The following is a 56,425-nucleotide window of genomic DNA, read 5'->3' as shown; positions in this document are numbered from 1 at the left end:
ACGGCGGGCTGGAAGCGACGGAGCGCCACCTGAATGAATACGGCTTCGTCCATGCCGGCGCTGGCAAAAATCTCGCGGAGGCGTCCGCTCCCCGCTATCTCGAATGCGAGTCGGCGAGAGTGGCCTTGATCGCGGCGACATCGACGTTCCATCCGTGGTGGGCGGCGGGCGAACAGCGTCCAGACAGCATCGGCCGCCCCGGAATCAATCCGCTGCGCTACGTCATGACGCATTATTTGCAGCCGGAAAAGCTCGCCAGGCTGCAAGAGATTGCCGCTGTGACAGACATCAACGCCTTCAACAAGCTATTGATCGAGGAAGGCTTCATGAACGATCCGGGCAAAGACGTTTTTTTGTTCGGAAACGCCCGCTTTATGGCGGGAGAAGAGGAGGGGACGACGACTCAGCCGCATCCGCGCGATCTGGCCCGGATCGTGCAGCGGATCGGGGAGGCGAAGCGGCGCGCCGACTACGTCGTGGTCAGCATTCACGCGCATGAGATGAAAGGCGATGCCAAAGAGGTGCCCGCAGACTTTTTGCCTGTTTTCGCCAAAGCGTGTATCGACGCCGGGGCGCATGCCGTGGTTGGGCACGGTCCGCATCTGCTGCGCGGCATCGAAATTTACAAAAACAGGCCGATCTTTTACAGCCTGGGCGATTTCGTCTTCCAGACCGAGTTGGTGACGACGCAGCCGGCCGATTTTTACGAACATTACGGGCTGGACCATACGCACAACGTCGCAGACGCGCTGGAGGCGATGAGCGCGAACTACACGCGCGGCTTGTGCGTGCACAAAGAGGTGTGGCAGTCGGTCATTCCGCTGTGGAGTATGCAAAATGGCGAGCTGGTCGAGCTGGAGCTGCACCCGATTGAGCTTGGCTTCGAGCAGCCTGTCTATCGGATGGGCTGGCCGAGACTGAGCGCGAACCCGGAGATTTTGCTCGGACTGCGGGCGCTTTGCGAACCGTACGGCACGGTTATCGAAATGGACAACGGCATCGGGAGGGTGCGGCTGCAAAAAGGCTGAGCTGGCTGCGCCGAATCTGCTTTCCATCCCATACTTGAATGGAGTGATTCACATGATGGCGAGAATCACCATGGTCATGCTGTTCGTGCTGTACATGATTAACTATGCGGACAAAACGATTGCGGGCTATTCTGCGGTACCGATTATGGCAGAGTTTTCCCTGTCGCAAAAAGAGTGGGGGCTGGTCGGAAGCAGCTTCTTCTGGTTTTTCTCGATCGCCGGAATCCTGGGGGCGGCGCTCTCGGACCGGATCGGGACGAAAAAGATGCTCGCCATCATGGCTTTGTCCTGGACGGTCATCCAGTTTGGCGCTTATGCGATCGCCGGATTGCCGATGCTCGTGGTCGCGAGGGTGCTGCTTGGCATCGGCGAAGGCCCGTTTTGGGCGACGGTGGTCAGCCACCTGAACAAATGGTTTCCCGAAGAAAAGCGCGGGCTCGTCTATTCGACCGTCAACTTCGGCGCTTTTGTGGGCGCTGTGGCCTCGGCTCCGCTGCTGGTTTCGCTCATTGACAGCAACGGCTGGCGGTTTGCCTGGGCGTTCATGGGCGCTCTCAGCCTGATTTGGCTTTTGATCTGGCTGTGGGTCGGCAAGGACAGACTGCCGATCAGCGTCGAGGCGGCAAAGCCTGCGGCAGCTTTGCCCAAAGCCAGGTGGACGGACATCTCCGGCGTCCTGCTCTCGGCGACGTTTTTGCTCTGCTTTCTCATTTATTTCGCGCAAATTTGGGGCACGACGTTTGCCTCTGTATGGGAGCCTGTCTACCTGGTGCAAGTCATCCATTTAACGAATCAGCAAATGGCCTACTCGATTGCCGGGATGGGGCTTTTGGCAGGGCTGATGACCATCCTGATTTCCTGGACAGGGGATCGCCTCTATAAAAAGCATCGCAGCTACCGCAAATCGTACGTGCTGGTAGGGGGAGTCTCGATCATTTTGGGCGGCGTGTGCTTTTATACGGTCACCTTCGTCCAGTCGACGCCGCTTGTGCTGATCGCGCTCTGCCTGGGAAAAGGGTTTGCTTTTTCCGTGGGCACGGCCGCCTCTGTCATCGTCAGCAGCATGCTGCCAGAGCGCACGGGCTTGCTTGTAGGCGTGCTGTCCAGTCTCGTCACGCTGGCCGGGATTATTTCTCCGCTCGTCACAGGCTCGATTGTGCAGGCAGCAGGGAATGTCGGCGTCGGCTTCAGCCATGCGATGATCGTGAATGCGCTCTTGTTTGTCGGCTGCGGCGTCCTCTTTCTGCTCTTTGCCAAACGGGAAGAAAAAAAGACGCCGTTGCTCGCAGAAATCCCTACGGTTTCCTAAAAGAAATGCTTTATCCGGCTCGTTTCAGGTGTTAAAATTTTCTGAAAAGGGGGTAGATGTGATGTATCATTTGAATGAAAACTTGCGGCAAAGCGCACAAAATTTCCCGGACCATCCCGCCTACATATTTTCGGGGGAGACGACCACGTACCGAGAATTGAACCAGCAGGTGGATGAGCTGGCCTCCGGCTTGGCCAAGCTCGGGATCGGAAAAGGAGACGCTGTTGCGCTCATCATGGACAATCGGCCACAGTTTGTAAGCGCTTACTACGCGATTTTGCGGACAGGTGCTGCCGTCGTCCCGATGAATCCGATCTACACGCCGCGGGAGATCAGCTTTATCCTCGCCAACAGCCAGGCTAAAGCCGTGATCGCCCTCGCCGCGCTCGAACCTGTCCTTACCCCCTTGAAGGAACAACTGGAGCATGTGACACATCTCATCTACACGGAGGCGACAGGCGACGAGCTGACGCTGGAGCAGGTCGCACAAGCGGGGGACGGCAGCTTTGTCGAGCCAGAGCGACACGAAGACGATCTCGCCGTGATTTTGTACACGTCCGGCACGACCGGGCAGCCGAAGGGCGCGATGCTCTCTCACCGCAACATGGCTTCCAATGCAGAAGCGATGGGGATTTTGTTCGAGCTGCTCCCCGAAGATCGGGTGGTGGCGGTGCTGCCGATGTTCCACGTCTTTTGCATGACGGTTTGCCTCAACGGTCCGATTCGCTACGGCGCATCCATTATCATCATTCCACGCTTCCATCCGGTAGAAGTGGTCAATACGATCCGCGAGCAAAAAGCGACCTGCTTTGCGGGCGTGCCGACGATGTACAACTACATGCTCCAACTGCCGAATGCGACGAAGGAAGATTTCGCTTCCGTCCGTCTCTGCTGCTCGGGCGGCGCATCCATGCCTGTCGAGCTCTTGCACAAGTTCGAAGCCAAGTACGAGGTAATGATCTTAGAAGGCTACGGGCTGTCCGAGGCGGCTCCGGCCACTGCCTTCAACCCGTTGCGCGGGACGAGAAAGCCTGGCTCGGTCGGAGTGGACATCCCCCATGTCGTGAACAAGGTCGTCGATCCGGAGGGCAACGAGTTGCCGCGCGGCGAAGTCGGCGAGCTGGTGGTGCAAGGCCCGAATGTCATGCTCGGCTATTTGGGACTGCCGGAAGATACGGCCGCCACGCTTCGAAATGGCTGGCTGTACACGGGCGATATGGCGCGGATGGACGAGGAAGGGTATGTGTACATCGTAGACCGCAAAAAAGACATGATTCTCGTCGACGGCTACAACGTCTACCCGCGCGAGGTGGAGGAAGTGCTCTACCAGCACCCGGCGATTATCGAGGCGGCGGTGATCGGCGTGCCGGACGAAGTGCACGGCGAAGCAGTCAAAGCTTTTGTCGCGCTCAAAGAAGTAGCGGTGTCCCAGGAAGACATCGTCGCGTTTTGCCAGGACAAATTGGCGAAGTACAAAGTGCCGCGCCTGGTCGAAATCGTACCGGAGCTGCCGAAAAACAGCACGGGCAAAATTTTGCGCCGCAGCTTGCGCAAGTAATCTGCGCTTGGACGTGTGCGACATAGTTAGCTGATTGTGATTGACAGAAGGAGAAGAGCCAGACCCGCGCGGGATCTGGCTCTTTTTTGCCCAGAGCGGATTCTTATACGGAATAACGGGAGGGCACCTTTCATCAAGGGTATTTCGTTTACGTGATCGTCGTAAGCTGGACTGACTGGCTTTGGGCAAACAGTCGAGGCGCGCGGCGGCAAAATTCAGGCGGAAATGGGCGGCGCAACACCGGCGTCGATCCGTACATGCTGGCATCGGTCATTCAAAAATTTTGTACGGTACTTACCAAAACGCGACCTTTTGCGCCGACCACATGCCCAAAAGACTTGCAGCTCTATGCAGCAGCAGCCCACGAACAGCACGTGCCCGTACTCGTCGGAGGCACGGTATCGCAGATGTACGAAGTAGCAAAGGCACAGGACAAAGGAAGCTGGAATTCGTCCGCGGTCTGCACGACGACAGAGAAGCAGGTTGGGTGAGTATTGGGCGGTAGGGTTTTCTACATTTGCAAAAAGTCGATGCTTCCTGTAGAGGAGCATCGGCATTTTTTGTCGCTTGCTTGCAGATAGCTGTATTTTTTTGTGAATGCGGGAAAAAGAGGATTGCTTACTCCACCGCATCATCGGTCGATAACGGATAGCTGCTCTCATAAGAAAAGGGCTTCTGCTTCACTTGGTGACCGTTAGCATGGCAAACACCGCGTTACAGTTTGAATTCTTAGTAAATAGTTTGAACGAAATTGGGGAAGATAGATTGAAGATCGTGTTAATGTATTGGATCGTATTACACAATGTCTAATTACAAGGTTATTCCTGATGCACATTAAAAATGGTCGGAATCGACAAAACATTATAGACGATTCTGAGTGCAAATGTTGATACGAAATGGTATAATGTGTAATAAAATACATAAGGAGGTAATTTGGTGTTTAAGAAACTAATCTCATTATTTTTTTGCATTATCGCTCATCTTAGTACAAGCAACATTTGTCGCACAAGCAAAGAGCAACGAAGTGACAGAAGAAGTTGTAGATCAAGTAGCAAAAGAATATTTGAAGAGATTGAAGACTACTGTAGAGTTTGAAGACAAAACCAATGTGATTCCATTTTATGACCTTGATGATAACGAGTTAGGTTACTATTATCAGTTTGAGAATGGGGAAGAGAGCTTCTTTATGTTACTATCATCCAATACTGACTACTCACCGCTTTTCTCAGCCGGAAGTGGCGAACCTGATATTAAGATCATAGACGATGATGGTAAATATTATTACGCTGGTAATGTGACTCTCTATAAAGCTGAAAGTGATACAAATGTTGTAGATAGAATTAATGATGCATTGAATAAAAGCTCTTTGATGCAGAAAAGCGTAAGCAAAAGTAATCAGTTAGATAAAAGAGAATTGCGCATTAAGAAAAACTCAAAATCAATAGATAAATGGGAGTTGTTTATCTCTGATAGTAAAACCACATCTCGTAAAGATACATCAGCTGTTTCAACCGCAGCAGTAAAAGAGGATTATATCAAAGGTGTTGAAATAATGAATCAATGGGGGAGCGGTGTGGACTATCCAGCTAGTTCTTGTGGGCCGACTACCCTCGCAACAATAGCTGAATACTGGAGATCTGAAGAAAGCAAAAGTAAAATACGCGGACTTGATTATTACTCGGAAGCGGATATGATTAACCACATGTGGGATACACATGGAGGGACAGTTTTAGGGATGACTACTGGTAAACTAAGAGATGCTATAAAAATTCACACTAATGAACATGGAGGTAAGTATTCTGTTAAAACAAATAGTTTCAATAATTTCACTACCTATAAATCGGAAATTAGAGCAGATAGACCTCTAGCAATTAAATTCGATGATTGGTTTGTGTTTGACGATAGTTGGGGGGATGAATATGTTTATGATTACCATTGGACAACAGGAGTAGGATATATTGAAGGTGATGGCGATGAAATAATGTATATCCATGATAGTGTAGGCGGTGTTGCTTATATCGATTATGTAACTCATGAGGATATTGTTACTATGGTATCAATAGATATTAATTAGTTAATAGTACGTCTAGGGTAAGTAAGAGACTTACTCTAGACGTAAGGAGATATAGAATATGCTGAAACGAATTATAAAAATCGTTGGGGTTCTTTTGATCCTAGCAGTTCTTGTTAGTGGATGCTCTGAATTCTTCGGAACGATCAATGGTAGAATAGCAGCAAACAAACATGCTATTGAGTACATAAGCAAGAAATACAATGTTCCTATCGAACAACTTGGAGCAGATATACCTTCTTATAGATATGGACAGCGATTGTATGTTACAGGTATCAATGATAAACAAGAACAAAAAAAGTATACTGTATATGTCAGAATGTGGGGAGAGGGTGAAGTTATGAATATTTATGAGGAATGATAAATGGACCTCTGTCAATAGATTAAATACACTAAACCGAGAGAATTACGTAAGTGAATCAGAGTTTATGTTCGTATTGGTTTGGAGAGATACCCGATTAATGAGTGGAGAAGCATGTGATGTATCGACTTTCCCAAATTTACTTGACACGAAGGTAAGACCAATATTGGACTTTCATCAATCCTCTTTACACGGAGTTAAGACGAAGGATAACTTTGTGTAAAGAGGTTATTTTTCTATGCGTAAAAGTATGACAACGCCTTAAAGATAACTGCCGTGTTGCAAATCATGCATGAAGGAATGAAAGTCTCCCCTGTTGCGAAAGCTTCAGGCCTTCCTCCTACGACGCGTAGCCGATGGGAGTATGAATATCAAACACACGGTGATGAAGCCTTTGCAGGTAACGGGAAACGTATCAATTGAGATAGTTGGCTGTGCGTTCATTTCCGTTCTTTTCCTTTTCCCTCCGCCCATTGACAAGGCATTCCCGACATGCCTAGCATGAAGAATCAAGAAAAAGGAAGGGAAGGCGCCAGATGCAAGAAATCGACACCACCACGCTCAACCGCCTTTGCCAACAAAACAAGCCCTTCGCCTTGTTCATCTACACTCCCATGTGCGGCACCTGCAAGCTGGCGGAGCGGATGCTGCACGTCACCAGGGAAGCGCTCCCGGGGCCGCTTCCGTTGTACCAGCTCAACATCAACACGGCCGCAGCCCTCGCAGGGCGGCTGCAAATCACGAGCGTCCCGGCCCTGTTCCTGTTTCGCGGGGAACAGGTCACAGGCAGGCATTATGCGCTGCGCTCCGTCGGTTATTTGTACGACGTGCTGAAAACACTCGTCTAGACAAACACCTATCTCCTTCGTCCTGAATAAAAGAAAGAGAGACATATTGCGAAGGGGGAGGCGCATGCAAATCCATGTCGTGGAAGAAGGACAGACGCTGTCCGGAATAGCAGCAGCGTATGGGACGACGGCTGAGGAGATCGCGGAGGCAAACGAGCTACCCGATCCGGGCAGGCTCGTCGCGGGACAGGCGATGGTGATTCCGATTGTCGGGAGCTACTACTGGGTCAGGCAGGGAGACACCTTGTACACGATCGGGCAGCGCTACCAGATCAGCGCAGGCGAGCTGGCCCGCGTCAATAACATATCGCAGTACCGCCCGTTGCAAATCGGGCAACGCTTGTACATCCCGCCCCGTCCGCGTCGGGCGGCGGATTTCAACGCGTATGCGGAGCCGCGCAGGACGGTGTCGGCAGCACTGGAAGCGGACGTGCGCACGGCGGCACCGCATTTGACGTACCTGGCGCCGTTCAGCTTTCGGATCAGGCGGGACGGGACGCTGGCCCGGCCGCCATTGAACGATTTTCCTGCCATTGCAAAAGAAAACCAGGTCGTGCTGATGCTCGTCGTCACCAACCTGGAAAGCGACCAGTTCAGCACCGAGCTGGGCGGGCTTATCCTGAACGACCAGGAGCTGCAAAACAAGGTGCTCGACAACATTTTTCAAACGGCGAGAGAGCTTGGGATGGGGGACATCCATTTCGATATGGAGGCGCTCCCGGCTGCGGATCGCGAGGCGTACATCCGCTTTTTGCGCAGGGCTCGCGACCGGGCGCACGCTCAGGGGATGATGATTTCCGTCGCTTTGGCACCGAAGACGAGCGCCGAGCAGCAAGGCAGATGGTACAGCGCCCACGATTACCGGGCGATTGGCGAAATTGCCGACTTTGTCGTCATCATGACGTATGAGTGGGGCTACAGCGGGGGGCCGCCGATGGCCGTGTCACCGATCGGGCCTGTGCGTCGCGTCCTCCAATACGCGCTGACCGAAATGCCGGCCGAAAAAATTTTGATGGGTCAAAACTTGTACGGCTACGACTGGACGCTGCCTTATGAGCAGGGGACGACGGCGAGAGCGTTGAGTCCGCAAGCGGCGATTGCCTTGGCAGCGCGGGAAAACGCCGTGATTCGCTACGATTACCGGGCGCAGGCGCCGTTTTTCCACTATACGGCAGACGACGGCAGGCGGCATGAAGTATGGTTTGAGGACGCCCGCTCGATTCAAGCCAAGTTCGATCTGGTGAAGCAACTGGGCATACGCGGAGTCAGCTACTGGAAGCTCGGTTTGCCGTTTCCGCAAAACTGGCTGTTGATCGAAAGCAACTTCCGCGTCCGCAAACGGGCGTAGCGAGAAGGCGTGCAATCCACTTTCGGCTTGTACGCCTTTTTCGTTTTCCGGCTGGTACTTTTTTCGCCGTGTGCCTGTCAGCCAGTCAGGAGGGCGCACGCTCCTTTTGTCTGCTGGCTGGCGCAGTTCCCGGCAATGGACGACGACTCGTTGCAGAACAGATAGCGGTTCGTCGCCAGAGGCGGGTACAAAACAGCCAGGCTGTCCGACAAAACGAGCCCCTCGCTGTTTCGCGCGTGCTTTTTCAGCAACGCCGGGCCGCTGCAAGTGTTGGCCCGGTCACGTTTTCGATTGGCAGCAATCGTGGTATGATGGAAAAAGAATACGTAGAAAAGGAGAGAAAGTATGGGAGAATGCAAGCTGGATCACAGCAAAGAGGATGTGCAAAAGAAGTTGGCCGAGCAAGCGCCGTTTTTGTCCGAAGAGCGGGTAGGACAGTTCCAGCGCATGCTGGAAGGAGAGCTTAGCCAGGAGCGTTTGAACGAGCTGTTTCACCTGTTGAAAAAATACGATCTGGCAAGCCCGGAAGAGCGCCTCGTGCGCGAACAGCAGATGGATCGGCTGTTTGGCTAAAAAAGCCGTCACCGGATCGGCTTGCGGCCCATGAAGCCCTCGCGCAACCCGTGGTAGTGGGTGATGGATTCCTCGCCCTCGCGCCAGCACAGGAGCACTTCTTCGCCGTCGATGATCGCGGGAAAGTCGAACAGGCCGATGTCGATGTCCTTCACCTGGATGCCTTTGCCGATCAGTTGGGTGACGTGCATCTTCGCTTCCAGTTCGAGAAACTCAAGCTGGCATTCCACCGAAAAGAGCGCCTCTTCGTCAACGGGCTGCTGCTTTTTGATTTGCTCGCGCTTTTGATACATTTCGTAGAAAGAGCGCTTCGATTTTTGCAAAAACGAGAGTTCTTCACGTACATAGGGCAACAAGTCGTTCGCTTCCTGAAGCGTAAAGATTTTTTTGTTCACGGATCATCCCTCCACGATCTCTATTCTATTAGTATAATATCACCCTTGGCGGGAGAAAATGGCCGGAATGGAAAAAGCGCAAATGGCTTTCCGCTCCGGCGGCAAGGAGCAAAGATGGAAGACAGAATCTATTATCAAGATGCGTATGCGACAACGTTTTCGGCGCGCGTACTGCGGCAGGGTACGGAAGAGGATGGAACGCCGTACGCTGTGCTGAGCCAGACGGCGTTTTACCCGACGGGAGGCGGACAGCCCGGGGATGTGGGCACGCTCAGAGAATGTCGGGTCATCGACGTGGAAGAAGTAGCGGGCGAGGTGCGTCATCGGCTGGAAGCTCCGCTGCCGGAGGACTGCGCGGAAGTGGTCGGGCAGATCGATTGGGACCGCCGCTTCGATCACATGCAGCAGCATGCCGGACAGCACATTTTGTCCGCCGCGTTTCTGGAAGTCGCGCGGGCGGAGACGGTCGCGTTTCATTTGGGAAAAGAACGCGTGACGATCGACGTGCGCCTGGATGAGCTGACAGCGGATTTGTGGGAAGCAGTCGAGCAGCGGGCCAACCAGGTCGTGCTGGAAAACCATCCGATCATCGCCCGGTTTGTCGACGACGAGGAGCTGGCTACGTTGCCGCTGAAAAAACAGCCGACGGTCACGGAAAATGTCCGCGTCGTCATCATCCCCGAGTACGACTACAATCCGTGCGGCGGCACACATCCTGCGCGCACGGGCGAAGTGGGCATGATTAAAATTCTCGGCTGGGAGCGCCATCGCGGAAACATCCGGCTGGAGTTCATCTGCGGCTTGCGGGCTTTGCGGGATTACACGCGCAAGCAGGCGGCTGTGCGCGAGCTGGCGAAGCGGTTTGCGACCAGCGAGGCGGAGCTGATCGCGCAGGCAGAGCGCGTGCTGGCCGAACGGGACAGTTTGAAAGCAAGGCTCGCCGACGCCGAAAAGCAACTGCTGGAAGGCGAAGTCCGAAAGCAGCTTGGCGTGGCAGAGCAAGTGGGAACTGTGCGTGTCATCGCGCAAGTTTTCCCGGACAAAACGATCCAGCAACTGCAGCAGTACGCCCAGCTCGCAGTCGCGGAGGCGCCGGACGTCGTATGCTTGCTGGCCGCAGCGACTGACGAGAAGACCCAGCTTGTGTTTGCGCGGGGGCAGGACGTGAACGTCGCCGTCAACCAGCTTATCAAGGAGACGCTGCCGTTGATTGCCGGAAAAGGCGGCGGCAATCCGGCGATGGCGCAGGGCGGCGGTCAACCAGCGCCTGCTGCGGACGAAGTGTTGGCGCACGCCCGCAAGCTGCTTGCCCAGTCGCTGGCCTGACGGACTAGCTGTGGGCAAGGCCGTTCACGCCTGGCCCCTACCATGATGGATGATGCGAGGAGGAAACGACGATGTTTTGGAACCCCGGCGATAAAGTTCGCGTGACGCAGCGGACAGGAGAATATATCGCGGAAGTGCTGGAAATTCACGATACGAAGCTGTTGGTCAAGGTGCTTGCGGTGACGAAATACCCGCAGCAGGGCGACCTGCATACGTCCTACGAGGTGGATGTGCCGCTGTTCCACCAGCGCCCAGCGCTCTCCTACCAGGAAAAATTCATGACCCCGGCCGCATCCGTCATCCGCTACAACGGCGAAGTGCCGGACTACAAGGAGTCCGTGCGCAAAGCGATGGAGCGGGAAATGGAGAAGCTGAAAAAAATGGCGGCCTGGTCCGAGCGCTGCCTGGTTGAACTGGAAGCGATGTACAAGGAAACCTTTACAAACACGAAATAGAATGGTACTGTAATACTCGAACGTACGACAATTTCATAGGTTTACTACCAAACGGGGGCCGAGCATCGTCGGCTGAGATTGTAACGAGCGTGTTACTGACCGTTGAACCTGACCTGGGTCATGCCAGCGGAGGAAGAGGTATATGAATCGATTTCACGGTGCGGCAGTTGCGGCGTATTTGCCGGAATGCTGCTACCAGATGATGAGATCAACTCAACCATCCCACGGCGGATGGTTTTTTTCTTCCATCTGTCCGATGGGATACATATACGGCTTCCACCGTTTGACTGGGGTGACTTCCGGCAAGCGAGGGAGGCCGTTTTTTCGTCCCTCGACAGGTGCCATCAAGAAGGAGGAATACAATGGTTGTTGTGCTGAACGGAAAAACAGCAGAGCTGTCGGCTGAGATCAACACAGTCCGCGCCTTGCTCGCTTCGTATTCCCTGCAAGAGAAGATTGTCGTCGTGGAGCGCAACGGAGAGATCATCGACCGCTCCCGGTATGAACAAACGCCGATTGCAGACGGAGACCGCATCGAAATCGTTCATTTTGTCGGAGGAGGATGACCAGCATGGATACATGGAAAATTGGCCCTTACGAGTTTCGCTCCCGCCTCTTGCTCGGGACCGGAAAATTCGCAGATTTGGAAACGCAAGGAAAAGCAGTCGAGGTGTCGGAAGCAGAAATTTTGACGTTTGCGATTCGCCGGCTCAATTTGGAAAATCCGCAAGAGCCGAACTTTTTGGAACAGCTCGACCTGAAAAAATTCACCCTGCTGCCGAACACAGCGGGAGCCTATACGGCAGAGGAAGCGGTGCGTATCGCCCGTCTGGCGAAAGCATCCGGCTTGTGCGATATGATTAAGGTGGAGGTCATCGGCGACCCGAAAACGCTGCTGCCTGACCCGATTGGCACGCTGGAAGCGTCGAAAATACTGGTCGAAGAAGGCTTCATCGTGCTGACCTACACCAACGACGATCCGATTCTCGCCAAGCGTTTGCAGGAAGTGGGCGTGCATGCCGTCATGCCGGGCGCGTCCCCGATTGGCTCCGGACAAGGCATCGTGAACGAAAACAACCTCCGCTTCATCATCGAGGACGCCAAAGTGCCGATTATCGTGGACGCGGGCATCGGTTCGCCAGCCGATTGCGCGAAAGCGATGGAGCTGGGCGCGGACGGCGTGCTGCTGAATACGGCAGTCGCGCTCGCGGACAATCCGGTGCTGATGGCCGAAGCGATGAAGCTCGGCGTGGAAGCGGGGCGCAAAGGCTTCCTCGCGGGACGGATTGCGAAAAAGCGCTACGCGTCGGCGAGCAGTCCGACCGAAGGGATGATTGAGTAGCGTGAACCGACTGACAGAAGCGGTAGAATCGATTGCCAGGCGCAAAGAAGAGTTGTTTGCTCTCTTGGCAGAGCTCGTTTCCCATCCGACTGTAAGTCCGCCAGCGCGAAACAGCGACGCGGCGCAAACGGTACTCGCCCATCGGCTCGCGGCCATCGGCTTTGAGGTCGACCGCTGGACCGTCTACCCCGGCGACGACAACGTCGTCGGCCGACTGCCGGGCAGCGCTTCTGCCCAGGCGAACAGCTTGATTATCAACGGGCACATCGACGTCGCGGAAGTCGGCGACGATGCGAGTTGGACGTATCCGCCGTTTTCCTTGACGCGTGGCACAGACGGACGGCTGTACGGACGCGGTGTAGCAGACATGAAAGGTGGACTGGCTGCGAGCCTGTTCGCCATCCAGATGCTGCGCGAGCACGGCGTCGAGCTGGCAGGCGATTTGCTGTTCCAATCGGTAATCGGCGAGGAAGCGGGCGAAGCCGGGACGCTGGTCGCGCTCGAACGCGGCTACCAGGCGGACTACGCCATCGTCGTCGACACGAGCAACCTGCACATGCAAGGGCAGGGCGGCGTGATTACCGGCTGGATCACGATTGAGAGTCCGACGACCTTGCACGACGGGATGCGGGCGAGAACGATCCATGCCGGAGGCGGCGTGCGCGGCGCGTCTGCGATTGAAAAAATGGCGAAAATCATTACGGCGCTGCAGGAGCTGGAACGCGACTGGGCTGTGATGAAGGCGTACCCCGGCTTTGCGGCTGGCAGCAATACGATCAACCCTGCCGTGATCGAGGGAGGACGCCATGCTGCGTTTATTGCGGATCGCTGCGCGCTCTGGATTACGGTTCACTTTTATCCGAACGAATCATACGAACAGATCATTCGCGAGATCGAGGACCATGTCGGACGCGCAGCGGCGGCCGATTTGTGGCTGCGCGACCATCCTCCTGTGTTTCGCTGGGGCGGTCGCTCCATGATCGAGGAGCGCGGAGAAATTTTCCCGTCCCTGGAGCTGGACACGGAGCATCCGGCTTTGGCGCAGTTGCAAGCCGCCTATGAGAGCGAGCTGGGCGAGGCCCCTGTGGTGGACATGTCTCCTACCGTCACAGATGCGGGCTGGTTCGCGCACGCAGGCATTCCCGCCGTACTGTTCGGCCCGGGCGAGCTGAAGCACGCCCATGCCGTCGATGAGTCGATTGATCCTGACCAGCTTGTCCGGTTTGCCCAGATTATGGCCCGTTTTATCGCGAGCTGGTGCAACACGCCAAAGGAAGCGAAGGAGTGAAAAAAAGCATGGCAACCTTTACAGACCGTTTGTTACGCAGCGTCGCCCCGATCTGGGAGCGCGTTCACCAGCATCCATTTGTAACCGGCCTTGGTGACGGCACGTTGCCTGTAGAGTCGTTCAAATTTTACATGAAGCAAGACTACATCTACCTGATCGATTACGCCAAAATGTTCGCGCTCGCCAGCGTGAAGGCCTACGATCTGGAGACGAGCGCCCGGTTCGCCGCCCTGCAGGAATCGACGCTCAACATGGAGATGGAGCTGCACCGCCAGTATGCGGCGCGCTTCGGCATTTCCCGCGAGGAGCTGGAAGCGACCGAGCCGTCCTTTGTCATGCTGGGCTACACCAGCTACATGCTGCGAGTCGCGCACCAAGGCTCGCTGGCAGAGCTGGTCAGCGCGCTTTTACCGTGCACGTGGAGCTACTGGGAGATCGGCAAGCGGCTGGCGCAGGTAGAAGGGGCGCTGGACCACGAGCTGTACGGCGAGTGGGTGCGGATGTACAGCTCGGACGAGTTCGGACAGCTTGCGATCTGGCTGATCGACATCATGAACGAGCTGGCAGACGGGAAAAACGAGCAGGAGCTGGCGAGACTGGAAGAGTATTTCGTCAACACCTCCAAAATGGAGTACATGTTCTGGGATATGGCCTATAGAGAGGAAATGTGGCCGTGCGCGATCAACTAGCTTTCTCCAACGTCCGCTTTTCCTACACAGGCACGCCGATTCTCGAAGACTTTGATCTGCGAGTGAAAAAAGGCGAGTTCGTCAGCATGATCGGGCCAAGCGGGATCGGAAAAAGCACGTTGTTTCAGCTTATCGCGGGACTTTTGCAGCCCGAACAGGGAGAAATCCGGCTGGGCGAGGAACGGATGGAACAGCGGCTGGGGCAGGTAGGCTACATGCCCCAGCGCGATCTGCTCATGCCGTGGCGCACGATTGTGGAAAATGCCGCCTTGCCGCTGGAGATCAAAGGCGTGCCGAAAAAGGAAGCGCATGCGCGCGTCCGGCAAGAGCTGCCCCGGTACGGACTGCACGAGTGGGCAGACGCCTATCCTGCCCAGCTTTCCGGCGGCATGCGGCAGCGCGTCTCTTTTTTGCGGGCGCTCTTGTCCGGGACAGACCTGATGCTGCTCGACGAGCCGTTCAGCGCGCTCGATGGCATTACGCGGCTCGACATGCAGGAATGGCTGATGGAAAAATGGCAAGAGACAGGCAGTACGATGCTGATGATTACGCACGACATCGACGAGGCGATCTTGCTTGCTGACCGCGTGATCGTCCTGCTGGGCAAGCCGATTCGCCAGCCTGTGGAGCTGCACGTGTCGATTCCGCGGCCGCGAGCAGTGGGCAGCCGGAATCAGCCCGGCTTTCTGGCCTTGCGCGAACAAATCTGGGCCTTGCTGCGCACAGAGCAGTCCAGGTTGCAATCGCTGGGGAGGGAAGCGTGATGGGCAGAGGGATCTGGTTCGGCATTTCCATCGCGCTGTTTTTCGTCGCTTGGGAGGGTGTTTGCCGCCTGCTGGCCGTGCCGCCGTTCATCTTGCCGCCGCCGAGCGCAGTCGTGCTGGCGCTGTGGGAGCTGCGCGGCTCGCTTCTCGGGCTGCATTTGTGGGCGACCTTGAAGGAAGTGCTGCTCGGCCTGTCTGTCTCGATCGTGTTTGGCGTTTTGCTCGCTTTTGCGATGAATATGAGCCGAGTCGTCGAGCGACTGGTCTATCCGTATATCGTCATATCCCAAACGATTCCAATTATAGCATTATCCCCTGTTTTTATTTTGTGGTTCGGATACGATTTGTCCGGAAAAATCGCGGTGACGATCCTGTTTACCTTTTTCCCGATTGTCGTCAATACGTATGACGGACTGCGCTCTACCGACAAAGAAATGCTGCAGCTATTGAAAACGATGGGCGCTACCCGCTGGCAAATGTTCGCGAAGCTGCAACTGCCGTCGAGCTTGCCGCATTTTTTCAGCGGCTTGAAGGTGGCTGCGACATACAGTGTCGCGGGTGCAACGATCGGGGAATGGCTCGGCGCGAGCGAGGGACTTGGCTACTTCGGCAGACGGGCATCGGGCAATTTTCAGGCGCCTGCGCTGTTTGCCTCGGTCCTGCTGCTCTCCGTCCTCGGCATGCTGCTTTTCTGGCTCGTCGGGCGGATCGAGCGCCATCTGTCCCCGCACACAAAAGCGAAACACCCAACATCCAAGTAAGAAAAGTAGGGAGATCAAACTATGAAACCGATGAGTAATAAATGGACAAAAGCCATCCTGGCCCTGACGCTGGCTACCGGACTTGCTGCGTGCGGCAATCAGTCTGGCGCTGGCACGACCGCGCCGCAGACACCAGCTCCGGCTGAAAAAGCGGCGGAGCCTGCCGAGCTGACGATCGCGCTCGACTGGTATCCGAATGCGGTGCACTCTTTCCTGTACGCCGCAGAGGAGCAAGGCTTTTTCAAGGAAGAAAACCTCAAGGTCAACCTGCAAATGCCATCGGACAGCAACGATCCGCTGAAAATGGCGGCGGCAGGCAAAGTCGACCTGGCTATCAGCTACCAGCCGCAGCTCGTCCAGGCGCGCGCCGAAGGGATTCCGGTCGTGGCTGTCGCGGCACTCGTGCGCCATCCGCTCAACGTCATCATGACGCGCAAAGACGGCGACATCGACAGCCCGCAAAAGCTGGCAGGCAAAAATATCGGCTACCCGTCCATTCCGCTCGACGAATCGATCGTTCGCCAGGTGGTGAAGCATGCGGGCGCAGACGACTCCGGCCTGTCCTTTACCGACATCGGCTTTGACATCGTTCCGGCCTTGACTGCGAAAAAAGTAGACGCGGTAGTAGGCGGTTATATCAACCACGAACAGCTCATTCTGGAGAAAAACGGCATCCCGGTTCACGTCATCAAGCCGTCTGATTTTGGCGTGCCGGATTACTACGAGCTTGTGCTCGCGACCAGCGACGAGACGCTTGGCAAAAAGCAGCAGGCGGTCGAAGGCTTCCTGCGCGCGATTGCCAAAGGCCAAGACTACGTGAAAAACAACAAGGAAAAGGCGCTCGACTTGCTGCTCGCCAAGCAAGCCGCTGAGTTCCCGCTGGAAAAAGACATCGAAACAAAAAGTCTGGACATCCTGATTCCGTTGATGGATGCGGGCGACAAGCCGTTTGGCTCCATGACAGCCGAGTCGTGGCAAACGTTGATCGACTGGATGAAACAAGAGAAGCTGATTACGACCGATGTGAAAGTGGAAGACATCATGCGCGATCTGGTGAAATAAGCACAAGCGCAGAAGCAAATAGCAACCCCCCGTTAGCCAAACAGCCCGGAACGATTTCTCGTTTCCGCAGGGCGAGGCTGTCGGGGGGTTTTGCATAAGGGCAATAGGTGAGTTGACTGGAAGGTTTTTACATGGTATCTTTGAGTTAGTTATTTTGATAAATTTCTAAATATCTAATAAAGATATTCTGAAAGTAGGATCGATCACTATGTCCATGAATCATGCCTTTAAGGCGCTGTCTGATCCCACAAGGCGAAAAATTCTTGATCTGCTGCGGGAAAAAGACAGGACGGCCGGGGAAATTGCCGAGCATTTTCAAATGACAAAACCGAGCATCTCGCATCACCTTAACCTGTTGAAGCAGGCGGAAATGGTTTTTGACGAGCGAAAAGGGCAAAACATTTACTACTCGTTAAATACGACCGTTTTTCAGGACCTGTTGAAATGGTTTATTCAATTCCATTCGAAAGAGGAGTCATGAAATGAAAATATCCCGCTTGACTATTTTGTGTTTCCTTGCCAGCGTCGTGATGGCGGTGATTTGTTATCCCTCCATGCCTGACACCATGGCCGTTCACTGGGGAATAAACGGCGAGCCGGACGGTTTTGCGCCCAAGCTCGTGGGCGTAGCTTTTGTTCCGATCATGATGGTGGTACTATTTCTGGCTTCCCGCTATCGCGAGCAGAGCTACCAAAAGTTTGCGAGCAGTAAGGACGCGATCATGCATACGCTGATGGTTGCGCTCCTCGTCATCCACGGCCTTATCATCGGATATGGTTACGGATATATGGTGAACATGGCGACCGCAGCGACGCTCATTCTCGGGGTTTTGTTCATCACGATGGGCAATTTTATGCCGCGTTTTCGCCATAACTATATGATCGGGATTCGCACGCCGTGGACGCTGGCTAGCGAAGAGGTCTGGAAAAAGACCCACCAACTGGGGTCCCGCGCTTTTTTCAGCGGCGGGCTGCTCATCGTCCTTACCACATTTTTGCCTGCACCCATTCACTTTATCGTGCTGTTGTTTCTGATCGTGGCAACGATTCTCGTCACGATGGGGAGCAGTTACTACTATGCCAAAAGGAGGGAATAAAATGAAGAACTTGAAAATAGCGTTATTTTTGTCGGGGCTGAGTGCGATCGGGTTTGTCGCGGCCACGCCTTACTTGCTAACCATGATAGGGGATGCGGTAGCTATGGTGCCGCTTCCGTTGCCTGCTGTGATCGCATTGTTCGTCTTGCAGGGCAGCATCACGGCGTTTCTGCTTTCGTGGGCGGGCTTGACTTTGGCGGGCAAGGTCGGGCTGGATGCTCCGATCTTGCGGAAATGGTTGTATAAAACGGGCGGTGCATCGTTTAACCGACAAGGAATCGTGCAGGCGGTCATCTTCGGGCTGCTCGGAACGCTGATGATCTATTTGCTGGAACGGCTGATTTTTCAACCGCTCATGCCGATACTCGCGGAAAAGGCGCAAGAGTTGAATGCGCCGGTCTGGGCAGGCGTCCTGACCGCCATTCAGGGCGGAGTGTACGAGGAAGTCATGGTACGGCTTTTCATGATGACACTCGTGGTCTGGATTTTGAGCAAGCTGTTCGGGCGTCAGTCCTCTCCAAAGCCGTGGATGTACTGGATCGGAATTTTCGGCGCAGCCTTTTTGTTCGGGCTCGGCCATCTTCCGGCAGCGTCCGTCTATTTTGGAGAGATTACTCCGCTCTTGTTTGTCCGGACCATCGCCTTGAACGGGGTGGCAGGCATTTTGTTTGGCTACCTCTACTGGAAGCGCGGGCTGGAGTACGCGATGATTGCCCACGCGATCGGCGATATCCTGCTTCACGGCTTTTTGAGCTAAGGGAAGCAGGTTTGTTTTTGCAACTTACTGGGAAATAACGGAATGTCTCCCGTAAACTTACAAGGTTGTGGTGAGCTAAACTTTAAAAAATTAGAAAAAATTGGAAGTATCGCTCGATGCCGGATATGCAGCTTCTCGCCCCGCTTATTGCCATTCAATTGCTTCTGATGATTATCGCCTTGATCGACCTCGTTCGCCGCGACCCAGCTAGAGTCGCAGGCGGGAAAAAATGGGCGTGGGCGCTCGGTATCGTCTTTATTAACACCCTGGGTCCCATCGTTATTTCTTCGTAGGCAGAAAAGACTAGCCCAAGACACGAAGAAAGGGTTGACATGGTTTGCGCGTAATCGAATGCGAAAGTCTCACAAAGGAATACAAAGACCATAAAGCGCTGAAGGATGTATCTTTTACCATCGACAGCATCGGCTGCGTCGGTTTTCTCGGCGGAAACGGTGCCGGGAAAACCGACGACGATCCGCATCCTCACAGGCTTGGCTGCCCCGACAGCGGGCAAGGTGAAAGGTCGGCTACGATGTCGTAACCGAGCGCAACAAGGTCACCAGCGAAGTCGGCTATTGCCCGCAAATTCCCGCCTTTTACAACTACATGACAGCGACAGAGTGGATGCACTGGGTAGGCAAACTGTACGGGCTGGACAAGCGCACGGTGGAAGAGCGAACCAATGAACTTTTGGAGCTGTGCGGCATCAGCGAGGCGCGGAACCGCCCGATCAGCGGCTACAGCGGAGGGATGAAACAGCGTCTGGGAATTGCCCAGGCGCTCATCCACAACCCGAAGCTGCTCGTTTTGGACGAGCCAGTCTCCGCCCTCGACCCGATGGGCAGACACGACGTTTTGCTGTTGATCGAAAAGCTGAAGCGGCACATGACCGTCTTCATGTCGACCCACATTCTCGATGACATCGAGAGAATCGCCGACCACATCATCATCATCAAGGACGGCACCGTGCTTTTGTCGTCCAGCCTGGAAGAGTTGCGAGCCAGCCACGTGGAGCCGGTAATCGAGTTCAAGCTCGATCAGGAGGACCTTGATTTGACCGACGTGTTGGACGGGCTTGCGTGGGTCAGGGAGTGGAGACAGGATGGGGGCACGTACAAGGTGATGGCCAGTGACATGGAAAAAGCCAAGGAAAGCTTGCCGCACATTCTTCTGGAGTCGGGCGGAACGCTTGCGTACTACCGTCTGTCAGCATTGACACTTCAGGATATTTTCCTAAAGGTTGTGAATGGATGACTTCCTACCCAATGATTCGAAAAGAATTTCAGGAACTGATGAAAACGTACAAAATTCTCATCGTTCCGATTGTGTTTATCGCCTTGATGATTACACAGCCGATTACGATGAAGATGCTGCCGGATATTTTGGCCAATTCCACCGGACTGCCGAAGGGAACGGTCATCAATATTCCCACCCCGTCTGCTCCGGAAGTGCTGTCGCCGGCGATCAGCAAGTTCAGCTCGCTCGGCACTTTTGTGCTGATTCTCGTCGTCATGGGCACGATTGCCGGGGAAAAAGCGTCAGGGGTTGCCTCCATGGTATTCGTCAAGCCGGTCAGCCGGGCCAAGTACTATCTCGCCAAAGCCATTACCTATTACACGTTGACAATCGGAAGCATGCTGATCGGGATGGGGATAACCGCTTACTACACGGAGCTGCTTTTCGGCAAACTCGATTGGGCGCACGTGTGGCTCGGGACGTTCATGTACATACCGAATCTGTTGCTTGTCGTCACCACGACCCTTTGCGCCTCCAGCTTTTTTGCCAACGCCGTCGGGGCGGGGGGAGCGTCGCTGGTCTTCAATATCGTGGTCTTCACCGTCCCGCAATTTCTCGGCAAATTTTTGGACATGGTCTCCCCGGGCGGATTGCCCAATGCCGCGATGATGATGATTCAGGAAAATTCGACGCTGGCTGAAGCGGCGATCACCGGGTTGCCGGGGCTGGCGGGCGTCTTTGCGCTCAACATCGTGTTTTTCTTCATGGGCTGGTACTTCCTGGAGCGATCTGAAATCTAGGCAGGGGGCGTCGCTGTGGAACACTTTTGGCTAATCTGGACGGTCAGCTTGCTGTGCGCTTTCTGCATCATCCCGGTGCAGTCCAGGACGATTCGCAGGCAAGTGCAGCTACAAGCAGAAGTCCATCCCACTGGCAGAGTCCCGCCAGTCCCAGTCCTGGTTGCGGTGATGATGCTTCAGACCTCTGTATTGCTCGCTCTGGCGACTGCGGCAGGTTTGTGGCTTTTGCCTGCAACCGGACTGCGGCTGTGGGTGGTAGAGCACTCGTCGCAAGGAGTGGCGCTACCTTTTTCGCTCCAGGCTTTTTGGGTTGTCTCCGTCGTCTCGGGGTTTGTGGCAGGGATCGTGGTCAACTTCGTGGACCGCTGCTGGTTTCAGCCGCACATGACCGCGAAAAGGGGACAAGCAGCGATCTCATCACGATTCCTCGGTTTGCTCTCGTCTTTTTACGGTGGGGTTTGCGAGGAAGTGCTCATGCGGCTCGGGGTGATGACCGTTGTCGTGTTTTTCGCCCAGAAGCTCGGGCTTGGCGGCAGTTCCTACTGGCTCGGCATCGCTGTCGCCGCCATCGTGTTCGCTTGCGCCCACCTCCCGGGGAATTACATGACGTATGGAAAAGGCAGCATCGTCACATGCTGGACGCCCGTAATCCCCCTTTTCTATTCTGGAGAGGGGGATTCTGTTGTCGCGCACAGAAAAAAAGCGAGTGTTTTTATAGATTAAACGCAGCTTCAGTGTGTGGCTGCGGTGTCAAAAAACTGCTTGTGTGAAGACAAAGGGGAGTACAGCTTTGAAATATTTCACAAAAGATTGGTATGCCCTTTTTCAGAAATGAAAATCGTCGCTGAAAACGTCTTGATCGAGGAACAACCGGCGTAACGAAAAGAAAACCCCCTCCGGGCAGAGGCGGCCAGCCACGGTGGCGTGGCTGGCAGATCCATGTCTGCTTGGAGGGGAGCCTGTTACGAGCGGCGTTTTCTTTTGCTTCCTGAACGTATTTGCTACGTTCCATTTCATCAGCGCTTCGCTTCCTGTCATGTGGGAAACGGGAAGAAAGGGGACGATGCAACGGTGATGCGAGCTGGTGCTTTCACTGCGAGAGCGGTTACGAAATCTGTTTTTCCGAGACGACAGTTTCGCCGTCCTTGCCGAAAGCCGTGATGGAAAACATCTCGCCCTGTTTGACCGGGAGCTGGGCGTACCACAGACGGAAGGGGAACAGCTCGTTGTCGATAATTTCCGCCTGGAGCGCCTTTCCGGTCTTTTCGCTTACGACCATCAGGCTGTCAACTTCCGGGTCGAGAATGACGCCAAACAGCATCGGGAACGGGGAGTCGAACGGGTTTTCTTTTCCATTGGCAATGTATTGCGTGGAAAAGGCAGAATCAGGCAGCGGAACTTCGGAAACAGCGGGGATGGTGTGACTGCCGCCATTTCCCCATTTCCAGCCAAGGATCGTTTTCTTGGCAAATTCGGCGTCAATTATCTGGCTATCCTCGCGAACGAGGAAGAACAATGTGCCTTTATCTGTACTTGCTTCATGAAAAACGGTGCCGATTTCTTCTCGCATGCTTTCGATCGCCTCAAGCGCAGTGGGAGAAGAATCGTCGGTCAGAACATAACTGAAGGTGAAGAGGGTGAGCAAACATAAAAAAAGGGCAATTCGTGTCATAGTGAACTCTCCTGTAAGTGTTTTTCCATGACAGAAAGCTTTTGCTACAGTCTTATTTTACCAACAAATCATCATATAATCCATAGCTTATATGTGTGAATTTGCTGTGAACGGAATTACGGTTTTCTTTTCAGGCAAAACCCCCCTATAATAGAGAGGAATGCTTGTACGAGGGGAAGTTTTCATGAGCGACAAACACGATCAAAAAACGAACAACAAATGGGTCATCCTGGGCTTTGTCGGCTGTGTGCTGGCTTGTGCCGTCTCTATGGTGATTTTCATTTACGTCATGAGAAGCTGACTTGAGGTGCACGCCAAAAAACCGCTCGCCGGACGGGAGCGGTTTTTTGGCGACTTTGCTTACGGCTGCAGGCTTTTCAGCTTTTGCTCGATCTCTTCCAACGACAGTTGATTGAAGTCGGCAAAGCCGACACCTTGCAAGGCGATGGTTTTGCCTTGGTACAGCGGGTACACGCCTTGCCATAGTCCGGTGAGGCTGTGCAGCGACGAACCTTTCACCTTGCGCAAAAACACGAGGTAGTTTCCTTCGCCAAGCGGGCCCGTGTACGTGAGGTTCAGCGAGCTGGAAGTGTCGGGGAGCGGCTCGACGCCTATGCTGAGCACGGTCAGCAAGCGGGGCGATGCGCCCTTGAACACTTTTTTGACGTGCAAGGTTTGGGTGTAATTGACGATTTTGCCCTGGGGGATGCTGCGCCCCGTCGGGTATGATTTATGCGCGCTGTCCATCCAGCCGATGACGATGTAGTCGCTTTGCTGGACAAGCTCTTTGGCGTTTTGGACAGAAGTGATCGGCACATGGAGATGGCCGATGTTCGTTTCGGCGGAAACGGGCAGCATGACGGCGCACAGCAGGATGATGAGGATCAGCAGGCGGTATCGCATGGATAAATATCCCCTCGCTCTTCGTTGTCATGCCGATAGTATGGTCGATAGAGCCAAGGTTCATCCTCTGTTTCCTTTTAGTAGGATAGTAATATTCCGAAAAGTCTAAATAGATGCTATCATTGGGGCGTACTGTGGAATTTGCGTAAAACGTCAAGACTAGGACAAGGAGGGTAACATGAATCAGTTGGTTGTCTTTCGACGCGTCTGTACGTGCTTTCTGCTTTTTGCGCTTGTGTTGCAGCTCGCGGCGTCTCCTGCTTTTGCGAGGGAAGACACCGCCACCAGGGGCGCGCTCGCCGATCACATCGAGAAATACTTGACGGACCTGAAGCGCGATGAGAACAGCGTGGGGCTGTATGCGGGGATTGTCGTCTACGACCTGACGGACAAAACGTATTTGTATCGGCACAACGCCGAGCGCAACTACATTCCCGCCTCGAACATGAAGCTGTTTACCACGGTTGCCGGACTGGATAAGCTCGGGCCGGACTACCAGTGGAAGACGGAGCTTTTCCTGCAAGGAAAGGTCAGTGCGGACGGCGTTTTGCAGGGCGATCTGGTGTTGAAAGGCTACGGCGACCCGACCTTGACGCCAGCGGACTTGCAGCAGATGGCAAGCGTATTGAAGCAGGCCGGGATCAAGCGGATCAACGGCCATTTGCTGCTGGACGAAAGCTACTTCGACGATACGCGCCTTGGCGTCAGTTGGATGTGGGATGATGAGCCGTATGGCTACAGCGCCCAACTGAGCGCTCTTTCTGTGCATAAAAATGTCACGACGTTGACCGTTACACCGGGGAAGGCCGTGAATGCGCCACCGACATTGGCGATGGAACCGGCTACTACATACGTAAAAGTCATCAACAAGCTGCAGACGGTGGAAGGCAGCGAGTCCAACATCACGCTTGAGCGGCCGCGTGGAAAAAACGAGGTTGTGCTGACAGGAACGATTGGGCTTGCCGCCAAACCGTATGAGGAGGATGTCACGCTGGAGGACCCGGCGCTGTTCGTCGGGGATGTCTGGAAAGAGCAACTGCTCGCACAAGGCATCGGGCTGAATCCGGGCGCAGCCGTGAAAAAGACAGTGGTGCAATCCGGCGTGCCTTTTTCTACCCATCTCTCCAAGCCGCTCGGCGAAGTGATCGTGGAGTTGAACAAGGAGAGCGACAATTTTTACGCCGAAATGCTGCTCAAGACGCTCGGCGCGACGCAAAAAGGGGCGGGCACATTCGCAGCCGGAAGTGAAGCGGTAGCGGACGTCATGAAGCGTGCCGGCATCGACAGCGGCTATCGCCAGGTTGACGGCTCGGGCCTGTCGCGTTTTGACCTGGTTTCAGCCGAGCAGATCGTGCGGCTTTTGGCGTTTGTGCAGCAGCAGAGCTACAGCGTGGAGTTGGAAAAATCGTTGCCAGTCGCGGGCGTCGACGGCACGTTGAAGACCAGAATGCTCGGTACGGCGGCAGCGAAAAACCTCATCGCCAAAACAGGCTCGATGGGCGGCGTCAACAGCCTGTCCGGCTACGTCACGGCGCAAAACGGCCATAAGCTGGCCTTTTCCATCCTGATTAACGGCATTTACAAGTCGAAGTATGCGCGCGACCTGCAAGACTTCGTGGGCACGCTGCTCGCGTCTTATCCGCAGCTCACCGCCGTGCAAGGGGATCCACCGGAAGCAAAAAAAACCTACGCGCTCTCGGCCTTGCTCGATCCGCTGTTCGAGCAGCCGCAGGCAGTCGGCATGACCGCAGGCGTCCTCGTCAAGTCGCTAGACAAAACGGGGGACGCAGCCATTTTGTACGAAAAAGAGGCCGATGCACTGCTCACGCCCGCGTCCAACCTCAAGCTGCTGACGACGGCTGCGGCGCTTTCCCAGCTCGGAGAGGACTACACGTTCAAGACGGAGCTGTACGGGGATGCGCCCGTCGCCAAAAACGGCGTGCAGCGAGGCAATCTGTACGTCAAAGGCTACGGCGATCCATCTCTGCACACCGAAAACGCCCTGAAGGTGCACGAAGGCGTCTCGATTGAAAAAATCGCCGCCTGGATCAAAGAGCAAGGAGTCAAAGAGATTCAGGGGAACCTGGTGCTCGACGAAAGCTACTTCGACGCGCAACGGCTCGGTCTGGGCTGGGCCTGGGATGACGAGAGCTACTACTACAACCCGACGCTCGGCGCATTGGCCGTAAACCGCGGCACAGTCATGGTCGAGTACGAGCCTGCCGCAAAAGCCGGAGACGCCGTTTCGTTCAATCTGCTGCCGAGAACGTCCTACGCAGAGGTCATCAACGAAGCGAAAACGGTAGAGCCAGGCCAGGAAAACACGTTTGCCATCGTGCGCGACCGGGGAACGAATACGATTCGCCTGACCGGAAACCTCCCGCTCGACCATCCCGGCGACTACGAGCGCGTGCCTGTGGAGGAGCCTGCGAAATACGTCGGAACGCTGCTCAAGGAAGCGCTGGAGAGCGAGGGCGTCCGCTTCGCTCCGGGCAGCGAGTTGCTCGTTTCGCCTGTGCCTCATACAGCGGTCAAGTGGAACGAATTTGCCTCGCAGCCGTTAAAAGAAATCGTTTCGTACCTGAACAAGAAAAGCGACAACTTTTACGCGGAAATGCTGTTGAAAACGTTAGGCGCCGTGAAAAAAGGCGAAGGCAGCGCGGCAGCAGGCGCACAAGTCGTCCAGGAAGCTGTGCAGGCAATGGGCGGCAAGGCGAATTTTGACATGGTGGACGGCTCCGGGCTGACGCGCTACAACCTCATCTCGGCCCGCCACATCGCCACTGTGCTGGAAGGCATGGCGAAGCAGCCGGCTTTTTCCACTTACGAGGCGTCACTGCCTGTCGCGGGCGTAGACGGTACGTTGAAAAACCGGCTGGTGGAAACGGCCGCCGCCCATAGCCTGCATGCCAAAACCGGGTCGATGACCGGAGTAAACAGCCTGTCCGGCTATCTCACGACGAAAAGCGGCGAGAGGCTGATCGTCTCGATCATCTTCAACGGCTTCGTAGAGGACGAGGACTTTTTCGTCGAACTGCAGGACCGGATCGTTTCGACTGTCGCCACATACGAATAAACTGTCCGTAAAAGTAGAGAAGCTCCTTTTGCCGCGAAAAGCGCAAGGGGCTTCTCTTTTTCGCGTGCCGCCGTGTCGGCAAGCCGCTCTCTCCGCTACCGGGTCAATGCCTGTGACGGTCGCTGCGGCGCCGACATATTTATATTCAGATGCAGATCGAAAAAACGAAGATCGGGGAGGGAAAGCGAAGGTGAACCCTACACGCTTTCATTGGAAGGGGTTGGAGCAGGTCGCTGCACAGGTCCTTTCTCGCGCGGGCGTCAGGGGAGAAGACGCGCAGCTTGTGGCCCGGTCGCTCGTCCATGCGGATTTGCGCGGAGTCGAATCCCATGGCTTGTCGCGGCTGCCGATCTACGTGCAGCGGATCGAGGCGGGACTGATCGAGCTGACGCAGCCGCCAGCGCTCGTCGTCCGGCAAGGCGCGACCGCCCTCATCGACGGCAAAAATCAGCTCGGCGTTGTCGTCGGAGTAGCGGCGCTGGACGAAGCGAAGCAGCTTGCTCGCCAACACGGCATCGGATTGGCCGGGGTGCGGCATTCCAACCACTTTGGCTCCTGTTCGTACTACGCGGAGCAGGCAGTGGACGAGGGATTGATTTTGCTCGTCTTGTCAAATGCGCCCGCATCCATGGCACCAACCGGAGGGATTGTGCCGTTTTTCGGAACGAATCCGATTGCGATTGGCATTCCGGCTGGCGAGCAGCCGCCTTTTTTGCTCGACATGGCGACGAGTGTGGCTGCGCGCGGCAAAATCGCTCTGGCTGCGAAAAAAGGGAGCGCCATCCCCGAAGACTGGGCGATCGACGCCGACGGCTTGCCCACTCACGATCCGACGAAAGCCTTGCTCGGCTCGCTTTTGCCGATCGGGGGAGCAAAAGGCTACGGACTTGCCATGTTCATTGACATTGTCTGCGGGCTGCTCACGGGCGCGGCGGTCGGCCCCGGCGTGAAAAGCTTGTACGACAACTGGCAAGACCCGCAAGACATCGGACACGTCTTCCTGTGCATCGACGTACAGCGCTTCCTGCCGCTCGATGCATTCAGGCAAAGCATGGACGCATACATTCGCCAAGTCAAAAACGTCCCGACTGCTCCCGGTGTCGCGGAAATTTTGATTCCCGGCGAGATCGAGCAGCGAATCATGACGGCCCGCAAGCAGGACGGCATTCCTTTTCCGCAAACCGTGGCGGAGGAGCTCGCCAAGCTGTGCTCCGCCTATGGAATTGATCTGGCACAGGCAGTCTGTACGGCGTGAGCAATCCTTTTGGCTGTCCATGGTTTCCCGGACATTCTCTCGCACATAGACTGATGTCAGCGGTTTGAAAAGGAGTGAACATCCGATGCAACGCCACATGTGCAAAGGTAAAATCCACCGGGCGACGGTGACGCAGGCCGAGCTGGACTACGTCGGAAGCATTACGATTGACGTGGCCCTGATGAAAGCGGCCGATATCAAGCCCTACGAGATTGTGCAAATTACCAGCCTGCGCAATGCGACGCGCTGGAAAACATACGTTCTGCCGGCAGCAGAAGGAAGCGGGAAAATTTGTCTGAACGGCCCGCCTGCCCACCTGTTTTCCCCAGGCGACATCGTCATTATTTTAAGCATGGGCATGTACGACGAGAGCGAATGCGATCAACTGGTGCCCAAGGTCGTGTTTGTGGATGAACACAATCGCATCACCAAAATCGAAGAGCATCATCTCATTACGAATGGAGAGACTTTGCCATAAAAGCGCCAAACGTAGGAAAATGGGGCAAGCATCAGCACATGGTCCAAGATGAGCTGTTGCGGGAGCACCTGCCCAAGACCCGGCTGTTTTCTCCGGAGGCGTTATGGGAGTACGCGGAAAGCTACAAGCGCGTGATGCTCAAGCCGTCCGGCGGCGGAGGCGGAGCAGGGATCATCCAGTTGACCGACCTGGGCGAAGAGCGCTACCTCGTCCATAGCGGCAATGTGCGGCGGACTATCGAAGGCAAGGAAAAAACCGTGCAGTACGTCCGCTCGCTGTTCCGTCCGAAAAAGTATTTGCTGCAGCCGCGCATTCCGCTCGGCCGGATCAACGGCAAGCCTTTTGACGTGCGCGTGATGCTGCAGCGCACTGGCAAAGCTTCGCCCTGGATCATCACGGGCTGGGTGGCAAAGCTCGCTGGACCAGGCTTCGTCGTCACGAACGTGGCGCGCAGCAGGGGAAAGGTGCTGCCGCTTCGCACCGCGATTCGCCAGTCCAACGTCGCGGCCGGACCGGATTTGCTCAGGGAGATCAGAAGCGTGTCGCTTGCGGTCGGACATTGCTTGGGCAAAGCGTACCCGACCTTGAGGGAAATCGGCTTGGATATGGGTATCGACATTCACGGGAAGCCGTGGATTATCGAAGCGAATTTTCGCCCGTCGCTGTCCTTGTTTCAACAGCTTTTGGACCAGACTTTTTACAGACGCATTTTGGCCATGCGAAAACGATGAGCGGATAACCACCTAGTCGGGTGCAGCCAGAAAAGCGACAGGTGGTTATCCCATCGCTTTTCTGGCGTGGACAAGCCGATTTCCGGGATTGGCTGGCCGGGCCTTGCGCAAGCTGTCGCAATGCACTTGCTATTGCGAAAAAAGGAGAAGCACTGGCGTATTATATCAAAAGTTGATAGAATGCCTCTCATTATGGAGGGAGGTAGTATGTTCGACAATGACAACAATGTCTAAAAAAGAATGGATGCTCATCAGCTTTATGCTCTTCTCCATGTTTTTCGGGGCAGGCAATCTGATTTTTCCGCCTTATCTCGGTCAGGAAGCAGGCTCGCTTGTCTGGTCTTCGCTGCTCGGCTTTGTTTTATCGGCCGTCGGCTTGCCGATTCTCGGCGTGGTGGCGGTGGCAAAAGCTGGCAGCTTCCACAGCCTGGCGAGCCGGGTTCATCCCGTTTTTGCTCTTATTTTTCCGTTTTTGATTTACGTTTCGATTGGGCCTGCGCTCGCGATTCCGCGTGCGGGAAGCCTTGCCTTCGAGATGGGGATGGCTCCGTTTTTGCCTGAACCGCTGGTTGCCTCCAAACTCAGCCTGTTCGTGTACACGGTCGTCTTTTTTCTGATCGTCTTCTGGCTGAGCCTGTCTCCTTCCAAGCTCGTCGATCGCTTTGGAAAGCTGCTGACACCGGCTTTGCTGGCCTTGATCGCGCTGATTTACGTGAAAAGTCTGGTGACGCCGCTCGGAGCGATGGGGACGCCGACAGGGAAGTACGGCACCAATCCGATTGTCCAAGGGTTTCTGGACGGGTATTTGACGATGGATGCGCTGGCCGCACTTGTGTTTGGCATCGTCATCGCCAACACGTTGCGCGCCAAAGGGATTACCGACACGAAGAAGCTGTCGGCGAGCATGATCCGCGCGGGGATCGGGGCAGGGCTATTGCTCACAGTCATCTACGTGATTTTGGGGATCATGGGCGCTTCCGCCGCTTCGCTGGGCAAGGCGGAAAATGGCGCACAGCTTTTGGCGAACATGATGAATCAGTTGTTCGGGTCGAGCGGAACGTTGATTCTCGGCGTGATCTTCACCGTCGCGTGCCTCTGTGTGTCGATTGGCCTTGTGACCTCGTGCAGCCAATATTTTCATGGGCTGTTCGGCGGCTTGCCGTACAAAGGATGGGTGACGGTGCTCAGCGTCTTGAGCATGATCGTGGCGAACATGGGGCTGACGCAAATTTTGACCGTATCCGTACCCGTGCTCGGCGCGATTTATCCGGTTGCGATCGTTCTTATTTTGCTCGCGCTGGTGGAGCGGTTCATTCCGGCGACTTCGCTCGTCTACATCACGACAGTTGGGGTCGTCGCGCTGTTCGGGCTGGCCGATTTGGTCAATGTCTTGTTCCTCGCTCGCGGGTGGGATGGCGTGCTGACGGCTTTGCCGTTTTACAAGGAGGGCGCTGGTTGGCTGCTGCCTGCCTTGATCGCTGTTGCGGTCGGCATGGTTTTGGATATGTGGAAAAGAGCTTTGCGTCCACACGGGAAAACGACTTCCCAACCCGATTAATAGGGGCATGGCTGGCAAAAGAGCTTCGCACAAGCGGGGCTCTTTGTTTTTGCCTGATGCAACACCGTTACTTTTTCCCGGGCTTGCTCGTAGTAAAAGAGTACGGAAAGAGAAGGAGGCTATCATGCGCTTTGACACTCTCATGACGATCGCTGTCGTGCTTGTGCTGACATCCTGTTACTGTTATTTGTGGAAATGGCTGCGTTCCAAAACGTCCGGTTGATCCGGGCGTTTTTTCTTTTGCCAACAGGCCGTTTCGTCCAATTCCATGCGGACAGACAGGATAAAAGTGGCATGAATGGGGCAAAATTTCCCTAACTCATTTCACAGCTTGACTCATTCCGGGGGGAAGCGTGACTGTTTGGGAATCAGGGGGTGGGTGTGTGAGCCGGAACGCGCGAAAATGGTGGAGATCGCACAAGCAAAGGGTCCAGCAACAGCAGGCAGTGCCTTCGCATACGCCTTTGCACAGGGAGCTTGCCGAGAACGAGCAGCAACTGCGCGCTCTTTATGCCAATTGCGCCGATGTGGTTTTCCGCTCTTTTCGCATCGGAGGATCGACCCGGGCGCTTGCGATCTACATCCAAGGCTTGACGAACAACGAGGAGCTGGAGCGCACCGTCTTGTCCGTGCTGATGAAGACGAAGCTGCCGAAGGATTCGGCGATCAGCAAGCTGCTGGACAATGTTGTGTCCGTATCGAAAACGCATGAGCTGGCGACCTTCGAGGACTGTCTGGAATCTGTCGCAAACGGCTATCCGATCCTGTTGATCGATCAGCAGCAGCGCGCTCTTTCCTTTGGCCTGGCGCGATGGGAAAAAAGGCAAATCGAGGAGCCGATGGCCGAAGGAGTCGTCCGCGGTCCGCGCGAAGGCTTCACCGAATCGCTTCAGGTCAATACGGCGCTGCTGCGGCGGCTCATCAAGACGCCGGCATTGAAAATGGAGCAAATGCAGATTGGCGGCTACACGAAGACGCAAGTCGTGCTCGCGTACGTGGACGGGCTTGTGGACGCGGATTTGGTCACGGAAGTACGGGCGAGGCTGAACCGGATCGACATCGACGGCGTGCTGGAGAGCGGGTATATCGAGGAGATGATCGAAGACTATCCCGCTTCGCCCTTCCCGCAAATTTTGACGACGGAGCGCCCGGATGTGACGTGCGGCAACTTGCTGGAGGGCCGGATCGCCATTCTCGTAGACGGCACGCCGTTTGTGATGATTGCGCCGACGACGCTGTTCTCCCTGCTGCAATCGAGCGAGGACTACTACCAACGGTCGATTGCGAGTACTGCGATTCGCTGGCTCCGCTACTTGTTCACGGTGATTTCCTTTTTGCTGCCTTCGCTGTACGTGGCGCTGATTACGTACCACCACGAAATGGTGCCAACCTCTCTGTTAATCAGCATGGCGGCGTCCCGCGAGTCCGTGCCTTTTCCTGCCCTGGTCGAAGCGCTCCTGTTGGAGATTACATTCGAGGCGCTGCGGGAAGCTGGCGTCCGGCTGCCCAAACAGGCAGGTGCCGCTCTCAGTATCGTGGGCGCGCTCGTCATCGGTCAGGCTGCCGTACAGGCGGGGCTGGTTTCCGCTCCGATGGTCATTGTCGTCGCCATTACCGGGATCGCTTCCTTTATGATTCCGCACTACATCGCAGGCATCTCGATTCGGCTGCTGCGCTTTCCCATGATGTTTCTCGCGGGCACGCTCGGGCTGTTGGGGATTATGCTCGGCATCATCGTCACCGTCATTCATTTGAGTACGATTCGCTCTTTAGGGGTTCCTTATTTGACGCCAGTCGGGCCGATGAAGTTTTCGGAGTGGAAAGACACCATCGTCCGCGCGCCGTGGTGGATGATGAACGAGCGACCGCACCTGACTGGCGATTATCAAAAAATAAGGCAGGGGGCCGACCAGAAGCCAGGTCCGGAAAAAGGGGGAGATCCTGCTTGAAATGGGGCCAGATTGTCACGATGAGCGCCTTTGCCTGTATCCTGTTCGCGTTCGAATGGCCGCGTCTTTCGCGCTTGCCGAGGCGGGACAAGGCGTCCTTCATCACTCTGCTGTTCACAGGCTGGGTTTTGTCGTTGCTGGATTTGCCGAACTTGCCGGGGCCGACTACGCTCATCAATGCGATTTTCAAGCCGCTAGGTCAATTTCTGGAGTAAAAAAGGGTGGGGCGTTTGCTAGAACAGGGAAAAATCTCTTCCGCTCAGATGGGCAAAATGGTCTTTTTAGCCATCGTGGCCTCGGCTGTGACTGTGGTGCCTAGCTACACGGGCAAATACGCGGAAAACGACTTGTGGCTGTCGCCTTTCTTGGCATCGCTAATCGGATTTTTTACGGTGTACATCGCGTTTGCATTGAACAGGCTGTATCCGCAGCAAACGGTGATCCAGTACAGCACAGATATCATCGGCAAAGTCCCGGGAAAAATTTTCGGACTGCTTCTTTTGTTTTTTTACGTTCACATGACGGGCCTGATCGCCAGAGGCTATGCCGAGTTCATCATCGGGAACTTTTTGCCGCAAACGCCGATCAGCGTCGTCATTCTCACGATGATAGCCGTGTGCGCGTATGCCGTAAGGGCAGGGTTAGAGGTGATCGGCAGGACAGCGCAAGGCTTTTTCTTGCTCTTCCTGTTTCCGTTGCTCCTGATGCCGTTTTTGCTCCAGGACATGCACTTCGAGTTTCTGTTCCCGATGTTTGAACGCGGCTTGCTGCCGTCGGTGAAAGGGGCGCTGATTCCCCAAGGCTACTTCAGCGAAGTTTTCCTGATGTCGTTTTTGCTTCCGTATGTGACGAACCGGGACAAAAGCATGCGCGCAGGAATGCTCGTCATCCTCGGGATCGCCTTGCTATTGACCTGTATCAATTTTTTCATCCTGCTCGTCTTCGGGCGGCAGGCGGCGGATTACATGTACCCGGTCATGGTCGCCTTTCGCTACATCAGCATTGCGGACTTCTTTGAAAATCTGGACTCGGTGGTCATGACCGTCTGGATTTTGGGGATGTACGTCAAAATCAGCGTGTTTTACTACGCCACTGTGCTGGGGACGAGCCAGTGGCTGGAGCTATCAGATTATCGCCCGATTGTCATTCCGATCGGGATGCTCATTGCGGCGCTCAGCTTCTGGTCGATGCCGAATCTGAACGAGGCAGGCCGCTTCGACATTGTCGCGTTCCCTTTTTACGGCCCGCTCATGCAGACAATTTGCCCGTTGCTGCTGCTCGGCTTCGCCTATTGGCGAAAAAAAGGCAAGCAGCAAAGCCAAGCCCAAATAGCCGCGGTGTCCGGCAGTGCCCATTCCGAAAAGCAAGAAGGATGAGGAACCATGCTCGAAACGGGAAAAATATCAGCCTTGCAGATGGGGATGATGATGTATCCAGTCCTCGTGTCCACAGCGATGCTTGTCGGACCAAGCATCATGGCACAGCACGCGCAAAACGACTTGTGGCTCACTCCGCTATGGGCTTCGCTTATCGGTTTTTTCAGCGTGTGGATTGCGATCCATCTCAACAAGCGCTTCCCCGGCATGTCGGTCATCGAACATGCGCGGGAAATTACCGGAAAAGTTCCTGCGGCAGTCCTCGGTTTCTTGTACTTGTACTTTTTGCTGCAAGTAAACGGCATCATCGTGCGGGAGTATGCGGATTTTATCGCCTTGTTCCTGCAGGAAACCCCGCTTGGCGTCATCTCGTCCGCCCTGATCTTCGTCTGTTCGCTCGCGGTAAAAGGCGGCATCGAGGTGCTGGGGCGGACGGCGCAAGTGTTTTTCCCGGTGTTCATCCTCCCGCTGCTGATAATGATCGGCCTGGTTTTTCCCGCTCTGGACCCTGGCAACCTGTTTCCGATTTTGGACAACGGGGTGTTGCCGTCGATGAAAGGAGCGGTCACGCCGCTTGGCTGGTTCACCGAGGTGTTTCTGATTTCCTACCTGCTGCCCTTCCTGTCCAACTGCAGGCAAGGTGCGCGGTCGGCCTTTTTCGTAGTGGCCGGCGCCATGCTGACGATGACGATCGCGAATTTGGTCACGCTGTTTTTGATGGGGGACGCGCTCGGCAACATCTTGTTTCCGATTATGGATACGGCCAAGTATGTGAACGTCGCCGATTTTTTTGAGAATATGGAATCGGCCGTCATGGCGATCTGGGTTATCGGCGCTTTCGTCAAAGTCTCGATGTTTTACTACGCGACCGTGCTCGGCACCGCGCAATGGCTGAACCTGACTACTTACCAGCCGCTCATTTTGCCGAGCGGAGTGTTGACGGTGATATTCAGCTTTTGGGGCATTCCGAGCTTCTCCATGCTCGGAGATGTCACCACGTTTGCGATTCCGGCCTTGCTGACGCTGTTCTTTTGCTTCATTCCGGCGGGGCTGCTCGTCTGGGCGATCATGCGCGGGAAGCGCAGCAAGACAGAGGAGGCAGAATCCGGGTGAGGGCGCGAGGGAGCGTGTTAATTTTGTTGGCCTGTTGTGTGTTGCTTGGCGGCTGCTGGGATCGGACGGAGATCAACGACCTTGCGATTATTACTGCGGCTGCTGTGGACAAGGGGGGAGCGGGCGAGATTGTGTTGAGCATCCAGGTGCTTATCCCGCGAGCGGTGGGGGAAGGCGGGCTCGGCGGACCGACCATGAGCGCGGATCGCGAGCTGACGACCGTGCTGAGCGGAAAAGGGATCAATATTGCCGATGCGATGTCCAAGGTTCAGGCCAAGCTTTCCCGCAAAGTTTTTTGGGGGCATTGCAAAATCTACTTGTTTGGAGAAGCGGTTGCCAAAGAAGGGATTGCCGATCATATCGATTTTCTCGTGCGCCATCCGGAGCCGCGCAACCGGGCCTATCTGTACATCTCCAAAGGAAAAGCAATGGAAATTCTCGGGATTAAAACCTTGCTGGAGCGTTCCACGGCGGAAGCGCTGCGGGAATACGCGACTCTGCACATCGGCATGGCCGTGACCTTGGTTGATTTTCGAAACATGCTCAATGGAGAAGCCCGGGCTGTGGCCCTTCCCTATATTCAAAAAGGGAGCAAGCTGGACGAGCAGGCGCAAATCCAGGAAAACTCGCTCTTGATGGGAACGGCGATCTTCCGCAACGATAAAATGATTGGCGCGCTGACGACAAAGGCCACAAGAGGCTTGCTCTGGCTGCGAAACGAGATCATCCGCGCATCCGTCAGCGTCAACATTCCGGGGGGACAAGGGCTTATATCGGTCATCCCGCTTCGGGCTACGACGAAGCTGGTTCCGAAGATCGAGAATGGGAAGTGGTCCATCCTGGTCAAAATTGATACGGAGGGCGACGTCGTCGAAAACGGAACGCGGCTGAACATGATGGATCTGAGCAGCATCGCGCTCGTGGAAAAAGCGGTCGAAAACGAAATTCGCTCCCGCGTCAGCCTGGCGTTGTTTTATTTGCAAAAGGAACTGCACGCGGATGTGACCAACTTTGCCGCCGCTTTTCATCGGAAGTACCCGCAACAATGGGACGAAGTCAAACAAAGCTGGGACGAAATCTACCCGCAGGTCGAGGTGAGCACGAAGATTCACGCTGCGATCCGCCGCCCGGGACTGACCTCGGAATCGGTGGGCTATCCGGCAAGCCAAGAAAAACGGTAGTCGCGCACGTCAAGCGACGGTTGCAAGCAGCAAAAGAGGCTGGAACCAGCATGCTCGCAGGAGGTGGATGAAATGAACGGGAGATGGATGGATTTTTTAATAGGCTCGTTTGTAGGAACGCTCGTTGCAGGCATCCTGTTTGCGCTGCTGGCGTTTTTCACGTTTCGTCCTGCGGTGCAGTGGCTGCTCGGGCGCTTTATGAAGCGATTGATGTCGGACCGCTATCCGGAAAATATTTTCGAGATGGTGTCGGCATTGACCAAGGTCAGTCCGCGCTACGTCGTGGAAAACAGCTTGCGTGCGACGACAGGGCAGGCGATTGAACGGCCATTCGGCAGTCCGCGCAAATTTCTGAACTTCGACGGGCTGATCTTTTCCCCGGCCCAGCTTGCGGTGCTGCCGGCTGACGAGGACGCCGAGGTCGACATGAAAATCACGATCGGACCGAAGGCAAAACGGCCGCTGACCCTCGATATCCCGCTCCTGTCTGGGGCCATGGGCTTTGGCATCGGCATCAGCGAGAGCGTGAAGATTGCGATCGCCAAAGGAACGGCGGCTGTCGGCAGCGTGAGCAATACGGGAGAAGGGCCGCTTTTGCCAGAGGAAAGAAAATACGCCAAGTATCTCATCATTCAATACAATTCCGGCACGTGGTCCAAGGAGCCGGAGACGCTGCGGCAGGCAGACGCCATTGAAATTCACTTCGGGCAAGGCGCGACGGCGGCAGCGGCCAGCTTTATCCCCGGTGAATACATAACGGGCAAGGCAAGCCAACTGATGGGGGTGGAGGGCGAGGAAATGGTCGTCATTCCTTCGCGCCAGCCGGAGGTCAACAGCCCGGAAGACTTGCGCAAGCTGGTCGACAAGCTGCGCGCGATCACAGACGGAGTTCCGATTGGCGTGAAAATATGCGCCAGCGCTGTGTTGGAGCAGGATTTGGAAATTGCCATCCAGGCTGGCGTCGATTTCATCAGCATTGACGGGGGGCAGGCAGGGACGAAGGGCGGCCCGCCGATTTTGGAGGATGACTTCGGCTTGCCGACGATTTACGCCTTGTGCCGGGCCGTCCAATACTTGAAGGAGAGAGGGGTCAAAGACCGCATCTCGCTTTTGTCAGGTGGCGGCTACACGACCCCTGGCGAGTGTCTGAAGGCGATTGCGCTGGGGGCGGATGGCATTTTTATGGGAACGGCCATGCTGTGGGCGATGACCCACGATCAGGTGACAAAGGCGATCCCTTGGGAGCCGCCGACAGAGCTGACGAATTACCCGGGAAAGCTGAAGGACAAATTCAACGCCGAGCAAGCAAGCAAATACTTGGCGAATTTTTTCCTTTCTTTTGTAGACGAAATGGAAATTGCCATACTCGCCCTGGGAAAAACTTCGTTACGTGATGTGACAGCAGACGACCTCGTAGCGCTTGATGAGTTGACGAGCAAAGTGACGAAAGTACCGCTCGCCTTCCATTCTTCTGCGGAAAGTTGAACCAACATGACGATGGCTGGCGACGTTGGGGAGGGATTCGTATGAACCAGGGAATCATTCCAATCAGGGAAAAGCGACAACAGAAAGGCTGGAGGATGACGCAGACGTGGGAGCATTTGCTGTTTGCGCACTGGGCCGTTTCGCCCGAGGCGATCCGCAGCCTGATTCCGGCAGGCCTGGAACTGGATACGTATGACGGGCACGCCTGGATCAGCGTCATTCCGTTTCTGCTCACCAGAGTCCGTCTCCGCCGCCTGTTTCCAGTCCCGTATGTCACGACCTTCCCCGAGATCAATGTGCGAACATATGTGAGGGCAGGCTCCACACGAGGCGTTTACTTTTTGTCGCTGGATACTTCCCATTTGCTCGTGACGAAAATCGCCGAGTACTGGTATCGGCTGCCCTATTATCATACGAAGATGGATCTTCTGGTTCACGCTGACCGCATTGATTTTCAGTCGGAGCGGTTTTCGGCAGGAGCGGATGCGGCTGCATTTCGCGGCAGCTACTGGCCAGTATCCGAGCCGGCCCTCGCCCGCGCCGGTACGCTGGAGCACTGGCTGACCGAACGCTATACGCTGTTTTGCCAGTGCAAGAAAACAAACGGACTTTATTATGCCAACGTGTTCCATGAGCCGTGGATGCTGCAGCGGGCCGATGCGCATATCCGCGAAAACTCCATGCTCGCCCCGTTCGCGCTGCCGATCAGCGAGAAGCCTGATCTGCTCGTGTACGCGCGCGGGGTCGAGAGCTTCATCTGGCCGCTAGCGAAACTCTCGCCCTTCGAAGGGGAAAGGAGCCGATGAAGCGGCTTGCTTTCCTTTTTTGCCTGTGCGCAGGTCTGCTTGGCGGGTGCTGGGACCGCGTGGAGATAAACGATGTCGCACTCGTGACCGCTGCCGCCATCGACTGGTCATCGCCAAACGATATCGAACTGTCGATTCAGGTGTTCATCCCGCGCTCGCTCAGCGAGGGAAGCGGAGCAGGGAACGCGATGACGCTCATTCGCACGGCAAAAGGGGTCAATATTGCCGATGCGATGTCCAAAGTGCAGTTGAAAATACCGCGGAAAGTGTTCTGGGGCCATTGCAAGGTGTATATTTACGGGCAAGCGCTCGCCCGGCACGGCTTGAAGGAGTACGTCGACTATTACGCCCGTCACCCCGAGCCGCGCAACCGGGCTTTCGTGTACGTGAGCAGGGGACAAGCCCGCGAAGTTCTGGAGATGCTGCCGCCGCTCGAACGATACTCCGCCGAAGTAGTCCGCAAGCTGTCTGACATGAATGTCGGGCTATCGGTCACTCTGCTCGATTTGCAAAAAATGTTTGCCGCAAGAACAGAGGCGGCCGCCTTGCCGATGATCGACATCATGAAGCCGCCGAAGAAAGGACAGCCGAAGAAGACGAGCCCGTATTTGTCGGGTACGGCTGTCTTTCAAAATGGCAAGATGATCGGTCTTTTGTCTGACCGGACGACGAGAGGGGTACTCTGGCTGAGGAATGAAGTCCCCAACACGACGGTGACGGTCAAGCTCAAACAGGAACACGGATTCGTCTCGTTAAACCCGATTCGCGAGGTGACCAAGCTGACGCCGCGGATCGAAAACGGGAAATGGAAGATGCTCGTGGATATCGACACGGAGGGAGACATCGTGCAAAACGGCACCAGGCTGACCTTGAACAATCCCCAGCAGATCGCGATGGTCGAGGAAGCGCTGCGCGAAGATATCAAAACGAGAGTCCGGCTCGCGCTCAAACAGGTGCAAAAGGAATTAAAGGCAGATATATTGAACTTCGCCCAGCAGTTTCATCGCAACTATCCAAAAGAGTTTGCGGCAGTGCGAGCGGACTGGAATCAGGTGTTTTCCGATATCGAGGTAGACATAAACGTGAAGGCTTTTGTCAGGCGGCCTGGGCTGATCGCCGTTCCTGGCGGCCTCCCGCATTCCGAGGTGCAGCACTAAGAAATGACCGAAAGCCAGGCTGGGCAAACGACCCCTTCTGGATGTGCCAATAAAAAAAGAAAGCAGGCGGATGCCGCGGCGGCATCGGCCTTTTTGTACAGATAAGAATTTAGAAGATTCTCATCCAGTATAAGGGCAACTAAGCTGCGCCAATGAAGTTTGCTAACATGCAGGGTTGCCTGTTGCCGTACGGATCTGTAAGATGAGGATGACACTTGTCCAATAAAACAGGGAGGATCTGGTAGTTTCTATGGGCCGAAAAGAACGAATAGCAGAGCTTGACCTCATTCGCGCCTTTGCCTTTCTCGCGGTCGTCTATCAGCATGTGATCGGCGTCTTTATCAGGGAAAAAGGGTTGAGCGAGCAAGCGGCTATCGTATATGGAATGTTGTTTCATCTGCTAAAATTCGCCGTTCCGGCATTTATTTTTATTACCGGACTGGTCTTGTTATACAACTATTACGAAAAAGTCAACTACTTTTCTTTCATGCGCAAGCGGGTAACGGAAATTTTGGTGCCGTACGGGATTTGGTCGGCCATCTACCTGGCTGTGCAGACGAAGCCGCTGGGCGAGGGCAGCGCCTTTTTGTGGACAATCGCCAAAAAGCTCGTGACGGGAACTGCGTCCTATCACTTGTGGTTTGTCGTGATGATCTTCCAGTTTTATTTGCTCTATCCGCTGTGGCAAAAGCTGTTTCGATTTTTGCATCGCCTGGTCACGGGCCGCCTCCGCCTTCTTGCGGTCGGAGCGGTTGCCGGGGGCGTGTATGCGGGCTTGATGTGGTTTTCCGCCCGCTATATTCCGGCGCACCCTGGCGAATTTACCGGGGGCTGGCTGGAAGCGTACTTTATCAAGTACCGCGATCGTAACAGCTTCTACTACTTCTTTTACTTTTTGCTCGGCGGTGTGGCTGCCGTGGCCCTGCCGGCTTTCAGGGACAGTCTGCGCAAGCGCTGGCCGCTGACCGCGACGGCGTTTTGCCTGTTGTACGTCTGGATTGGCTACGAGCTGTTCCGCGACTCTAACAGCGGCACTATCAATTTGAATGTCGCGACCTCCTTGAAGCCGTCCATGTTTTTGTACACCGTCGCTTCGCTCTTGGGCGTGTACGGCCTGGCGCTCTGGCTCGGGAAAAAGAAAGCGGCTTGGACGCACTGGCTCGGGCTTGTCGGAAAGTATTCGTACGGCGCGTATTTGATGCACGCATTGATCCTCACCTACTTGATGAAGGGGCTGCGCGCGATTGGCCTGTTTCACACCGGGATCATCGGCAGCCTGGTCGTTTTTGCCATCTGTGCGGCCGGCTCGTTTTTGCTGTCGTACGGGTTGGGCAAACTGCCATTTGGCGCCTTGCTCGTGGGCGCAGCCGAGAAAAAACGGGCGAGCGAGCCTGTGCAAAAGCAACTGCAAAACGCCGGGTAGCCGAAAGAGAGAAAACGTTTGGCGGATCGCAGGCAGCAGTTGCAGCCATTAGCCTGAAAAAAGCGCGACATTTTTTCACAGTAAAAGGAATTGGGGCAGGGCGAATGGAAAAGAGTAGGAGCACGAAGGGAGGAAAAGATAACGCTTGCTGTTCGCCTACATTCAGTTGGCCCTATCAATGGCATTGGTAGGCATGAACATTTCCATCGGAAAGGAAATCGTTTCGCACGTCCCTGTCTTTTTGTTTTCCGAGCTGCGCTTTTTGCTCGCGATGGTCATTTTGCTGCCGCTGCTGGCTTTGCGCGGCGAGTGGAAGACATCGTGGAAAAAGGAAGAGGGAAGCGTCCTGTTCTGGCAGTCGTTTTTCGGCGTGTTTCTGTTCAGTATTTGCATGTTGTACGGTGTCCGATGGACTACCGCGACGGCAGCAGGGATCATTACCAGCACCGTCCCGGCCTGCATCGCTCTTTTTTCCTTCTGGCTTTTGAAGGAAAAGCTTCAGGTGAACAATGTCGTGGCGATCATTCTCTCGGTATGCGGCATCGCCCTGATTACGTTTACGGGCGGAGCAGGGGCACAGACGCTGGCGAGCATGCTCGGCAACCTGCTCGTCTTTTTGGCAGTCGTGAGCGAAGCGCTGTTCACCATTTTCGCCAAGCGGCTGTCGGGCAAAATCACGCCGTTTCAAATGACGGCTGCGATCAATGTCATCAGCTTCGCCATGTTTTTGCCGTTTGCCGTCTGGGAGGGCATCCGCTTTGACTGGGGACTGGTTCCCGCCCATATTTGGTGGCTGCTCGTCTACTATGCCGTGACGGCCAGCGTCCTGTCGTTCTTTTTCTGGTACAACGGAGTCGCCAAGGTCGAGGCGTCCAAGGCCGGCTTGTTTACCGGGATGATGCCGATCAGCGCGGCACTCGTCGCCGTGCTGTTTTTAAACGAAGCGTTCACCTGGCTGCATGGCATCGGCATGCTGCTCGTGCTTGCCTCCATTTTCGTCGGCACGCACCAGACAAGGCAAAAAGGCACAACGCTGGAACGGTAATCGCATCGCCATGAACCTGCCGGGCTGGTCGTCCTCTTTGGAAACAAGAAGCGGCAGCTTGCCCATAGCAAAAAAAGCGCTTTGGCTTCCGGGCCAAAACGCTTTTTTATTACTCCAACCTCTTTATTTAGCCAAGGCTTTTTCCAAATCCTTGACGCCGTTGTAGATCAAATCGAACAAGTCGTCGATGTTGCCTTCCTCGATGCAAGAGAAGGCGATGCGCAGATCGGTTTGGCCGAGGGCGATTGTGCCTACGCCGTATTGATCCAGGAGATGCTGGCGGAGTGTTTCCGCATCGACGGTTTTCAGCTTGAGGCACATGAAGTAGCCGGAGTTGAACGGATAGTAGCTCCACGCGTCGTCGTATTTTCCGCTGTCGAGCAACTGCTTCACGCGGTTGGCGCGGCCTTTCATGATTTCGTACTTCTCCTGCTTCTGCGCCTTGAACTCCGGAGAGGTGAGGGCGTGCAGGACGAACGTTTGCGATGGGTGCGCTCCGCTGGAGATCGTGGCGCGGATGATGCCCAACGTCTTTTGTTCCAGCGCGGCCAAAAGGTCGCTGGAAGGAGCGGCGTATGTGATGAAGCCCACGCGGAAGCCCCACACGTACTCTTCCTTGGTCGCTCCGTCGACTTTTACAGGAAGAATGCGCGGATGCACGTTGTAGAGGCTTGGGAAAAGCGACTCGTGCAGGGAGTCTTCAAAGAACAGGCCAAAGTACGCATCGTCTGTCACCGCTACGATGTTGATGCCAGCTTCTGCGCCTTCCTTGAGAGCTGCGACGATTTGACGGCCTTCCTCTGCGCCGGGCGTATAGCCTGTCGGGTTGTTCGGGAAGTTCAGGACGACAATCGCCTTTCCTTTATCTTTTTGCGCCAGGATCGCATCGCGCAATCCGGTGGCATTAAATTTCATTTCGTCGTTATACAATGGATAGTAGACCATTTCGGCACCACGGCGGATGGAGAAGGTCAGCTCGTAGTTTTCCCAGTTCTTGTCCGGGATAATCACGCTGTCTCCGCTGTCTGCGAACAGGTCGGCCACGATGCTGAGCCCGTGCGTCAGAGCGTTGGTGACGATCGGGTTGCTGAAGGAATAGTTTGCCAGAGCAGGTTGTTCCTCGATCATTTTTTGCCGCCATGCTGCGCGCAACTCAGGCTTTCCGGCAGGAGGAGCGTACTCATACAAATCTTTTGGCTGGAAGGCAGACAGGTTGTCTTGAATCACCTTCAGATGCATAGGTTGTCCGTTTTCCAGCGCGATGCCGATGGTGGCGTTGTATTTTTTCGCTTTTGCTTTCGCTTCAGCCGATTGGCTCAGGATGCCCTCTTTTGGAAAGTAAATCAGCTTGCCGATGTTGGACAGCATGTCAAAAACGTGTGGATTTTCCCGCTGAATCGTGTCATTCAGCTGTGATGCCAGTGAATGCATGGTAGCCTCCCTCTTCCTTTGGAACATCTGTTTATCATCATCAATAAAGATAGCGCATCTACATGCATTTGTCATCTAGCAGGCGGGGATTTTTCAGATTTTTGCACGGATTCCTTTGACAAGGAACGAAAAGCTTTGCTACGGTGTAAGCACATATAGGGGCAGGGGGGATTGTACGATGGCAGAACGAACGATCGTACGACTTGGCGATCCGGTTTTGCGCGAAAGGTCACGACGAATTTCATCCATGACTCCTCATACAGAAATGATCGCGGAAGACATGAAGCAGACGCTTTACGCGAAAAAAGGACGGGCCGGACTGTCGGCCGTACAGATCGGCGTACCGCTGCGGCTGATTGTCATTGACTGCGGCAGCGGCCTGATCGAGCTGATTAACCCCGAAATTGTGGAAATGAGCGGCGTGCAGGTTGGCCCGGAGGCTTGCCTGTCCATCCCCGGCGTCGTCGGAATTGTCAGCCGCTCGCGCTACGTCAAAGTGAAGTCGCAAAACCGCAGGGGCGAGCCGACCGTGCTGGAAGCGGAAGATTTTCTCGCCCGCTGCGTGCAGCATGAAATCGACCATCTCGAAGGCGTTTTGTTCATCGACCACGTCGAAGCTCTGTACTCTGCCAAAACCGGAAAGCCGCTCAGGCAAAAGGAAGCCAACGCCATTTTGGCCTACAGAAGAGAGACGTACCGCAAAGCATAGAAACCGTTTGGCGACAGCAAGGAGAATGACAAATGAAGCGTTGGAACATCGTACTGACAGGATTCGGAACAGTAGGCAAGCAGATTGCGCGGCTTCTTGCGCAGCGCCAGGACAGGTACCGCAAGCTGTACCAGGCAGACGTCCGGCTGGTGGGGGTCGCCAGGTCGGCTTGTGCGCTCTACGATCCTGAAGGGCTTGCAAACGAACAGATTGAGTCGTTGACGCAGTCCAGACAGCCCGCTCATCCGGCATGGGAGGCAGAAAAGTGGCTGTCGACCGTAGCAGCGGACGTGCTGATCGAGGCAGGCCCGTCTGATGCCCGGACAGGGGGGCCAGGGCTTCGCTACATCCGTCAGGCGCTTGCAGGCGGCATGCACGCGATCGCCGTGTCCAAAGGCGCGCTCGTCGTCGACTACGCCGGCTTGTCTGCCCTGGCGAAAGCAAAAGGCGTGCAGTTAAAAATCAGCGGCGCAACAGCGGCCGCCCTGCCGACGATCGACCTGTTCAGCTACAATCTGGCGGGCTGTGAAATCAAGCATGTGGAAGGCATTTTTACCGGAACGACCAACTTTGTCTTGACAAGCGTCATGGAGGAAGGCGTCACGAGCGAGGAAGCGATTCGCCGGGCGCAGCAAATGGGCATCGCCGAGCCGGACCCGACCTACGACATCGACGGCTGGGATACGGCCTCGAAAATCGCGATTTTGGCCAACGCCGTGTTCGACGCCAGGCTGAAGCTCTCCGATATCCCGCGGGCGAGCGTTCGCGACCTGTCTCCCGCCCAAATCGCCGAGTGGAAACGCGCCGGACGGGTGCCGAAGCTGATCGGCACGATCCGGCCGACAGCAGACGGCGTAGCGGCAGCGGTTGAGCTTGTCGCAGTCGATGCGACGCATCCTTTTGCCCAAGTAAAAGGGACGACGAAAGCGATCCGCGTGGAAACAGACGTCATGGGCGAACTGATGGTCGTGGGCGGGAAGTCGGACCCGGCAGCAGCAGCGGCGGCAGCACTGAAAGACCTGGAACATATCATGAGTAGACACGGCGCTGTCTGACAGCGGCAGCTTCCTTGCGCCGCTTCCAGCGATCGGCAGGAATGACCCGGTTTGTTTTTCGCGCATACTAGGGACGTACCACGAACAAATAGCGGCGAGGGGGCCATACGGATGAATCAATCGTCTGATGTCAATGCCGAACTGCAGCAAGTTTCTGCCTATCCAACGAAGCAGAAGATGAACCAGAAGGAAGTCGCTCTGTTTGACGAGCAGGAAGGCTGCGGCTGCACCCCCAAAGCGAAAAACGCGGCAAATACGGAGCAAGGATAGCTCCACACGAAAAAAGCCGGGCCTCTTTGGAAAAAGAGTACCCGGCTTTCGTGTACAGGGAAAGACGTTCTTAGCCGATAAATTCCTGAACCCAGTAACCGTTGGTGTAGCCGACACCGATTTTGGTGAAGGCCGGGTTCATGATGTTTTTGCGATGGCCTTCGCTGTTCATCCACTGCGTCATCACTTCTTGCGGACTGCGTTGACCCATGGCGATGTTCTCGCCTGCGGTCATGTAGGAAATGCCGAATTGCTTCATCATGTCAAACGGAGAACCGTACGTTGGGCTGGTGTGGTCAAAGTAGTTGTTGTTCGACATGTCGGCTGCTTTCGCCAGAGCGACTTTGGACAGGGCAGCATCCATCGTTACAGGCGCCAGACCTGCTTTGGCGCGTTCCTGGTTGACCAGATCAGCAACCTGCTTGGCAAAGTCGCCAGCCTGTGCCTGGTCGGCCTGGTTCGCCGGAGCAGCCGGCTTTGTGACGTTCTGTACTGGCTTTGCTGGTGCTTGTGGCGCTTGTTGCACCGGCTTTTGTACGGGCTGCTTTTGTACAGGCGCCTGATTTACTGGCGCGGCAGGCTGTTGTGGCTGTGCGCTAGGTGCAAATGGAAGCTGACCCATATATGGAATCCATTGATACTGGATTTGGTATTGTATGCCAGTTGGTACCGGGCAATTGGCTGCAGCAGATGCAGATGGGGTAAAGCCGGTCAAAGCCAAGCCCAATCCCAGAGTCATCGCGATGGCAGTAGCTCCAAAACGTTTCATATTCAACATCGTCTCCTTTTTTTGGCCTACGAGGTTAGTTGTCGGATTCGGATTGAGGAAACAACCCTACGCTCCTTCGAGCGATTCACCCCTTAGTGGATGCGTGACCCACAAAAAGATCCCCCGCACTTCCATTCGTGAGGAAGCTTCGGCTTATTGGTTTGGCATGACCCAGAATATCAGACTATCCCACCCGAAATAAAGAAGTAATATCTGCCAAACCGCTGGAAACGCTGGCGCTACTGAGCTTATTCGCCCTCGCTCTCCGGCTCGTTCCACGCTGTCAGTCCGCCGAGCAGCGCTTTTGCCTCGTATCCGTGCTCGCGCAGCAGAGCAGCCGCTTTTTGCGCTTTGTTGCCCGACGTACAGACCGTGATGACCTGCGCTTTTCGCGCCACGGATTCTGTTTCTTCATCTAAGGGCTTGTCACGTTCGAGCATGTGCACATAGGGAACGTTTTTGGTTGCGGCCAATTCGCTGGTGAGCGTTCCGTTCCGGAATTTTGCCTCGTCGCGGACGTCAAGGATGAGTACAGGTGTCTGTTTTTCCAGCAACTCGATTACTTCCTGTTTCGTTTTTTTGCATTCGCAATCCCTCCCGAGCCTATTGTAGCAGTTGCCTTTCTGATAGAGTAGTAGTAAATGGTTGATTTTTACGGTCTGGTTATGGTAAAATGATAATGCTACTTGAATACTTGAGCCTAAATCTTCGAGGTGTATGCTGATGGATAACGTTTTTGAAATCCCGATTCACACTGGCGCGGTCATCGGAGCCGCAAGGATGGAAGAGAGGAAGGGCTTTCGTCGTTTTAGGTTTTCAAAAAGTTTTGGTTTTAACATGGCAGTTCCGTCCTATGACACTTTCATTTTAGCGAAGTAGATCAACTTCACATATCATGAAGGCGTATCGCGATCTCGCTCTGGGGTATTTCTTCATGATATGTGAGCTTTATTTGCTTCGGTAAATATGACTAGCATATTCAAATTGACTTTTGGAGGTTTTCTCATGCAAGCGAACGGAACAGTAAAATGGTTTAACGCAGAAAAAGGTTACGGCTTCATTCAAGTAGAAGGCGGAGACGACGTATTCGTACACTACAGCGCAATCCAAGGCGACGGCTTCAAAACTTTGGAAGAAGGCCAGCGCGTTGAGTTCAACATCGTAACAGGCAACCGCGGTCCTCAAGCTGAGAACGTAGTAAAACTGTAAGTCTCCTTTATAAAAGAAACTGTCCGTCAGCGGGCAGTTTCTTTTTTTCTCGCAAGATCACGGTGTTTGACGAGCATCACCCGGTAAAAGTCGGCGTGCGCCTGGATGTGGCCGAACAGCCCGATGAACGAAGGCGGAACCGGGTCGCCAAACTGAAAGGCCGCGTTCTCGCCCGTCGCTGCGAGCTGCGCCATCAACTTCGGCAAGATTTCGTCTGTACACGCAAAAAGCAAATCGAGCTTCCCGGCGTTTTTTTCTACCAATTGCTGCCACGGCTGTCGTATAATCGAGCATGCTGCTTTTTATCACAGACCGGGAGGAGAGTGAACGAAATGGAAGACTGGCTGGTGTCGCTGCAAAAAACGGTTCCGCTTTTGCAACAGGCGGGGAGCGTGGAGGAAATCAAAAAAGGGCATTCGGCAGACCGGAAATATCGCGTCGAGTTGGCAACAGGAGGCCCTGCTGTCTTGCGGGTAGCCAGCTACGAGCAAGCCGGGCAAAAAGAGCAGGAGTATGCGCGGTTGCAGGCGTTGCAGCCTCTGCCGATCAAAGCTTCCAGGCCGCTCGATTTTGGCGTGCGAAAAGAATGGGGCATTTGCTACATGCTCGTCTCTTACATCGAAGGAGAGGATGCGCGGGACGCACTGCCGACCTTCACGGACAGCGAGCAACAGCAGGTCGGCTTTTTGGCGGGACGGGATTTGGCCGCCATGCACCAGCTCGCGGCTCCCGCGTCGACACCGCCATGGGCAGAGCGGTGTGTGCAAAAGCATCGCATGTATGCAGCAGCCTACGCTGCCTCTGCTTCCACGTTCAAAGACGGCGGGCGCATTCTCGCATTCATTGACCGGCACTTGCCCCTGCTGGCTGGGCGGCCGAACTGCTTTTTGCACGACGATTTTCACGTTGGAAACTTGATCGTCCGCGACCGCAGCTACGCAGGCGTGATCGACTTCAACCGCTACGACTGGGGCGACCCGGTGCATGAGTTCGTCAAGCTCGCCTTTTTCAGCAAAGAGGTGAGTGTTCCGTTTTGCAACGGCCAACTGGCGGGCTATTGGAACGGGCAGGAAATTCCCGACTCTTTCTGGACGCTGTACAACGTGTACACGGCGATGGCCATTTTCTCCTCGATCATCTGGACAGAGCGGACTGTCCCCGCGCTGCTGCCGGACATGATGAAGCGGATCCAGACGATTGTCGAGGAGCACGACGCGTTTGAAAGACGCATCCCGTCCTGGTATAGCTGAATCGAAAAAGAAAAAAGAACTATGGAATTAGAGCCATAGTTCTTTTTACAGGGAAAGCGAGAATTACAGGCAGCCATCGACTTCTATGGTGAGCAGTTGGCTAGGCAGAACAGACAGGCCGTTGACTTGACCGCCGCCGATAGAAGTACGGCCATACGTGGTCAAAAGGACATTTTCACGGTTGCCGTTGCGGCCGACAGTCAGGCGCACTTCGTAGTGGTTCGTTGCAACGACAGTCGCGTTCAGCGCAACCCGTGTGTTTGCGGCGAGCGTTTGTGTGACGTCGAGCAGTGAACCTACCGGATTGGTTTGTGTGACCGCTGTGCCCCAGTTCAGCACTTGCACACGCACCTCCACTGGCTCGTCATTGAGGTTGACCAAGTCGATGTGAGCGGTAAGAGCCGTGTTCAGGTTGTTTTGCAGAATGCCAGTCGTGTAAACAGTTGTTCTCCTTGGTCTTCCACCCCCTCGGTCGCTGGTGCTTTCAAACTCCATTTCAGACATCCCAGATCACTCCATTTCTTGTTGTTTAACTAATGGGACAATACTACAATATTAAGTCTTGTCTCCTTTTGTAACGGCGAACGTAAGGGGACAAGTAACCATTTCTGATAGAAAGCGGTGGAATGGATGAGCGAAGCTTCCATATTTAAACAGCTAGACTATACGGCGCGGTTTGAATGGGGATATGAAGGGGTAGAACAGTTGGCGCCCCAGTCAGACATCGTCGTCATGATAGATGTGCTGTCGTTTTGCACCTGTGTGGATGTCGTGTGCGGGCGCGGCGGGATCGTCTATCCGTACCGCATGCGAGACGAGACGGCAGCGCTTTACGCGCGGGAAGAAGGAGCGCTGCTCGCCGGGAAACGCGGAGAGCCAGTGTCGCTCTCTCCGGCGTGTCTCGCGACGATTCCAGCCGGGAGCAAACTCGTCCTGCCTTCCCCCAACGGTTCGACCTGCACTGTGCTGGCGCAGCAAAGCGTTAGCCGTGGTCGTCGCAGGCTGCTTGCGAAACGCAGCGGCGGTAGCTCGCTTCATCAACGCGCACAAAGGAACCGTGAGCGTGATCGCCTGCGGAGAAAGATGGCCCAACGGCGCCCTGCGTCCTGCCATCGAAGACATGCTGGCTGCAGGCGCGATCCTCGACGGATTAAGCGGCTACCAGCTCTCCTGCGAAGCGCAAATGGCGGTCGCCGCATTCCGGGCGGCCAACGAGCAGCTTGCTGCCGTCCTCGCGGAAAGCGGCTCTGGACGCGAGCTTGCCGCAAAAGGATATCCGCAGGATGTTCAGATCGCAGCCGAATGGAACCGCAGCCAGACCGTTCCGCTATTGGGAAAAGACGGCGGGTACGTTGCCGCTTCTTCTGCTCTCGGTTCAGCGCCGGGCTTTTTCGCATAAAGACTCCCTTTTTCGGAAACCATTTCTCATGATCGAGTGAGAAACTGGACAGGGAGGATGAACATGGAAGAATCGAAGAACAGCACACAGGGCAGGTCAACCGAGGAAGAGCTGCTGACCAATCGGCAGGGCCATCCGGTCACAGACAACCAAAATATGCGCACAGTAGGCAATCGCGGTCCTACCGTTCTGGAAAACTATGATTTTCTGGAAAAAATTACGCATTTCGACCGTGAGCGAATACCGGAGCGGGTCGTGCACGGGCGTGGCGCAGGCGCACACGGATACTTCGAGGCGTACGGAACGGTCGGGGATGAGCCGGTTGCGAAGTACACGAGAGCGAAGCTGTTTGCGGAGCGCGGCAAAAAAACGCCTGTGTTCGTCCGTTTTTCGACCGTCATTCACGGCACGCACTCGCCTGAGACTTTGCGCGATCCGCGCGGCTTTGCCGTGAAGTTTTACACGGAGGACGGGAACTGGGATCTGGTAGGGAACAATCTGAAAGTCTTCTTCATTCGCGATGCGATGAAGTTTCCTGATCTCGTCCACGCGTTCAAGCCAGACCCGGTGACGAACATTCAGGACGTCGAACGCATTTTTGACTTCATTTCCAATACGCCTGAAGCGATGCACATGATTACGTTTCTGTTCTCCCCGTGGGGCATCCCGGCGAACTACCGGCAGATGCAAGGATCCGGCGTCAATACGTACAAATGGGTGAATCAAAAGGGCGAAGCGGTGCTGGTCAAGTACCATTGGCAGCCGCTTGCGCAAGGGATCAAAAACTTGACGCAAAAAGAAGCCGAGGAAATTCAGGGGAAAAACTTCAATCACGCGACACAGGACCTGTACGAAGCGATCGAACGGGGAGACTATCCGGAATGGGAGCTGTGCGTGCAAATCATGAGCGATGACGAGCATCCCGAGCTTGATTTTGATCCGCTTGATCCGACGAAGCTGTGGCCGGAGGAGCAATTTCCGTTTTTGCCTGTCGGAAAAATGGTGTTGAACAAAAATCCGGAAAACTACTTTGCCGAAGTAGAACAGGTCGCGTTTGGCACAGGCGTGCTCGTCGACGGCCTGGACTTCTCGGACGACAAGCTGCTGCAAGGCAGAACGTTTTCCTATTCCGACACGCAGCGCTATCGGGTGGGAGCCAACTATTTGCAGTTGCCGATCAACGCGCCGAAAAAGCACGTCGCCACCAACCAGGAAGGCGGGCAGATGCTGTACCGCGTCGACCGCAAGCAGCCGCACATCAACTACGAGCCGTCCACGATCGGCGGTTTGCACGAGGCCAAACAGTCCGCTCCCGACCATCAACCAGAGGTCGCGGGCAAGATCGTCCGGCAAAAAATCGACCGCACCAACGATTTCAAACAGGCTGGCGAACGGTACCGGCTCATGGAAGACTGGGAAAAAGACGACCTGATCGCCAATTTGACCGATGCTCTCCTGTCCTGTGACCGGCGCATCCAGGAGAAGATGCTCGATTACTTTTTCCAGTGCGACGAAGAGTACGGCTCCCGGGTGAAGCAAGGAATCGAGCAAGGTCGCCGGAACCGGGACAACGGCCACGGCGGACCGATGGGAGCGACCAATCCCGGCGCTGGCGTGCGTCAGGCCGAACAGGATGGACATCCGGCGGAGCCGTATTGATCGCTTGAATAAAGGCCATCAGAGCCAGAAAACAGCGCCTGACCCCTTTGCGTGTGCCGATTGGCTGCAAAGGGGTTGGCTTTTTCCCTCTCCTGCCGTACCCTTTTGCGCGAGGAAGCAAAAAGGCTGCTTGCACTGTCGCCCTTTTTCCGTTATTCGAACGGTTCCGCTTTCAAGCTCATTCTCGTAGCCTTTCGCATGATGGTGGAAGTGCCACAGGAAAATATAGGATTAGACTAAAGTTATTGAACCTGTGCGGTTTTTGAATAGTAAAATCAGCAGTCGCTATAAAAAAGTGGTAGATTGACCGCGTAAAAGAAACAGCGGCGGACTAGGACTCAAAAATAAAGGCTGAGACTGCCGCTGTTTTTTGAGCGAGCGGTTTTCGGTTGTTCAATGGCAAGGTTGAACGAAAAAAGCAATGGTTCTTTCCAGCGCTGCGCGGCAATCTGTTAGCAGAATCGTAACTTGCGGGAGGCCGTGAAGGCTGCTTCTTTAGTTCTTGCTGCCGTCTACTTTTACTGGTCGCGCAGGTGCGTCGCCAGATTGTCGAGCGTACCAGACCAACCGTCGTACACATACTGATCGCCGGGGTGACCAGCGAATCCGCGCAGGTGGAAGATCATCTCGGTGCGCTCGCCCTGTGCGGTAAGGGTCAGGGTCACGACAGGGGTGCCCTCGACGGGATCATCGGGGGAACCCCAGGTGAAGACGAGCCGTTCGAAAGGAATGACGTCAAGGAACACACCCCCGGTGTGATACTCCTGGCCGGTCTGCTTATTGACCATAGTATAGCGGTAGCGTCCGCCTTCGCGGACGTCGAAGGAGATAGACTCTAGCGGCGTTGAAGGGAGCCAGGCGGCGAGATCGTTCTTCTCGGTCCAGGCGCGCCATACGAGCTCGCGGCGGGCATTCAGGGTGCGGGCGATGGTGAACTCCGGTGCAGATGCGGTCATGTTCATTGTTCCTCCTTTTTGGTCATGGACTTGAGGGGAAATTCCAGTGCGTCGAAATGCTTGTTCCAGGCTAAGGATGCTGCTCCTGCCCGTTAGTTGAGCGCCGCCACCTGAGTCTACTCTATGTTATTTTTCAGTCTACAACTTAATTTCCCCAGTCTGATGCTTTATTTTCACAGAACAGGAAGTACATGGTAGATTCGGCGCACGCCTTGAAATTCTCTCTATTACCTAGCGTTAAAAACCGAACAAACGTTCTGATTCGATTCTATCATAAATGAAAATTTTCCACAATCTCTGCAAGAGAAAACTTTTCAAAAACTTGTGTTGGAAAAAGGTAACTTTTGCCGCCACCGCACGTCTAACCAGTTGATTTTCCTCTAAATTCCAATAGTGGTGGTGGAACGGGCAATGTGGAACGGCAATCACGCAAAAGCATGGCTGTGCAGCAGTTTGGCGTTGGTGCTCGCAGTCTCAGGAAGCGTGCAAGCGCAACAGCTATCTGCGCAAACAGCTCCTGCGCAAAAACAGGCTATTGGCAGTAAAACAGCAGCGGAAAAAGCAAGGCAGGTGCCGATGAAAGCGTGCGGGGAGGACGAGCAAAAAGCCGGGCAAAAGAAGCCTGCTGCAAACTCCCTGGCGTCCCTCGATGAAGCTTCCGCCTCGCCTCTGTCCGGCATCCGGAAAATTGCCACGGGCGTTATTTTCGATGAAGCCGGGTACGGCTGGCGTCCGGGCATTTCCTATGCGATCGACCAGGCAGGCAACGTGTGGCGCTGGGGCGTGCAGGCAGGCCAGTGGCTGGATTTTCCGCAAAAGCTCACAGGCATCGAGAACGTCAAGGAGGTCACATGGGGCTACGCGCTGACGAATGCAGGTGATGTATGGCGGCTGGGTGAGCAGGCGCAGCCGGAAAAAATCGCGGGACTCGATCACATCCGCTCGATCCGCGAACTAATCGGAAACGAAGAGATACTTGCCCTGTTAAAAGACGACGGGACCGTGTGGACGCTCAAGCAGGGAGAGCGACAGCCGCGGCGATTGGGGTCGTTTGCCAAAGTCAGCGCGCTCTACGGCTCGGCCTTCTCCCTGTTTTTGCAAGAGGAAAGCGGCAAGCTGTTTTATTTGGACGGAAAGCGACAAGAGCTGAAAGCCGAGCTTGCCCATGTCGTGGATGTACCGGGAGCGGTGAAGCAAATCGCGCTCGATTATTCGGATCGGGCTATGATCCAGACCGCAAATGACGAGGTTTACCTCTTTAATGCGAAGGAGAAAACGTGGACGCGGGCGCCGCGCGAAGCCGACGAGGCAGTCAAGATGGCGGTTGGCGGAGACGGGCTGTACCTGTTCAGCAAAAAGGACGGCACGCTCTGGGGCTGGGGCCACAACACGCTGGGGATGCTCGGCGAGCAGTACCCGGATCGGGTCGAGCTGCCTGTCCGGATTGCCGACCTGACCGATATTGTCGATGTGCAGGCAGGCACCGATCACATCCTCGCCTTGCAAAAATCCGGCCACGTCTTTTCCTGGGGAAGCAATATGACAGGCCAGTTGGGCAGAATGCCGCGCCTTTTCACGGAGTGGACCGAGATCGGCGAGTTGAAGGACGTAAGGCAAATCGCAACCGGACTTGGCCAGCCGTATTTTGTGCGCAAGGACGGCACGGTTTGGGGGATCGACGAGCAGCGGCAGCCTTACCAGGTGGCAGGGCCGAAAAATGTCCAGACGATTGACAGCGTGTTGAATGCGGCAGTCACGCTGGATACGGCGGGCCATGTACAGCTTTGGACCGATCAGTTCGGCACGTGCCAGACGTTGGCGCTGCCGGGCACTGTCAAAGATGTGGTCGCTGGGGAAGAACGACTGCTGCTGCGCCTGGCGGATGACGGCCTGTTCGCCGTAGAACTGCGCCATGAGCTGGTCGAGAAAAACGGCGTCTACGTGCCCGCCAACATCACGGTCGGCGAGATGGAAGCTGCGCAGATCGACCCGGCCGTGGCAGCGCGCATTGCCAAGCTGTACGCCAACGCTTACCTGTTTTTCGCCACAACCAAAGAGGGCGAGGTGCTGTACGCCGAGCAAACTGCCAGGCAGCCCTCGTTTCAAAGCGTACCTGGCGTAAAAGGCGTGCGGGAGCTGGCTCCGCAATATTTTGTACGCTACACGGCCGACCCGCTTTCCGTATGGGTTTTATCCGATGCGGGCGCGGTCCGCGAGCTGCAATTTCAACTGGACCGCCACAAAGACGAATGGAACATCGCGCAAGTCAGCGTGGCAGGGGAGGCGGAGGAAGGGATCGCCTTTGCCAGCGGCCGGCTGCGCATCACGAAGGACGGGCAATTGTATGAAAAAGACTGGAGCCCGCTTGTGAAAAAACAGATTCCTCGCCCTGTCCGCCTGGTAGCGTCCACGTACGACTACGCCATCGAGGGACCCGGATCGCACTATCATGTCATCGTCACGGAAGATGACAAAGTAGTCGTCCTCGGCTATAACCCGTTTGAAAAAAGCTCGCTTCAGCCGCAACTGGTCCAGACCAAAGCGAAACCATAACCTAATAGGAAAAAACTCACGCCCGGATTGTGGGGCGTGAGCGTCGCGCGCAGGGGAGATTATTTGCCCCTGTGCTTTTCTTTTGCCTTTTGCACTTTTCGCTGCCATTTTTGCTCCAGGCGTTCGAGCTTTTGCTTGCGCCCGGCCACCTTTTTTTCGGCCTTGCGCGTTTCCCATTCCAGCTTGATCGCTTCCAGGGCATAGGTCGAGGGGCCTTTTGTGCGCAACTCTTTGGCAACTTGACGGGCCAGCCGCTTCGGATTGACTTTGGTCGGAACGGCTTCTTGCACTTCCACGGACGCTTTCCGATTGTCCAGTCCAGGCAACAGCCGATGCAGGACAAAATCGAGCACTTCGCCGTCTTTTGGCTCCGCCATCTATCATAGGGGATGGTGTCTTTGCTGGCAAAATGCCGCAATGCGGGAAAACAGCTATCCATTGTCACGAACGGTCACGGACCGCAGGCAGCGGAGGCTAGCCCTGCATTTTCTGCAAGTAGACGGCCATGATGAAACCGAGGCAGATGGGTACGAAATCCGCATCGCTGCAGCCGATGGTGAGCCTCCAAACGGTCAAGCATAGCTTGTTTGGAATATTGTAACAATCTTGTGCAACCTATGGATAAACATGGGAGGAAAATGTAGAATCATGTCGAATGTGTAGACATAACAACCCGGCATGAGTCCAAAATTTTTGGTTCAGGTAGCAAAGGAGTTTTGTGGAATGGATCATTTTTCTCACCTATTTAAGAGCGATCACCATTCATGCAGCGAGTCGTCGATTGGGCAAAACGATGATTCTCCCCGCATCTCTTTACAGATTTTCCGAACGAGAAAGCCCGCTACGGTGCGATAGCACCCCCTTTAGGGGCGGGATGAGAGTGAGGTCA

At 55.1% G+C, this 56,425-nt stretch carries 61 protein-coding genes, 1 pseudogene and 2 riboswitches (1 of these 64 cut by a window edge); of the genes and pseudogenes, 50 read left to right on the top strand and 12 right to left on the bottom strand.

What is annotated here, in order from left to right; translation table 11 throughout:
* The 9 genes and pseudogenes from AC3WJN_RS13530 to AC3WJN_RS13490 all read left to right on the top strand — a co-directional run.
* On the top strand, window positions 1-1,028 hold the 3' portion of the coding sequence (locus AC3WJN_RS13530; RefSeq protein WP_007782010.1) for a CapA family protein. 277 nt of this gene lie to the left of the window's left edge; only the last 1,028 of its 1,305 coding nucleotides appear in the window; its start codon lies beyond the left edge, outside the window; the stop codon is at window positions 1,026-1,028.
* A 52-nt stretch (window positions 1,029-1,080) separates the two neighbouring features.
* The gene (locus tag AC3WJN_RS13525; protein WP_007782012.1) at window positions 1,081-2,337 is read left to right on the top strand and encodes an MFS transporter; all 1,257 of its coding nucleotides are present in this window, start codon (window positions 1,081-1,083) and stop codon (window positions 2,335-2,337) included.
* Window positions 2,338-2,398: 61 nt separating this feature from the next.
* Window positions 2,399-3,895, top strand: coding sequence for a long-chain-fatty-acid--CoA ligase (locus AC3WJN_RS13520; protein WP_007782014.1), 1,497 nt, complete (start codon window positions 2,399-2,401; stop codon window positions 3,893-3,895).
* A 152-nt stretch (window positions 3,896-4,047) separates the two neighbouring features.
* Entirely contained in the window at window positions 4,048-4,386 is a 339-nt protein-coding gene (locus AC3WJN_RS13515) for a hypothetical protein (protein ID WP_025847773.1), read from the top strand.
* 533 nt (window positions 4,387-4,919) lie between these two features.
* Window positions 4,920-5,969, top strand: coding sequence for a C39 family peptidase (locus AC3WJN_RS13510; protein ID WP_005834891.1), 1,050 nt, complete (start codon window positions 4,920-4,922; stop codon window positions 5,967-5,969).
* A gap of 58 nt (window positions 5,970-6,027) precedes the next feature.
* On the top strand, window positions 6,028-6,327 hold the full coding sequence (locus AC3WJN_RS13505; RefSeq protein WP_005828764.1) for a hypothetical protein: 300 nt from the start codon (window positions 6,028-6,030) through the stop codon (window positions 6,325-6,327).
* Window positions 6,328-6,585: 258 nt separating this feature from the next.
* A pseudogene (locus AC3WJN_RS13500) lies at window positions 6,586-6,750 on the top strand (transposase); the annotation flags it as partial.
* 113 nt (window positions 6,751-6,863) lie between these two features.
* Window positions 6,864-7,175 (top strand): thioredoxin family protein, encoded by a 312-nt coding sequence (locus tag AC3WJN_RS13495; protein WP_005828763.1) that lies wholly within the window; start codon window positions 6,864-6,866, stop codon window positions 7,173-7,175.
* A gap of 64 nt (window positions 7,176-7,239) precedes the next feature.
* A complete protein-coding gene (locus AC3WJN_RS13490) occupies window positions 7,240-8,523 on the top strand; it encodes a glycoside hydrolase family 18 protein (RefSeq protein ID WP_007782021.1) in 1,284 nt (427 codons plus the stop codon).
* 77 nt (window positions 8,524-8,600) lie between these two features.
* On the opposite strand, the gene AC3WJN_RS13485 is transcribed toward AC3WJN_RS13490, so the two are convergent.
* Window positions 8,601-8,774: a hypothetical protein gene (locus AC3WJN_RS13485; RefSeq protein ID WP_157179521.1), complete on the bottom strand. Its 174-nt coding sequence runs from the start codon at window positions 8,772-8,774 to the stop codon at window positions 8,601-8,603.
* Window positions 8,775-8,868: 94 nt separating this feature from the next.
* Here AC3WJN_RS13485 and AC3WJN_RS13480 point away from each other — a divergent pair, with 94 nt between their 5' ends.
* Window positions 8,869-9,096, top strand: a complete 228-nt coding sequence (locus AC3WJN_RS13480) for a hypothetical protein (protein WP_007782024.1) — start codon at window positions 8,869-8,871, stop codon at window positions 9,094-9,096.
* A gap of 8 nt (window positions 9,097-9,104) precedes the next feature.
* Here the strand turns inward: AC3WJN_RS13480 and AC3WJN_RS13475 are convergent, their stop codons facing one another.
* Window positions 9,105-9,491 (bottom strand): DUF2203 domain-containing protein, encoded by a 387-nt coding sequence (locus tag AC3WJN_RS13475; RefSeq protein ID WP_005828758.1) that lies wholly within the window; start codon window positions 9,489-9,491, stop codon window positions 9,105-9,107.
* A gap of 114 nt (window positions 9,492-9,605) precedes the next feature.
* On the opposite strand from AC3WJN_RS13475, the gene AC3WJN_RS13470 reads away from it, so the two are divergent.
* From AC3WJN_RS13470 to AC3WJN_RS13390, 17 genes are all read left to right on the top strand, one after another.
* The gene (locus tag AC3WJN_RS13470) at window positions 9,606-10,817 is read left to right on the top strand and encodes an alanyl-tRNA editing protein (RefSeq protein WP_007782029.1); all 1,212 of its coding nucleotides are present in this window, start codon (window positions 9,606-9,608) and stop codon (window positions 10,815-10,817) included.
* Between the two features lie 71 nt (window positions 10,818-10,888).
* Window positions 10,889-11,272 carry a kinase-associated lipoprotein KapB gene (kapB, locus tag AC3WJN_RS13465; RefSeq protein ID WP_005828754.1) on the top strand — a complete coding sequence of 128 codons (384 nt, stop codon included), beginning with the start codon at window positions 10,889-10,891 and terminating at the stop codon, window positions 11,270-11,272.
* Between the two features lie 41 nt (window positions 11,273-11,313).
* Window positions 11,314-11,424, top strand: a riboswitch (TPP riboswitch).
* Between the two features lie 210 nt (window positions 11,425-11,634).
* Entirely contained in the window at window positions 11,635-11,838 is a 204-nt protein-coding gene (gene thiS, locus AC3WJN_RS13460; protein ID WP_007782031.1) for a sulfur carrier protein ThiS, read from the top strand.
* A 5-nt stretch (window positions 11,839-11,843) separates the two neighbouring features.
* Complete coding sequence (locus AC3WJN_RS13455; RefSeq protein WP_005828751.1) at window positions 11,844-12,614, top strand: thiazole synthase; 771 nt, start codon at window positions 11,844-11,846, stop codon at window positions 12,612-12,614.
* Window positions 12,607-13,902 (top strand): acetylornithine deacetylase, encoded by a 1,296-nt coding sequence (locus AC3WJN_RS13450; protein WP_035317135.1) that lies wholly within the window; start codon window positions 12,607-12,609, stop codon window positions 13,900-13,902. Before AC3WJN_RS13455 ends, AC3WJN_RS13450 begins: the two co-directional genes overlap by 8 nt.
* An 8-nt stretch (window positions 13,903-13,910) precedes the next feature.
* On the top strand, window positions 13,911-14,591 hold the full coding sequence (tenA, locus tag AC3WJN_RS13445; RefSeq protein ID WP_007782039.1) for a thiaminase II: 681 nt from the start codon (window positions 13,911-13,913) through the stop codon (window positions 14,589-14,591).
* Window positions 14,576-15,355 (top strand): ABC transporter ATP-binding protein, encoded by a 780-nt coding sequence (locus tag AC3WJN_RS13440; RefSeq protein WP_005828746.1) that lies wholly within the window; start codon window positions 14,576-14,578, stop codon window positions 15,353-15,355. Before tenA ends, AC3WJN_RS13440 begins: the two co-directional genes overlap by 16 nt.
* The gene (locus tag AC3WJN_RS13435; RefSeq protein ID WP_492329282.1) at window positions 15,355-16,116 is read left to right on the top strand and encodes an ABC transporter permease; all 762 of its coding nucleotides are present in this window, start codon (window positions 15,355-15,357) and stop codon (window positions 16,114-16,116) included. The genes AC3WJN_RS13440 and AC3WJN_RS13435 overlap by 1 nt, the downstream gene beginning before the upstream one ends.
* 21 nt (window positions 16,117-16,137) lie before the next feature.
* Window positions 16,138-17,178: an ABC transporter substrate-binding protein gene (locus AC3WJN_RS13430; RefSeq protein ID WP_025847797.1), complete on the top strand. Its 1,041-nt coding sequence runs from the start codon at window positions 16,138-16,140 to the stop codon at window positions 17,176-17,178.
* Window positions 17,179-17,386: 208 nt separating this feature from the next.
* Window positions 17,387-17,659 (top strand): autorepressor SdpR family transcription factor, encoded by a 273-nt coding sequence (locus AC3WJN_RS13425; protein WP_007782051.1) that lies wholly within the window; start codon window positions 17,387-17,389, stop codon window positions 17,657-17,659.
* A gap of 1 nt (window position 17,660) precedes the next feature.
* On the top strand, window positions 17,661-18,275 hold the full coding sequence (locus AC3WJN_RS13420) for an SdpI family protein (protein ID WP_007782054.1): 615 nt from the start codon (window positions 17,661-17,663) through the stop codon (window positions 18,273-18,275).
* Between the two features lies 1 nt (window position 18,276).
* Window positions 18,277-19,032 carry a CPBP family intramembrane glutamic endopeptidase gene (locus tag AC3WJN_RS13415; protein WP_005828736.1) on the top strand — a complete coding sequence of 252 codons (756 nt, stop codon included), beginning with the start codon at window positions 18,277-18,279 and terminating at the stop codon, window positions 19,030-19,032.
* 116 nt (window positions 19,033-19,148) lie between these two features.
* On the top strand, window positions 19,149-19,325 hold the full coding sequence (locus AC3WJN_RS13410) for a PLDc N-terminal domain-containing protein (protein ID WP_492329281.1): 177 nt from the start codon (window positions 19,149-19,151) through the stop codon (window positions 19,323-19,325).
* A 44-nt stretch (window positions 19,326-19,369) separates the two neighbouring features.
* Window positions 19,370-19,573 carry a P-loop NTPase family protein gene (locus tag AC3WJN_RS13405; protein ID WP_237716623.1) on the top strand — a complete coding sequence of 68 codons (204 nt, stop codon included), beginning with the start codon at window positions 19,370-19,372 and terminating at the stop codon, window positions 19,571-19,573.
* Window positions 19,574-19,617: 44 nt separating this feature from the next.
* Window positions 19,618-20,286 carry an ABC transporter ATP-binding protein gene (locus tag AC3WJN_RS13400; protein WP_492329283.1) on the top strand — a complete coding sequence of 223 codons (669 nt, stop codon included), beginning with the start codon at window positions 19,618-19,620 and terminating at the stop codon, window positions 20,284-20,286.
* Entirely contained in the window at window positions 20,283-21,068 is a 786-nt protein-coding gene (locus AC3WJN_RS13395; RefSeq protein WP_492329280.1) for an ABC transporter permease, read from the top strand. The genes AC3WJN_RS13400 and AC3WJN_RS13395 overlap by 4 nt, the downstream gene beginning before the upstream one ends.
* Window positions 21,069-21,083: 15 nt before the next feature.
* On the top strand, window positions 21,084-21,791 hold the full coding sequence (locus tag AC3WJN_RS13390; protein WP_327953730.1) for a CPBP family glutamic-type intramembrane protease: 708 nt from the start codon (window positions 21,084-21,086) through the stop codon (window positions 21,789-21,791).
* Between the two features lie 382 nt (window positions 21,792-22,173).
* Here the strand turns inward: AC3WJN_RS13390 and AC3WJN_RS13385 are convergent, their stop codons facing one another.
* Window positions 22,174-22,740 (bottom strand): hypothetical protein, encoded by a 567-nt coding sequence (locus AC3WJN_RS13385; protein WP_005828728.1) that lies wholly within the window; start codon window positions 22,738-22,740, stop codon window positions 22,174-22,176.
* A gap of 360 nt (window positions 22,741-23,100) precedes the next feature.
* The gene (locus AC3WJN_RS13380) at window positions 23,101-23,643 is read right to left on the bottom strand and encodes a hypothetical protein (protein ID WP_005828725.1); all 543 of its coding nucleotides are present in this window, start codon (window positions 23,641-23,643) and stop codon (window positions 23,101-23,103) included.
* A 178-nt stretch (window positions 23,644-23,821) separates the two neighbouring features.
* Here AC3WJN_RS13380 and dacB point away from each other — a divergent pair, with 178 nt between their 5' ends.
* The 15 genes from dacB to AC3WJN_RS13305 all read left to right on the top strand — a co-directional run bounded on the left by dacB (window position 23,822) and on the right by AC3WJN_RS13305 (window position 42,276).
* On the top strand, window positions 23,822-26,719 hold the full coding sequence (gene dacB / locus AC3WJN_RS13375) for a D-alanyl-D-alanine carboxypeptidase/D-alanyl-D-alanine endopeptidase (protein WP_005828722.1): 2,898 nt from the start codon (window positions 23,822-23,824) through the stop codon (window positions 26,717-26,719).
* 190 nt (window positions 26,720-26,909) lie between these two features.
* Window positions 26,910-27,974, top strand: coding sequence for an Ldh family oxidoreductase (locus tag AC3WJN_RS13370; protein ID WP_007782073.1), 1,065 nt, complete (start codon window positions 26,910-26,912; stop codon window positions 27,972-27,974).
* Window positions 27,975-28,059: 85 nt separating this feature from the next.
* The gene (panD, locus tag AC3WJN_RS13365) at window positions 28,060-28,452 is read left to right on the top strand and encodes an aspartate 1-decarboxylase (protein ID WP_005828718.1); all 393 of its coding nucleotides are present in this window, start codon (window positions 28,060-28,062) and stop codon (window positions 28,450-28,452) included.
* A complete protein-coding gene (locus tag AC3WJN_RS13360; RefSeq protein WP_255344296.1) occupies window positions 28,449-29,183 on the top strand; it encodes a YheC/YheD family protein in 735 nt (244 codons plus the stop codon). The genes panD and AC3WJN_RS13360 overlap by 4 nt, the downstream gene beginning before the upstream one ends.
* Window positions 29,184-29,400: 217 nt before the next feature.
* A complete protein-coding gene (brnQ, locus tag AC3WJN_RS13355) occupies window positions 29,401-30,741 on the top strand; it encodes a branched-chain amino acid transport system II carrier protein (protein WP_005828714.1) in 1,341 nt (446 codons plus the stop codon).
* Window positions 30,742-31,124: 383 nt separating this feature from the next.
* Window positions 31,125-32,690, top strand: a complete 1,566-nt coding sequence (locus AC3WJN_RS13350; protein WP_005828712.1) for a spore germination protein — start codon at window positions 31,125-31,127, stop codon at window positions 32,688-32,690.
* On the top strand, window positions 32,687-32,905 hold the full coding sequence (locus AC3WJN_RS13345) for a hypothetical protein (RefSeq protein ID WP_005828710.1): 219 nt from the start codon (window positions 32,687-32,689) through the stop codon (window positions 32,903-32,905). The genes AC3WJN_RS13350 and AC3WJN_RS13345 overlap by 4 nt, the downstream gene beginning before the upstream one ends.
* 6 nt (window positions 32,906-32,911) lie before the next feature.
* Window positions 32,912-34,066 (top strand): GerAB/ArcD/ProY family transporter, encoded by a 1,155-nt coding sequence (locus AC3WJN_RS13340; protein WP_005828709.1) that lies wholly within the window; start codon window positions 32,912-32,914, stop codon window positions 34,064-34,066.
* A gap of 6 nt (window positions 34,067-34,072) precedes the next feature.
* Window positions 34,073-35,179 (top strand): GerAB/ArcD/ProY family transporter, encoded by a 1,107-nt coding sequence (locus AC3WJN_RS13335; protein ID WP_007782083.1) that lies wholly within the window; start codon window positions 34,073-34,075, stop codon window positions 35,177-35,179.
* A 14-nt stretch (window positions 35,180-35,193) separates the two neighbouring features.
* Window positions 35,194-36,360: a Ger(x)C family spore germination protein gene (locus AC3WJN_RS13330; RefSeq protein ID WP_035317149.1), complete on the top strand. Its 1,167-nt coding sequence runs from the start codon at window positions 35,194-35,196 to the stop codon at window positions 36,358-36,360.
* A gap of 72 nt (window positions 36,361-36,432) precedes the next feature.
* Window positions 36,433-37,845 carry an FMN-binding glutamate synthase family protein gene (locus AC3WJN_RS13325; protein WP_007782090.1) on the top strand — a complete coding sequence of 471 codons (1,413 nt, stop codon included), beginning with the start codon at window positions 36,433-36,435 and terminating at the stop codon, window positions 37,843-37,845.
* A gap of 41 nt (window positions 37,846-37,886) precedes the next feature.
* A complete protein-coding gene (locus AC3WJN_RS13320; RefSeq protein WP_005828704.1) occupies window positions 37,887-38,651 on the top strand; it encodes a YqjF family protein in 765 nt (254 codons plus the stop codon).
* Window positions 38,648-39,808 (top strand): Ger(x)C family spore germination protein, encoded by a 1,161-nt coding sequence (locus AC3WJN_RS13315; protein WP_005828702.1) that lies wholly within the window; start codon window positions 38,648-38,650, stop codon window positions 39,806-39,808. Before AC3WJN_RS13320 ends, AC3WJN_RS13315 begins: the two co-directional genes overlap by 4 nt.
* Before the next feature lie 250 nt (window positions 39,809-40,058).
* On the top strand, window positions 40,059-41,231 hold the full coding sequence (locus AC3WJN_RS13310) for an acyltransferase (RefSeq protein WP_007782097.1): 1,173 nt from the start codon (window positions 40,059-40,061) through the stop codon (window positions 41,229-41,231).
* Between the two features lie 145 nt (window positions 41,232-41,376).
* On the top strand, window positions 41,377-42,276 hold the full coding sequence (locus AC3WJN_RS13305; RefSeq protein ID WP_007782101.1) for a DMT family transporter: 900 nt from the start codon (window positions 41,377-41,379) through the stop codon (window positions 42,274-42,276).
* Window positions 42,277-42,399: 123 nt separating this feature from the next.
* Here AC3WJN_RS13305 and AC3WJN_RS13300 read toward each other — a convergent pair whose 3' ends face one another.
* The gene (locus tag AC3WJN_RS13300) at window positions 42,400-43,707 is read right to left on the bottom strand and encodes an aminotransferase class I/II-fold pyridoxal phosphate-dependent enzyme (protein WP_007782104.1); all 1,308 of its coding nucleotides are present in this window, start codon (window positions 43,705-43,707) and stop codon (window positions 42,400-42,402) included.
* Window positions 43,708-43,885: 178 nt separating this feature from the next.
* Here AC3WJN_RS13300 and def point away from each other — a divergent pair, with 178 nt between their 5' ends.
* The 3 genes from def to AC3WJN_RS13285 all read left to right on the top strand — a co-directional run bounded on the left by def (window position 43,886) and on the right by AC3WJN_RS13285 (window position 45,741).
* Window positions 43,886-44,416, top strand: a complete 531-nt coding sequence (gene def, locus AC3WJN_RS13295) for a peptide deformylase (protein WP_005828697.1) — start codon at window positions 43,886-43,888, stop codon at window positions 44,414-44,416.
* A gap of 32 nt (window positions 44,417-44,448) precedes the next feature.
* Entirely contained in the window at window positions 44,449-45,471 is a 1,023-nt protein-coding gene (locus AC3WJN_RS13290) for a homoserine dehydrogenase (RefSeq protein ID WP_007782107.1), read from the top strand.
* A 111-nt stretch (window positions 45,472-45,582) separates the two neighbouring features.
* Window positions 45,583-45,741 carry a hypothetical protein gene (locus tag AC3WJN_RS13285; RefSeq protein WP_007782111.1) on the top strand — a complete coding sequence of 53 codons (159 nt, stop codon included), beginning with the start codon at window positions 45,583-45,585 and terminating at the stop codon, window positions 45,739-45,741.
* Window positions 45,742-45,811: 70 nt separating this feature from the next.
* Here the strand turns inward: AC3WJN_RS13285 and AC3WJN_RS13280 are convergent, their stop codons facing one another.
* Together AC3WJN_RS13280 and AC3WJN_RS13275 are read right to left on the bottom strand one after the other, a co-directional pair.
* Entirely contained in the window at window positions 45,812-46,510 is a 699-nt protein-coding gene (locus AC3WJN_RS13280) for a CAP domain-containing protein (protein ID WP_005828692.1), read from the bottom strand.
* 8 nt (window positions 46,511-46,518) lie between these two features.
* Window positions 46,519-46,674, bottom strand: a riboswitch (cyclic di-AMP (ydaO/yuaA leader).
* Between the two features lie 84 nt (window positions 46,675-46,758).
* Window positions 46,759-47,070, bottom strand: a complete 312-nt coding sequence (locus tag AC3WJN_RS13275; RefSeq protein WP_081494704.1) for a rhodanese-like domain-containing protein — start codon at window positions 47,068-47,070, stop codon at window positions 46,759-46,761.
* A gap of 445 nt (window positions 47,071-47,515) precedes the next feature.
* Here AC3WJN_RS13275 and AC3WJN_RS13270 point away from each other — a divergent pair, with 445 nt between their 5' ends.
* Window positions 47,516-47,719, top strand: coding sequence for a cold-shock protein (locus AC3WJN_RS13270; RefSeq protein WP_005828688.1), 204 nt, complete (start codon window positions 47,516-47,518; stop codon window positions 47,717-47,719).
* 26 nt (window positions 47,720-47,745) lie between these two features.
* Here AC3WJN_RS13270 and AC3WJN_RS13265 read toward each other — a convergent pair whose 3' ends face one another.
* Window positions 47,746-47,952, bottom strand: coding sequence for a hypothetical protein (locus AC3WJN_RS13265; RefSeq protein WP_129552200.1), 207 nt, complete (start codon window positions 47,950-47,952; stop codon window positions 47,746-47,748).
* A gap of 99 nt (window positions 47,953-48,051) precedes the next feature.
* Between AC3WJN_RS13265 and AC3WJN_RS13260 the strand changes: the two genes are divergently transcribed.
* Window positions 48,052-48,969, top strand: a complete 918-nt coding sequence (locus tag AC3WJN_RS13260) for a phosphotransferase family protein (RefSeq protein ID WP_007782121.1) — start codon at window positions 48,052-48,054, stop codon at window positions 48,967-48,969.
* A gap of 63 nt (window positions 48,970-49,032) precedes the next feature.
* Here AC3WJN_RS13260 and AC3WJN_RS13255 read toward each other — a convergent pair whose 3' ends face one another.
* The gene (locus tag AC3WJN_RS13255; protein WP_005828682.1) at window positions 49,033-49,473 is read right to left on the bottom strand and encodes a hypothetical protein; all 441 of its coding nucleotides are present in this window, start codon (window positions 49,471-49,473) and stop codon (window positions 49,033-49,035) included.
* A 213-nt stretch (window positions 49,474-49,686) separates the two neighbouring features.
* Window positions 49,687-50,061 carry a hypothetical protein gene (locus tag AC3WJN_RS13250; RefSeq protein ID WP_237716626.1) on the bottom strand — a complete coding sequence of 125 codons (375 nt, stop codon included), beginning with the start codon at window positions 50,059-50,061 and terminating at the stop codon, window positions 49,687-49,689.
* Between AC3WJN_RS13250 and AC3WJN_RS13245 the strand changes: the two genes are divergently transcribed.
* Window positions 49,958-50,368 (top strand): 2-phosphosulfolactate phosphatase, encoded by a 411-nt coding sequence (locus AC3WJN_RS13245; protein WP_005828680.1) that lies wholly within the window; start codon window positions 49,958-49,960, stop codon window positions 50,366-50,368. The genes AC3WJN_RS13250 and AC3WJN_RS13245 overlap by 104 nt on opposite strands.
* Window positions 50,369-50,431: 63 nt before the next feature.
* Window positions 50,432-52,027, top strand: coding sequence for a catalase (locus AC3WJN_RS13240; RefSeq protein ID WP_005828678.1), 1,596 nt, complete (start codon window positions 50,432-50,434; stop codon window positions 52,025-52,027).
* A 518-nt stretch (window positions 52,028-52,545) separates the two neighbouring features.
* Here the strand turns inward: AC3WJN_RS13240 and AC3WJN_RS13235 are convergent.
* A complete protein-coding gene (locus AC3WJN_RS13235) occupies window positions 52,546-52,983 on the bottom strand; it encodes an SRPBCC family protein (RefSeq protein WP_007782128.1) in 438 nt (145 codons plus the stop codon).
* A gap of 411 nt (window positions 52,984-53,394) precedes the next feature.
* On the opposite strand from AC3WJN_RS13235, the gene AC3WJN_RS13230 reads away from it, so the two are divergent.
* A complete protein-coding gene (locus AC3WJN_RS13230) occupies window positions 53,395-55,536 on the top strand; it encodes an RCC1 domain-containing protein (protein ID WP_007782132.1) in 2,142 nt (713 codons plus the stop codon).
* Window positions 55,537-55,595: 59 nt separating this feature from the next.
* On the opposite strand, the gene AC3WJN_RS13225 is transcribed toward AC3WJN_RS13230, so the two are convergent.
* Window positions 55,596-55,913, bottom strand: a complete 318-nt coding sequence (locus AC3WJN_RS13225; protein WP_005835127.1) for a DUF2992 family protein — start codon at window positions 55,911-55,913, stop codon at window positions 55,596-55,598.
* Window positions 55,914-56,425 lie beyond the last annotated feature (512 nt).

The sequence above is a fragment of the Brevibacillus sp. FW306-2-1A-C05A genome (genome assembly GCF_058781555.1).
Note: the sequence above shows the minus strand (reverse complement) of the source record. Positions and strands in the feature narration are given on the sequence as shown.

Coding starts and splice junctions, on each gene's coding strand:
- AC3WJN_RS13525 (WP_007782012.1), top strand. CDS start 1,081: ATGATGGCGAGAATCACCATGGTCATGCTGTTCGTGCTGTACATGATT.
- AC3WJN_RS13520 (WP_007782014.1), top strand. CDS start 2,399: ATGTATCATTTGAATGAAAACTTGCGGCAAAGCGCACAAAATTTCCCG.
- AC3WJN_RS13505 (WP_005828764.1), top strand. CDS start 6,028: ATGCTGAAACGAATTATAAAAATCGTTGGGGTTCTTTTGATCCTAGCA.
- AC3WJN_RS13495 (WP_005828763.1), top strand. CDS start 6,864: ATGCAAGAAATCGACACCACCACGCTCAACCGCCTTTGCCAACAAAAC.
- AC3WJN_RS13490 (WP_007782021.1), top strand. CDS start 7,240: ATGCAAATCCATGTCGTGGAAGAAGGACAGACGCTGTCCGGAATAGCA.
- AC3WJN_RS13480 (WP_007782024.1), top strand. CDS start 8,869: ATGGGAGAATGCAAGCTGGATCACAGCAAAGAGGATGTGCAAAAGAAG.
- AC3WJN_RS13470 (WP_007782029.1), top strand. CDS start 9,606: ATGGAAGACAGAATCTATTATCAAGATGCGTATGCGACAACGTTTTCG.
- kapB (WP_005828754.1), top strand. CDS start 10,889: ATGTTTTGGAACCCCGGCGATAAAGTTCGCGTGACGCAGCGGACAGGA.
- thiS (WP_007782031.1), top strand. CDS start 11,635: ATGGTTGTTGTGCTGAACGGAAAAACAGCAGAGCTGTCGGCTGAGATC.
- AC3WJN_RS13455 (WP_005828751.1), top strand. CDS start 11,844: ATGGATACATGGAAAATTGGCCCTTACGAGTTTCGCTCCCGCCTCTTG.
- tenA (WP_007782039.1), top strand. CDS start 13,911: ATGGCAACCTTTACAGACCGTTTGTTACGCAGCGTCGCCCCGATCTGG.
- AC3WJN_RS13435 (WP_492329282.1), top strand. CDS start 15,355: ATGGGCAGAGGGATCTGGTTCGGCATTTCCATCGCGCTGTTTTTCGTC.
- AC3WJN_RS13430 (WP_025847797.1), top strand. CDS start 16,138: ATGAAACCGATGAGTAATAAATGGACAAAAGCCATCCTGGCCCTGACG.
- AC3WJN_RS13425 (WP_007782051.1), top strand. CDS start 17,387: ATGTCCATGAATCATGCCTTTAAGGCGCTGTCTGATCCCACAAGGCGA.
- AC3WJN_RS13420 (WP_007782054.1), top strand. CDS start 17,661: ATGAAAATATCCCGCTTGACTATTTTGTGTTTCCTTGCCAGCGTCGTG.
- AC3WJN_RS13415 (WP_005828736.1), top strand. CDS start 18,277: ATGAAGAACTTGAAAATAGCGTTATTTTTGTCGGGGCTGAGTGCGATC.
- AC3WJN_RS13410 (WP_492329281.1), top strand. CDS start 19,149: ATGCCGGATATGCAGCTTCTCGCCCCGCTTATTGCCATTCAATTGCTT.
- AC3WJN_RS13395 (WP_492329280.1), top strand. CDS start 20,283: ATGACTTCCTACCCAATGATTCGAAAAGAATTTCAGGAACTGATGAAA.
- AC3WJN_RS13385 (WP_005828728.1), bottom strand. CDS start 22,740: ATGACACGAATTGCCCTTTTTTTATGTTTGCTCACCCTCTTCACCTTC.
- AC3WJN_RS13380 (WP_005828725.1), bottom strand. CDS start 23,643: ATGCGATACCGCCTGCTGATCCTCATCATCCTGCTGTGCGCCGTCATG.
- dacB (WP_005828722.1), top strand. CDS start 23,822: ATGAATCAGTTGGTTGTCTTTCGACGCGTCTGTACGTGCTTTCTGCTT.
- panD (WP_005828718.1), top strand. CDS start 28,060: ATGCAACGCCACATGTGCAAAGGTAAAATCCACCGGGCGACGGTGACG.
- brnQ (WP_005828714.1), top strand. CDS start 29,401: ATGACAACAATGTCTAAAAAAGAATGGATGCTCATCAGCTTTATGCTC.
- AC3WJN_RS13335 (WP_007782083.1), top strand. CDS start 34,073: ATGCTCGAAACGGGAAAAATATCAGCCTTGCAGATGGGGATGATGATG.
- AC3WJN_RS13325 (WP_007782090.1), top strand. CDS start 36,433: ATGAACGGGAGATGGATGGATTTTTTAATAGGCTCGTTTGTAGGAACG.
- AC3WJN_RS13320 (WP_005828704.1), top strand. CDS start 37,887: ATGAACCAGGGAATCATTCCAATCAGGGAAAAGCGACAACAGAAAGGC.
- AC3WJN_RS13315 (WP_005828702.1), top strand. CDS start 38,648: ATGAAGCGGCTTGCTTTCCTTTTTTGCCTGTGCGCAGGTCTGCTTGGC.
- AC3WJN_RS13310 (WP_007782097.1), top strand. CDS start 40,059: ATGGGCCGAAAAGAACGAATAGCAGAGCTTGACCTCATTCGCGCCTTT.
- AC3WJN_RS13300 (WP_007782104.1), bottom strand. CDS start 43,707: ATGCATTCACTGGCATCACAGCTGAATGACACGATTCAGCGGGAAAAT.
- def (WP_005828697.1), top strand. CDS start 43,886: ATGGCAGAACGAACGATCGTACGACTTGGCGATCCGGTTTTGCGCGAA.
- AC3WJN_RS13290 (WP_007782107.1), top strand. CDS start 44,449: ATGAAGCGTTGGAACATCGTACTGACAGGATTCGGAACAGTAGGCAAG.
- AC3WJN_RS13285 (WP_007782111.1), top strand. CDS start 45,583: ATGAATCAATCGTCTGATGTCAATGCCGAACTGCAGCAAGTTTCTGCC.
- AC3WJN_RS13280 (WP_005828692.1), bottom strand. CDS start 46,510: ATGAAACGTTTTGGAGCTACTGCCATCGCGATGACTCTGGGATTGGGC.
- AC3WJN_RS13270 (WP_005828688.1), top strand. CDS start 47,516: ATGCAAGCGAACGGAACAGTAAAATGGTTTAACGCAGAAAAAGGTTAC.
- AC3WJN_RS13260 (WP_007782121.1), top strand. CDS start 48,052: ATGGAAGACTGGCTGGTGTCGCTGCAAAAAACGGTTCCGCTTTTGCAA.
- AC3WJN_RS13255 (WP_005828682.1), bottom strand. CDS start 49,473: ATGTCTGAAATGGAGTTTGAAAGCACCAGCGACCGAGGGGGTGGAAGA.
- AC3WJN_RS13240 (WP_005828678.1), top strand. CDS start 50,432: ATGGAAGAATCGAAGAACAGCACACAGGGCAGGTCAACCGAGGAAGAG.
- AC3WJN_RS13235 (WP_007782128.1), bottom strand. CDS start 52,983: ATGACCGCATCTGCACCGGAGTTCACCATCGCCCGCACCCTGAATGCC.
- AC3WJN_RS13230 (WP_007782132.1), top strand. CDS start 53,395: ATGTGGAACGGCAATCACGCAAAAGCATGGCTGTGCAGCAGTTTGGCG.
- AC3WJN_RS13225 (WP_005835127.1), bottom strand. CDS start 55,913: ATGGCGGAGCCAAAAGACGGCGAAGTGCTCGATTTTGTCCTGCATCGG.